A 57,671-nucleotide genomic window follows, 5' to 3' on the forward strand; every position below is an offset into this window, starting at 1 on the left:
TTCAGATAGTGTTGGTTCACGTATACGACCACTTAAACTACGTTCTCTTTGTATTTTAGCAAGAATATTTGCCTCTTTATCAGTAAACCCAGCTTTTATAAATTTATTATAAAGCTCTCTTTCAAGTGAATCATTCCCGTTATATGCCATTTCATTCGTTGTCTTTAAATTAATATTCTATCTCCTTTGCTATTTCCTGCTTCGATAGCTGCCACACGAGCAGCACCATCGGGATGTGTTTCGCTCTCAACCGTTCCACCCAATGATGCTTCCATCTTTCCTTCGTCCATACCATTCAGTCCGGCGCGAACACCTGCCATATAGTCACAGCAAAGTTCTTCTTGATGAGAATCAAACCCTGTATTCATTCCTTGCAAAGCACGGTGCGCCCCTTCATGCGTCATAACCAAGTCAAAGCCCTCCTTGTCAGTAATCCCCATCTCTGCCATCTGGTCACGACTGAAGATTAGCACGTCATCATTCTCCGTCCAAGACATATTAGTCATCACACCCGTTGTCCAATCCTCATGCACATTGATAGGGTCATCCATACCAAAGAACACACTTGCCTCATGTACCGACTGAGCAACAACCTCATCTGTAAGACCATCGCCAAAATGTTCCTGTGCGCTCTCAAACCAACTTGTTGGAAGTAGGTTGTGTAAGAAATCTAATAATCCGTCCATCATAATACTGTATTTTATGTGTTATGGTGATAAAGAGAATGCATACTTGGCAAACTATCACTCGTCACTTAAGAAGTATATCTTTTCATACCATATTTTTTTAAAAAATTCAACCACCCCCATGAATTGAACTGTATTTGGACATGTGAATTCTGTATTGCTTTGCAGTAATTCTTTCCTTTTTAGGATTGCCTTTGCTTCATTTTCAGGAACGTTACATTTTAACAATAGGTTTAAAAGTGTATCATCCTGATCTAAAGCGTTTTGATTCTTTGATTCTTTGACAATTTTATATAATAGTGGAACAATATACCCATACTGACCATTTATAAACAAGTAATCCTTTCGGAATTTAACCCACTTTTGTATTGACTCTGCATTATTTAGACATTCCGGAATTAAATCACGATCACCATCAAAAAATACTGTTGACATCAACAAAGCAGTACTCTCAGACATACCCATTTCTGTCAATCTGTTCATCATATCTGGAATCCGAAAATCCATCCCGATTATTGTACTTGTTAATTTTTCCATCATAGAAATCCCTGTATCGTTTCTACCCTAATCAATACTACCTTTAAAAATACAACCTAAAGGATCTGCCATAAACTTACTAAATAGAGGTTTGAAGTCTTGATGCATTTCTTTTATGCCCTTCAACATTTCATAAAAAATCCATTCAAGAATTCCTAAGCCGACACACAATATTGACAGTATAACAACAGAGAAAATTGAGAACCAATATAACCAACTGTCATTTGGCATAAAATATATGATACACCATATTATGACAGCAATGACTGTTGTTGAAAGTAACCAAAATAAAATTAAATATTGCTTTACTTTCTTCATCATGTATCTCTTTCAGTATCGTGTCTGCAGAACCTTTGGTTAGCATAAAGAGGCTTTGTACTAACGGAAGATTTTGTTTGTACCAACATTTAATAAACGAAGACTATACACACAATGGTTATAAATGACTCTTAACTGATTCATTTATAACCATATTGCTTATATAATCTTTCTCAAATACTGTTTCGGAATTGTCAATTCTTCGCCAAATGTTGTTTCATATTCATTTTTTAAGAATATATATAAAGAATCAACATCTTGGCTTTCACGAAGGTTATTGATAACATCCGATTCCTTTTCAAGTATCACATAGAGTTGAGATAGAGTATGAGCATAACATTCTGGGATGTTCATTACTCTCATAATATTTTCTAAATCCATATAGTCAAAATTATAACTTAAAGATGGCTTTTTTAAGATTTTCGATTCCAAACTTCAATAAAGCATTCGTAGGAATGATTTCATATGGAACTGGTATGAAATCGCTGAACTTTTCTCTAAAATACTCTATCCGCCCATCATCTTTGTCGTACAAAAAATGATTTAGCAAAGGTGTCGGACAGTTATTTTTTTCATCCCAAATCTCATTACTAGAAAAACCTGTAGGGATATTTTGAGGTGAAAATTTATCTATATGATTTAAGCATACAACCAGTTTTTGATCTTTTTTGAATTCACTAGAGTATTCATGAAAAAATGTTTGATCAGCATAATCAGTCCTTTCCATATTTGTTAACCAGACAATACAGTCTGCTGTATCAAGTACATGCAAATAATATGGTTTATAAAGCACATCTTTTTTCAATGATGCTCCAATGCCTGGAGTATCCATGATAGACACAGCTTCATAGGGTATTTCTGGATCAAAATTACGGATGGTTGCAGTATTAATATATGTAGTACATTCAACAACAGAATTAGTCGAATACTGTGTACCGAAGAGAGCATTTATTAATGTGGATTTTCCTCTACCAGTTTGTCCCATAAATGCTATTTTATAATCATTGAGTCGTTTTCCCATATTATTTTTCTTGAATTAAGCCTACAGAAACAATTAACTCTTCATTTTTACCATCGCAATTCTTCCATAGAGTCCAGCAAGGAGAAAGTACTACATATTGTTTGTTGGGGTCAATGACTCCATCCTTAGTGAAATACCGTTCAGAGTCTATGAGGCTACCGGGATATTCTTTGCATGAATCTTGTTTTAGTCCCCATGATTTTAAGTGTAATAACCATGCAGACAGATTTTGTTTATAGCTTTGAAAATCCGTATACAATGAAGATGATTGAGGCAGTGAAACTATTATTTTCTCCCATTCTGCTATAATTTTATTATCCTTTTGAATAGAAGTCAACGGAATTACCTCACAAAATTTTTCAACATTTTCTAGAAAACAATCTTTTGCGCTAATATAGCTTTCAGATTGCTTGTCAGGGTTTAGGGTTTGTCCAACAAAGCTGTCACTTGAGTGCTGTTTAATTTCCGAGTCATTTGTTATATTACCCAATGCAACAATATATTTGTTGGATTGGAAATACTGTGAAACAAATCCAATGCATACCCCATTGTTGTCTGCTTTATTGTAAAATACGTCTACTTTAATGTTCATTAGTCCATTCCCTCCAACGAGTCTTCCGAGAACAGAGAAAAATGAACTCTCACGCACTAATTCAATATTGACATCTTTTACAGATTGCAAAGATTCAACAGTTTCACCTTCATACAGTTTTATTTGTACAGGAATCCTTGATACGCTTTGTTTTACGCGCATACTGCAAGATTGCATATTCATGTCTGAAGCAAGACACAATCTTCCGTTATTTGAAAGCTGAACTATAGGCATTTTTTGTCCGCCGATAGTTACTTCAGTCCATACGTTCTTCATTATTAATAATATTTTGTAGGAGATTAACCCTTAATAGGAATCATATTTAAGATGTAAATTAAGGGTTAAACTCCCTGTAGAACAATTTAGAACCAACTAGTGAAGAATGCCCAAGCTGCACTTAATGCATCCTTGATAGCATAATAAATGTCCTTTGCCTCAATCTCTACCCAACGACAGAATCCAGAGAAACCTTCATTCTTGATTCTATTCCAAAGCGATGTGTTTCGGTCTAATTGAGCCGCCAATCTTGCCAACATACGTGCTTTTGATTCGCCGATGCCGGCCATTCTCATTTTGTCATAATAGTCTTTTTCTAACCAGTCCATAATTAAAATGTTTTAATTGTTATTTTGGTATTTATTATTTACAAATTGCATTGCTATTTTTACTGCATCTTGATCAGCAGCTATTTCCTCAAAAGGACGAGGCTGTATACCCATTATAGCAAATATAAAGCCAAGAGGAGTAGTAGAAACGATTGATTCAAGAAGTTCTAGAAGATGGTATCTTTTTAAAGCCGAATAACATGTAATTTTGTTTACTTCGATATCCAAATCCTCAGAGAACATATTAGTGATGTCTTTCTGCTTAATCTTAATAAGTTCTTCTTGTCGTTCGCTTGGAAGATTAATAGAATCTTCCCAATGGAGTCCTTCATTCTCACCAAGAATATCTACTTGATTAACTGCTACAATCAACTTCGATTTGTCGCATGAAGGTAAAACCACATTATTAATAATTCTTTCATCTTCTCCAAGCGTTCTATTGTCCGCTTTGAGAATATACAATACTATATCGCATTGAGGAAGTACTTCAGCATATATTTTCTCATAAATAGGGTCTTTTCTGACATCATCTCCTAATCCTGGCAGATCGATAATATCCAAACCGATTCCGGCCTTGAGATCAAAATGTTTTCTTATAGCACGAGTGGTACCAGTCTTGACATCGCCAATATGCCCTTTCTCGTCAAAACACAGAGCTTCTGCTACAAAGTCTTCAACATCAAAAAGATTATTAATCGTCGTCGTTTTCCCGACTCCTGCCTTTCCTATTATGGCTACTACTGGGGCTCTATCCAAAAGCTTTGTCTGAATCTTTGATTTTAATTCGGCAAAGTCTTTCGGTGAAAGAGAACTTTCCATGTATGACAAAAAATCATCCAGTGGAGTAATAAATTTTTGATCGTTCATTATTTAAATAACTTTTTAAGGATTTTAATAATCAATTCGATTAGAGATTCAGATTTCTGTTCCTTATAAACGGACGATAAAATCTCTAATTCAGAGACAGAAAACTTGTTACTTTTCTTACAAGCATCATAGATTTTCTCAGGGTTATTAGCAATCTCTCTTTCAGACATATTGCCTATAACCAATTGAACCTTTTCGAATAGTTCGGCATTTTCTTTTGAAAGGCCAAACGAATTTGTTGATTTACTCATAAATTTCTATATTTTGTTAATAAATTATACATTTCAATAGCTTCGCTATACCCCATTTCAGCAGATTTATTTAAATATATTATGGCTTTATTTGTATTTTGTTCTATTCCATAGCCATCCAAATAACACATTGCTAAGGAATATGTGCCTACTGCGCTATTTTGAAACATTGCTTTTTTTGCTATTTGAGCGTACAACTGAGCATCTTCGGAACAGGAACTGCCATCTTTGTATAGTTGTAATAATCTTTCCGTTGCTTCAACATGACCTCTATCTGATAGAGAAGATAAAATTCTCAAAGAGCTATCTATCTTATTATTTTCTATCAAACTTATCGCAAGAATCATTAGATACCCCTGATGATTAGCAAACATATTCGCATCTTCAATTATTCTTGAGTAGTATTTTTGATTATAATAATACAAACTCTCAATATACAAAGCTTGCTCTATTCCATGGTTCTTCATCGCAAATAATAGATTCCAGAATTGGGGAGTTTGATCTATATTTAGTTTAAGTAGTGCTAAAACAAAGCCTTGTTTCTTTGAGGATTTATAATACTCGCAACTTTTTTTTACATCTATCTGATTTTCGATTCCAAATTCAAAAATCTCGCCTAATCTATATTCTGCCACCCCATTAGTGCAGTCCAAACCTTTTGATAGTTCGAGAATATCATTTGAATCAAGAAGAGCAAAATCAAAGTTTATTGTATTTAATAATTGAATGTTTTCTTTAATGAGCTTCTCGTATTTTGTGCCATTCAATCCTTCTTTGTATTTATTTAACATAGACAAATCTTGAACCATAAAAGGAATTTGTGCGTTATCTAGTACGCCCCCATTAATTGCAGGATTTTTTTTACGGCAATACGAATAAAACACTTCTTCCAACTTTGCCACTTTAGTTTTAACATCCCATAGAACAGAGGATCCTTCATAGAGGTTTAAAAGATTATCTTCTAAAAAAATATTATCAAGAGACTTCTCTTCGGATGTGGTCAAAAGATTACTATAATACTCTCGGCTACCATCAACAAGATGCCTCATCCCATCCGTATTAATCGCCCCACTTGTTAGCAGCAATGGTAGATGCGGAGCCAAGCCGGCTGAAGACCAGAAGTAAGTGTCTGCCATATAACCTATAATACATTCAAGGTAAGGGACGAGGTCTTCAACGATTTCGTCTAACAAACCTTCTTCGTTATCGTAATCGTCTTGATTATTAAATGAACGTTGAAAGTCGGTTGGCTCTATTTCGGGAACATCGAATTTGTCGGTACTGTTAGCTCCTACGCCCCACATGTGCAGTTGGAAGACTAACTTGCCGTCATTGGGACGGAAGAAAGGGGTGATGAGTAAGGTGGGGAGATTCTTCAATTCCTCACGCATAGCCATTACCTGTACATCGGTAGGGGTCACCGCTGGTTTCCATGCCCCACTATAGAAGAGAATAGGATGGTCGGTCATAGTGCTCCAATGTTTGTCGCAATACTGTTCCAATTGTTTCTCGACAACTGGATAGACCAGTTTGTTAAACTTGTCGTGGTTGGAACGAGTGAAGATAACATGCATAGCAACATTTTCCTCTTGGTTTGCCAAGAGGTTACCGAAAGCTTGGTTCTTCATCACAATGGGGAGCACCTTCAAGGGCCAGTTGCTGATAGTCGTCTCGTAGGTTAGCTTCTCCAAAAGATGGTCAACCTCGTCCTTCAGTTCTTTAAGTCTGTCAGCATGCTTTTCATTCTCTAACTGTAGAGCAATTTCCTGTCCTTCGCGCAAGAGCCGCCACATGTGCTCCGTGTTGCGCTCTTTGGCAGCACGCTCAAATTCCTCACGCTTCTGTTGAAGCGCAGCATTTTGGCGACTGCCACACCAATTGTTGTAGATTTGTAATCCAACATTGGCGAGTATCATGGTTATAGCACCTATTGCCATATCTATTTCGTTTTAAAATGTGTTTGACCTTACTTGTTCCTTTATTGCCTCAATGTCTTTCTTGTCGAATACATCCAGTAGCTGCGGTGTAGTCTTCTCATCAAGTGCTGCAAGGATGTTGTCGTTCTCTCCCTTTATGAATGCTTTTAACTCGGCATTGTCCAACACAATACGTTTCATATCAGCATGCTCTTTGTCATTCAACAAAATAGGCAATGTCGGCTTTTTACCTTGCGTCAGCAACATATATGAGTCACGAACAGCACCTGTGATAACAGATACACAGGTATGCAACAATTCTATCACCTCATTGCGATATTCTATGTTTTTTTCTGCCTCAACAGGATTAAAGTCAAAGTTGAGAAGTGGACGAATCAGAGGACGTGAAGCCTGAGGTTCCCATACCGCACCACTCAGATACATTTTGCCGTCACGATATTGAGGAGAAATTACCAAGGTTGGCATTTGGCTCATCAGGAAGTGGATATTCATTATGCTGGCATTGCCTCCAGACAAATCAGGCTTCAAGCAAGCATCCTTGCGGAAATCGACATTCCCGATAATAGGAATATCATTCTTTTTGATAGTATATTCCAACTCCTTATATATTTGTGCATCTGCAGCATTGGCATCTGTTCCGTAAGCCCGTAATGGCAACAGAGGTGCGTGCATCAGAATTACATTCAACCGTGGTGCTACGCTTGTAGCATTGTTGCGAATCTCGTGCAAGATAGTTTGAGGCAACAAGGGATCGAGTGGCCAACAATACTGCAAGTAGTATTTCAGTTCAATGGCTTGCATCTGCGCATTGAAGGACTGGCGAGACACTTCTTGTCTCTGTTCACGAGCCAGGGCTACGAGCCTACGCTTGAAGGCAATGTCTTCTTGCATGCGTTCATCGTCAGTAATGCGGCGAGCTCGTTCCATCTCTAACTGAAACTCTTGATTCCGTTCGTGCGCCTTGTCTTGCAAACGGCGGTTGTTCCATCCCAATAGTGTAGAGCTGATGGAGTTTGCCACCCAAAACATGCCGTAGCCTGGGAATCTTATGTTCTGTGATGCTATAGGTATATCCATAACTTATATGTCTAACATATATTGTCGGAGAATGTGTCAGACGAATCATCATTATTGTCAAAGCCATCGTTGTCAGGCATTGTCAGTGTCGAATTATCAAGTATGTCTTCTCCTATGGTTATATGTTCATCTTGGTTTATATCTGAATAAGCAGAAACGTCATCATCTGCACATGCGGCAACAAGCATATCGTCCATAGGCTCGGGTGAAAGCGAGACAAGCATAGATGCATCGTCAGAAGAAGGTATTTCGGGCAATTCAAAATCTGCATTCATTAAGTCTGCCGGCAACTGCAAATCTGCATCCGTTAAACCGTCAAGCGTATCATCAACAACGGAATTTGCATGCAACAACTGGTGTAAAGCATCGTCATGTGCAGCCAACTGCGTAAACTGCTGCATATCATTTGCTGATAGGTTGCCATCGAGGAATGCAGCAAACTCTTCTATACTCGGTAGTGATGTATGTTTAAGCATGTCTTGCCTCCTTTCTGCAAACTTGTTTGAATTGTTTCTCTGCCAAAATCCTTTTGTTATAATAATTATCCATTGACATACCGAGTGCCTCGGCAGTCTCCTTGTGCGACTTTTGCTCCAGATAGAGCAAGCGAATGATGTTGCGATATCTTACGTTGGCCATCAAATCAAGCAATGTTTCTACATCTGCACGATTCATTCCACTAAAGTCTATTGGATTAGAGAGCGTTTCGTCATTTCTTCTATCACTTATCGCATCTTCGCTATCTTCCTTTTCGACAGTATGCGGTAATGGTTCATAAACAGGCATACGCTGCTTCAACTCATATTTCTTATAGCAATAGAACAAACAAACTGTCTTTATCCAACTGGCCAAAGTACTTTCGCCTCTGAAATTCTCCATTTGACATCGTCCTGTAGCCTTGCTTGGAGTTAACACAACGATATATATCTCATCAATAAACTCCTTGTAGTCTGTGCAATCAGTATAGTAGTTGTCGTATATGGACTTGAAAAGAGGGAAGCAATGATGGTAAAAGTACTTGCGCGTAATCGTATTATCCCTTTGTATAAGAGCTTGGGCTATTTGCAAGTCTTCCGTATATATCTTTTTGATTTCCATAAGTCTAATCAATTTTTTCCAAAAATGCGCTCGGTACATATGCCGTTGCAAATGTTGCCATGTCACCGATTATAACACCCACTCTCTGTTGTCCTTGCCATCTTTTCACTCTTCCAATTACTCCCTTAAACGCGCCATCAACAACTCGCACCATCTGGCCTGTCTGAAAATTAGGCACACTTGACAATGAGACGATAATGTCACTTGCTTCTGCTTCGCAGATAATTTTCAAACTTTCCATCTGATATTTGGGTACTATGAGCGGAGTCTTTATTGCTCTGCTACCGACATGCTCGTGGCGATAATAAAAACGAAGGAATGGGAGATTTACGTTGTCGTAAACAAAAGTTTTGAGTTGTTCTTCGGTACCGTAAGCGAAGAAGATGTTAGGTAAACGTGACTCGGTAACAACTTTGCGCTTACCTTTTATAAGTTTTACTACATTTGTAGTAGGATAAAAAGCCGTGATGCCTTTGGTAATCATGTAGTCGTATGCCTTTTTCTCTCTACCGTATGTAGTACGTAAGGCATACCAATGAGGAAAGTCTTCCTCTTTTTGCGCTTTAGGCTTACTTGCTATATGGGCATTTCTGGTGGACACCCCTGTTTGTGAACTCTCGGCGGAAACTGTGCTTTGAGCTTCGGGGAGGGCGTTGGAGGTAAGTCCAGCACAAGGAGGGAATTCACCACCTCCTGAGGTGTGTACATCTTCTGATGTCCATTCATCGACTTTCATATCGGTGCTAACTTTTTTCTAGACAGAAAACCGTTAAATTGCGACAAAAAAAGAGCGTGGAATCGTCCTGTTGTCCATTCCACACACTGAGGCTCTTCCAACTGCCTATCAAAGTCGAACAGACAACGTCAGAGCCCACGCCGATATGAAAATCGCTACCGCAAAGAGACCTATATAAAACATTTAACTGCACCCAAAAGGGTACAATTCATGCTTACAAGGTCTCCACGGGATTGATATAATCACACCCGGGACATCTACCGTTGACCATATTCGAGACTTTGATACTGATTGTTTTGGAAGATTTCAGTGTGTCTCAAACACAGCGTCGATAAACGCCTTCCATTATGCCTGGATTGTCTTCCCACCCAAAGCCCGCTTTCGTATAGATATGTCATGGTTGACTTCACTACACTCAGCACGGCGTAGGCTGCCGACTCGGTTATCATGAAAGAACTCGTCTTACAGCGACAACTGCGGTCTGGCTATACAATCCGGCTACAAAAATACGAAAATTTATTGAGAAAAGACAAGAAATGGCAGGAAATATAAATACTACAACACAAATTTAAGGCTATTTAAGCCAATACGCTTGAATATCTCGATTATTTTGTGTAATAAAGCGCACTGTAATAGATGACAAACATTCTAAAATATGCAAACTGCGCTACAAATAGAAAGCAAAAAGCGCACAGAGTGATACAACCATTTGGTATTTCTTCCCTGTACGCTATTATATAATTAAGGTGTAATGCTTAACTGATACCTCTCGGCATCGTTCCATTCATCACGATAATCGTCGTTCGCCCCTGCTTTCCTGGAGTAGCTTGACATTCTTTGCGATTTCCTATCTTTTCAACAAGCCATCTTCTGAAAAGCAATGCTTGGTAAGTATCCACTTGCCATGCAATGGCGACTATCACGTCTAAGCTATAGACATCAGCTGAATATCCATTTTCAACCCGTTGGCGGAATTAATTTAAGTTGGTCGATATGAGCATAAATTGTCCATATCACTGATTCTCAGTAAAAACGAGAATTTCTGAAAAACTGTCAGATTGCCTGGTTTTTTGTTGTAACATTCTGACAATCAAACAGTTGACTGCCAGGCAATTGTCAGCCTATTGTCTGGATGGTTTGCAGATGAAAAGAGAATTGTCAGATGAAAAGAATTATCAGATGAAAGGAATTCAGACGACAGGAAATGTATGCGTTGGCAGAATCCTGAAATCAGGGATATGGGTGTTACAACATTAGCTTATTGGGCAGACGTTAGACTGCAAATCTGCCCAACAGGGGCAAGCACGTTGCCCATGATGGGCAAGCACGTTACCCCACTTGGGCAAGCAGCGTGCCCATTTTAACACAAACTGTCATTAGGATCAAGTATGCACTAATCTAATTCCGCCAACGGGTATTTTCAAGTTTGATGTATTGTGAATGCTCAAAATCCTTTAGGACACCTTGCTTCCAAATTCGCTTGATAGCATTATTTACAAATGTACCTGTCACATACAACAGTTCTGCTATTTCCCAAACAGTCATCCACACCTCACCATGATGTGGGGCGTAGATGACCATATCTTCTTGTATTGTTATCACTTGTCGTTTCATACTCTGCCATTTATAGTGTTAGTATTATCGTTGCAAACATTTCCAAACGTGAATTCCTCAATGTTATTAATTTGCTGAGACAACTTTTCCACGTCTTTGCTCAATTTCTCCTTGGTAATTTTGGCATACACCTGGGTTGTCTTTATGTCCTTGTGACCAAGCATTGAACTCACGGTTTCTATTGGAACTCCGTTGGAGAGGCAAACCGAGGTTGCGAACGAGTGCCTTGCCACGTGCCAGGAAAGTGGCTTGGTGATACCGCATTTCTTTCCCAATCTTTTGAGCGAACGCAGACAATTTCTATAAGGTGGTACAGGAAAGACTCTGCCATCCTTGCACAATCCACGATATTTCTCCATTATCTGCTTGGGATAGTCAAGCAACTTGATGTCGGCTTCCGTTCCTGTCTTCTGTCGGTGGATAACAATCCACTCGCCATCGTCAAAAAATGTCTTGATGTTCTCTTCCTTCAAGTTGTACAGGTCAATGAATGCGAGACCTGTGAAACAGCAAAATAGATACAAGTCACGCACCAACCCCATATGTTTTCTGGTGATAGGAGTTTCCATCAACAGGTTAATTTCTTCTTTTGTCAGAATCTCCCTTGTTGTTTCCTTGTTCTTGTACTCGTATCGTCTGAAAGGGTCTTTGACGAGCCACTCGTTATCAATCGCCCGAAAAATCATGGCACGGAGATTACGGACAAACACCATTGCGGAATTTATCTTCAGTTGCTTGTCTATTCTAAGGAATGTCTCATAGTTCGTAATAAACGGCAGGGACAATTCTTTCAAGGCAATGTCCTTTACACGATAATGCGACTGCAAAGACTCGCCCACGTAAGCACAACCGATTCTATATTTTGTGAATGTGCTCAAAGATTTCATGCCAGCCTTGTATTGTTTTTCCATTTCATCCCTGCTTTGCTCATAGACTTTCATCAAGGTATGGCAGCGATACTCCAATCCAAGAAAGGCGTTCTTAACCTTGTCGGCAGTGACGAAGTTGTCTCTGTCCATAATCTCCTGATAATGCTTACTGATACTCACACGCATTTTGTCCAATTTGCGGTTCACTTCCAAAGCCTGCATACTCTTACCTATCATGCGTCCGCCCTTGGTATCCCACAAATTGGGATTCGCAGTCATCTTGCAACTGAACTGTGCCTGTGTTCCGTCCACAGTGATACGTCCCATAACTGGAACTGTACCATCTTTCTTTACTACCTGTCTTTTGAGGTAGAAGATAATTGAAAATGTACTCTTCATAACGTCATTCTTTTTTGCGTTCAAAATTAATACACGAAGAGTCTTTTCTTGCTACGCATTTCACGGCAGAACACGGCAAATTTGGTTCGTAACCAAAAACCTTACGTTGCTCATTAGTAACTCACTATAAATCAGAGCGTTCAAATCCAATTCGTAACCTTCTTTATTCTTCCGAACCTCAACATTCACCATTTGGGGTATAGGTTACGGATAGGTAACATTCCTCTGTCTCATCTTGTCGTATTCCCATCTTCGTCTATCCTCGCCACTTTTAACCAAAATGAGGAAAGTAACTGATAACCAGTAAACTTTCCTCATTCTTCTCTCAAACACTTTTTATATGCACTTTCTCTCAGAAAAACGTCGCAGTATAGTTATGGATACATTTTAAATCCTGCCTCCGCAACTAATAACGACATAACAAGTTGTAAGAACAACGAGTTATGTCGTTTTTTGGTTTTGGGGTGCGACAAAACCGCGACAAGATAGGGCGGCTGTTGTTAGGGGTACCAGAAATTTCATTGAAGTCTATCAAAAATCAATAAATCATGAGGCTTTTAACGAAAAATGTCAGAAAAAGTAGTTACGAAACGAAAAAGATGAGTACCTTTGCAAAAGATAGTATATAGTAATGGCGATTATTGTTTGTTGACTACGAGTTCCAACACCTCTAAGGAACGACATTATTGCATATCAACGAAGTAAGTATCAAACCACTTTTTATTATTAAGGGACAAAAAGGATTATGAAGGTATTTTACAGATTATCCGACTGGTATTTCTCAAGTAGGGCGCTACCCTATTGGTGTATACTGTTTATAGACTGCCTCACAGTGTTCTTCTCGAGCTACGTGGGCAGCTATCTGGAATTTGGAGGAGACGGTTTTGCACAGAATTTCTGGCAGCTCACGGCAGGCAACCTTATTTGCGTGCTGATATTCGGCGTGTGCTTCCGCCTGTTCCACACCTACACCGGAATATTGCGCTATTCGTCGCTCATCGACCTTGAGCGGGTGGGCAAGGCGGCGTTTGTCGGTTCCTGTCTGTCGTATCTGGTGAGCATCGTGATGAACGAGGCCGGGACTGACGGCGTGATAATGCATCAGTCGCTGCGCGGAAATCTCATGATGTTTATTTGCTCTGCCATGCTGATGTGGGTAGAGAGGATGATGGTGCGTGCCATGTTCGACGGATTCATGGCTGACAAGGCTCAGCCGGTGGCGATATACGGCACGAAGAGCGGCGGAGTGAGCCTCGCCAACAGTATCCTTGCCACGAGGGAGAAGAAATACATGCTACAGGCTTTCATCAGCGACGGACCGGATATGCGCAATGCGTATATCATGGGCAAGAGGGTGTATCTGAACAAGAAGGGCATAGCCCAGCAGATGAGACACCTGCACGTGAAGGTGCTGCTCGTGTCGCCGCTGAAGACTGAGAAGTTCCGCGACAATCAGGCGATGGTGGACGAGTTTGTGCAGGCTGGCATAAAGATAATGATGATGCCTGCCGCCGAGGAATGGGACGGCAAATCGAAACTGACCTACAACCAGCTGCGCGAGATTGAGATTGAAGACCTGCTTCCGCGAGAAAAGATAGAGGTGGACATGAACGCCATCGGAGAGATGCTCAAGGGCAAGAGGGTGCTCATCACCGGTGCTGCGGGATCCATCGGTTCGGAGATGGTGAAACAGGTGGCTATATACAAGCCTGCGGAGATGACACTCATCGACCAGGCGGAGACGCCGATGCACGACGTGAGACTGATTATGAAGGACCAGTTTGCCGACGTGAAGAACCAGACCATCGTGGGCAGCATCACCGACAAGCCTTTCATGGAGAAGATATTCGAGGTGCACCGTCCGGAATACGTGTTCCATGCCGCAGCCTACAAGCATGTGCCGATGATGGAGGACAATCCTGCCATGGCGGTGCGCAACAACGTGAACGGCACCCGCATCATAGCCGACCTTGCCGTGAAATACGGCACGAAGAAGTTTGTGATGATATCAACAGACAAGGCGGTGAACCCAACGAACGTGATGGGTTGCTCGAAGCGAATATGCGAGATATACTGCCAGTCGCTGAACCAGGCTATCGTAGACGGCAGGGTGAAGGGCGTGACCCAGTTTGTTACCACACGCTTCGGCAACGTGCTCGGTTCCAACGGTTCGGTGATTCCTATCTTCAAGAAACTGATACGCAAGGGCGGCCCGCTGACTGTCACACATCCCGACATCATCCGCTATTTCATGCTCATCCCAGAGGCATGCAAGCTGGTGCTCGAAGCGGGAACGATGGGCAAGGGCGGCGAGATATTCGTCTTCGACATGGGCAAACCGGTGAAGATCGTAGACCTGGCGAAGCGTATGATATCGCTGTCGGGAGCCAAGAACATAGAGATAAAGTTCTCCGGACTGCGTGAGGGCGAAAAGCTGTATGAGGAGCTGCTTTCCACCAAGGAGAACACCATACCGACGAACAACCCCAAGATCATGGTGGCTAAGGTGCGTGAGTATGACTATGAGGAGGCGAAGAAGAACGAGGACGAGCTGCTCAGGATTTCATACACCCACGACGACATGGCGATAGTGAAGAAGATGAAGGAGATTGTGCCGGAATACAAGTCGCAAGTAAGCAAATACGAGGTGTTGGACAAAAAATCCCCCCAATAGCCTAATGCACGGCAGAAGCCGAGCACTATGTTCTGAAAAGAATAACGGGCAAGTGCTACCTCTGACGATATGTTAATCGTGTAAGAGGCAGCACTTGCCCGTTTTAGGTTTATTTGCGGTGTGGCAGGCTGGCGGTCACTCTCTGAAAAAGATATTCCAGAGAAACAGGGCATTGCCAATGATATAGCGGCGCCACATGCGCTTAGGCTCCTTGAGCAGACGGTAGAGCCATTCCAGTCCGTGACGCTGCCACCACATCGGTGCACGCTCCACGGTGCCGGCGAAGAAGTCGAAGACGGCTCCGATAGTGCCCACATGACAGTGGATATCCAGTTGCTGCCAATGAGAGTAGGTCCATTTCTCCTGCTTGGGTGCCGTCATTCCAATCCACAGCAGGTCGGGGTCAGCGGCATTGACAGCCTCAACGATGGCACGGTTGTCGTCGGCAGAGAACTCCGGTTTGTATGGCGGTGAATACGTCACCACCCTGAGATGAGGATACACCTCAGCGGCACGTTCCACTATCAGATCAAGCACACGCTGCGAACTGCCCATAAACATCACGGTCTTCTTCGCTTCCGTGGCAGCGCAGGCATCGTCAGCCAATCCCTCTCCTGCCCCATGACACATGGCACTGAGCTCCTCCAAGCGGTTCATCTCAAACTCGAAGAGGTCCCATCCGGCGATACGCTCCCTGGGCTGCGACTTCGCCTTTATCCATCGGCAAGCCTTCACCACGCTCACTCCGTCGGGAATGAGCACATCGCCACGCGTAAGTGCCTCGGCAAAGAGGGAATCCTTTCGCGCCGTGTTATACGAATGGGCGTTGATGGTATTGATAAGCAGTTTCCCCTCAGGCAGCGTTTCGAGTTGCGCCTTGCTGCAGAGAATATCCAGATTTTTAAGTTTGAACATCTTATTATTTCCTTAAAATTTTCTCATACCACTCCATCATTGTCTTGGCCTTTTCTTCCCAAGACAATTCCTGCTGTCTCTCTTTACAGTTCTCCGACAATTGTTTCAGCAAAGACCTATTATCCTCAAGTTCGTTGAGCAGTTTGGCAAAGTCACTAACAGACTGGCAAGGGAAAGAAAGAGGAATCTTTCTACCTACCTTGTCATTCACGGCATCACCCTGACCGCAAGTGTCAAAACAAACGACAGGAAGATTATTGGAAATAGCTTCCAGTACTACATGGGGAGTACCCTCAGCAACACTGGTAAAGAGGAAGATATCCGACTTTTGCATGATATCCTGTACCTCATCGTGACTCACAGCACCATGCCAAATACACTTATCAGCAATACCATAACTCTTTGCCAATGATTGATAAAATTCTGCATCACCACCACCCATAATATGAAGACGGAGTTTGTTGTTTTCAGATTTGGCTACAGTTTGTAAAGCTAAAGCAAGTTGCTTGCGGAAATCCATTTTGCCAACCCAAAGGACATCAAAGGTCTCTTTATCTGTTTTATCCACAATAGGATGATCCTGAACATAGCATCCCGTCTCATTAAGAAGAGGCGAATCTATATTCATATATTTTTTGAAAGAGCGTTGCGAGTTAGATGAGGCTGAGAATATAACCGATGACTGGCGTGCAGCAAGTAGCACACGTTTAGAATATCTCAATTGGATACCAGTCAAGAAATTTTTCAGGCGCATAAACAACTTGGTTTTCAATCCAGCACCATCCAAATAAGCAACAGGAAACTTATCCTTGGCATCCACAGGTCCCCATACAAACGGCACACCATTCTCCCTTGACAGTTTCCAGAGATATCCCGGCTCACGGAATCCTATCATATTCAACTGATGCAGGATATCTATCTGCTCCTTCGAACAGATGTCCTTTGCCATGAGATACGTCTTCCACTGCCATTCCCTGTAATACTTATAGAAGCGCCAGTCGCCCTGATTCCAGCACATCTTGCGGATTTTCTCCGACACAGGGTTATAATAGAAATGCATGTTCCCGCCTTGCTCCAGGGTTGGCACCACCTCCTCTATTTTGTCCCGAAACTCCCCTTCGGTAATGATATGCAGTTCGCAGGACTTGGCGAGATTGCTCACCCAGTTCCATGCCATTCCCGGCTCACTCCCCATACCCGGCGAGCAAGCGTATGCGTTGATTAAGATTTTCATCTGTTTCTAAAATTTATTTTTACTCCTCCTCCACACTTGCTTCAGACCTCTCAATACGAAAGCAAAGAAATGCTGGGATTCAATATCGATATCCAATGAGAAAACACGGCGGAGAATATCATTATCATGAACTATATGCGTATCAAGAGTCATTTTCACATCATTATCCACATTCTCTTCATGAATGATCTCTATCCACATCGGATGCTTCTTTTCATGGATATGATGCACCTTGGCAAATCCGCGCTTCTCCAGCAGGAAATGGCTGCCAAAGCCATAGCAGGTTCGGAGAACGGACAGAGAAATATCTGAAGACTGCAGATATTCTGCTAAAGTCAGAAAATGATTATTGGGATAATAGATACGAGTGGTGAAATGTCCTAACTCTGTATAGGTCTGCAATCCATAATCAAAAGACAGGAAGCGTTTTTCATTAGGAGTCAGACGGAAGGAAAGACATTCAGACTGCACACGCTCCACAAAGTTACTAGCGATACTGTCGTCATTATCAAGATAAGTGGTAAGGCATAAATCACCATCTTTCCATCCCCCTTGTTTCAAATCTGTCAACACCACATGCCGGAAGATATCAGCAAACCTATAAGCATATTCAGCCTTAACGACGACAAACCTGATTTGAGGACAAAGATTACGATAAGTCTTGATCTTCTCCCGATATACAGCAGGAGTATTTGCATCCACCAGCAAAATCCAGCTGAAATTCTGGCAGCCTTGATTTTTTACAGAAGGCAGACAAAATGTTTCAAAAAGAGCCATTCGCCTTTTAAGCCATTCCTCCCGATCTATAGCTGCCCCATTCTTATCTTCTATCCAGAGAGCTAAATTAAATCGAGTTAGTAGATAATGATAAATCATTTTCGTTCTCCTTAATGTAAAGTAACGTAAAAAAATACGCCTCTCTTTGTCTATTAATCTATTAAATTATACCTTTATAAATCAAAACAAAAGTGTATCTCCAAATTAAATTTCCAACGCAAACTTATCCTTCGATAGCAGCGAAAGAAAAGCAGCGGTCATTACCTTTAGCAGATATGCAGCTAAGCAAATGATAGCAAACACTATAACGATGTTCAATGGGAACACACTGTTCCATTTATTAGTGATAAGCATAAACTGCACGATATAAATCTCAAGCGTAAGTCCAGCAACAAGAGAGATACCTTTGCCCAAGAACCTCTTCCCCAAACACCAGTCAGTCCATTTATACGAAGCCACTTTATACCCATAATAAACAAAACTATGGAGAGGCACAAGCGCCAGCACCTGAACATCATACAGCCATCCTGTCTTGTTCTTTCCAATAGCCAATATCAGGAAATATAAAACAAACGAAAGCGCCATACCGCAAACATCCTTCACCCAATGTCCCATACTTATTCTGTCACGACAGACATACACCAAAGCCCCCATCATCATGATGCTAAAATGACATACAAAATGAAAGCTCGTATGAAAAGGCGAACCTTCCGCCACAGGCATCCAAAAGAAATAAGCCACAGAGCAAGCTACCGCCAGACCGAAGAGAGACAACATGTATTTATTGCCCCCCCAGAATCGGCATTTAGCAGGCAAAACCTTTATCAGCAGATAGAACAAAGCATAGTACACCACTATAGTTTGCAGGAACCAATAATCACTCCCCAATATCATTTTATCGAAAGTCAGCGGAGCATCCCATATCAAGTTAGCTGCCACCACCCAGATAAACGCCGCAGGCCACAACCTCCTGATTTTCCCTTTAAACCAATCGATAAAGCTCAGCTCCTTATGCTTTCCAAATCCCATCATTAGAAGATACCCTGCTACAAAAAAGAACAGCGCATTGCCCTGCACCCCGAAAGTAGCAAAGGCAGTATTCACCCCCTCATATAGCGGTTGGAAATGAGAATTGGTGATGAAGATAGCAGCCACAAACTTCATCATGTCCAATGAATATAAACGATCCTGATTCATAGTATCACTTTTTTACAGTCAACATTCTTTCGTGCTCCTTGATCTCCTCTTCCGTAAATCTCATTTTGATCAGTTTGGCAGGAATGCCACCGATAATACTGTAAGGAGGAAAAGATTTAGTGACAACAGCACCAGCAGCAACTACAGAGCCACGACCGATAGTCACACCTTTGAGGATGGTAACATTTGCACCACACCAAACGCCATCTTCGATAACGACAGGCTGGTCATACACATTCACCCCATCCACAAACTTCTCCTCAACAGTAACATCCGTAATATACTTACCCAAGATGTCAATGCGATGGTCACCGGTGATTATCGTAGGCCTAGGACCGAAGAGCACCTTCTTGCCAATAATACATGGTGCATCCGTACAATAGATAGTACTACCTTTTGGAATAGAAGTACCATCCCTACAGACAAGTTCCATAAGCCCTTGATATCCGAAGACATCGGACGGATATATACCCCTTTGCCACAGTGCTTCATACACCGCTTCCATACAGGAGCCCACATCTTGTCCCACAGATACGAAGGAACAAGACTTATCTTTTGCAATAGATGAAAAATATTCATGATTTCTAAAAGCCAATATTATATATACACCTCAAATTTATTGGCAAGATTGCTCACCCAGTTCCATGCCATTCCCGGTTCGCTGCCCATTCCCGGCGAGCAGGCGTATGCATTGATTAGAATTTTCATATAGAAATAATATTAGCCCAGGAGAACAGTTTCATACAAATTCTCCACACTCTCATTCACTCTCTCCGGTGCGAACACCCTTTCGCCAAAGGCTTTAGAATAAACCGCAATATCCATTCTAAGCTCAGGCGATTCTATTAGGCGCTTCAATTGGCAGGCTAATGCCTCAGCATCATCAAATGGGAAAGTCAGGCAATTTCTACCCTCTTCTATCACATCTGGCAGACCGCCAACAGGAGTCGACACCACTGCGACGCCTCTTGCCCATGCCTCCAGCACCACCATCGGGAAGCCCTCATGGCGCGAGCACATGCAGTAGATGCTCGCCTTGTTCCAGACGTCCTCCTTCTGCTTGCCCGTGATATAGCCCGTGAAGGTCACACAGTCGTCAAGCCCCATATCGTGGCACAAACGGCTGTAGCCCTCCACATCGCCGTTGCCCATAATCATGACGTGCCAGTCGGGGAAGTCGCCGCGTAGCCGCTTCCACGCCTGCAGCAGCAAATCGGCACGCTTGTTCTCGTCCAGGTGCGCCGCAAAGATGATGCTCTTCTCCTTAACCGAATAGTCGACGGCAGGTGTCGGAGCGCAAGCGTTGTAGATCACCGCCGTCCTCGCCTTCACCCTTGGGTAGAGCGTCTCGAAGAGGTTCTGCCACTTCTTCGCCAGGAGCACCACACGGTCAGCCCGATTCAGACACCATATAAACAATTTGTTCTTAGTATGGTTTTCCAACTGGTTGCCCATGTGAACATGCATGATAATCTTCTTTCTGCCAAGTAATGCCAGCAATAGCACAGGCATTTGAATAATCAGACAAATCCTGTCGGGCACCGTATGAAAATGAACGATGTCGTATCCCCATATCGTGAAGAGCGCCTTGGCGTATGCCTTCAGAGCATACCATAGCTTCACGCCATAGTTGCGCTGAATCTGAGTGCCTAACCATCCACAATGGTATTTCTGCCAAAAGGGCATCCCCTTCATCAGTCTGACGACACTCGCCACGCCTCCCCCACTCTGCTCAGCAGAGCCAACCATCAAGACTTTAGTCATTTAGGAGTCTCCATTTGTTCATTAGCTGTTGCAGCCATCTGGCGTTGCCTTTCAATCATCATATTTCTGTTGGCGTTCAGACACAATGCGAGAAGCATGCAATAGCCCATGCCCTTACCTGAGAGCCACGACGAGTCGGCTGTCTGCTCGATGGCGATACAACAAACAGTGATCATCGCCACTCGATAATAGCGCATATCCTGAATAACATTTATCTCCTTGAACCTTCGTTTCCAGAACCACAAGAAGAAGAATACTCCGACGATTCCAAACTGTGCCAAAGTAGGATAATATGCATCACAAATAAAGCCTCCCCCTTCGTCAAGTCCCCAAATGTCATTCAAATTGTATTTATAGTATAAAGGCGAATAAAATTTCCATGCTCCATTACATGCAAATGTTCCCATACCCGGTCCGAAGGGTAAATAATCATACAAAATCTTCAGCGACGTTTTGTATGTCATAGGACGTGCCAAATATTCATTGTTCAATCCTGATACATAATAAGCATCAAAACGTGTCCATGTCACAGTCAAGACAATTGATGCTATTACAGTGCAATAAAGGATTGTTTTGGGAGACCTGAAATTAAGACGCTTTTTCAAGAAGTAGATAAAGGCGATAAAGCAGACCACCTCACCCATAAACTTAAACTTAGGAGCCAACATTCCCGTCAAGACCAGCAATAACGCAATATTACGGTTGCGCTTTGTCTGCTTTGTCAACAGATACCACGACAGACCCGTACAAATAGCCAACTGACCAAGAACCGGGAACTCTGCATTTCTATTTTCAAAAGAGTCCGGATGATAGATTATCCATGACACCAATGTCAAGACCATCGTCGCCAGCATCCATTTTTTCTGTTTCTTCGAGAATTGAGGATTCAGAATCCAAGTGCAGAAAATAATGGTATACGGGCGGACCTCCTGCATCAAGTCAAGCAGAATTCCTCCCAAGACATTGACTCCCCAGATCAATGAATAAACGAAATAAAAAGCTATAACACCCAAACATACAATAAACTCTTTCCTTGGTTTCCTGTTGATATAGCGTTTCCGACACATCAGCAATGTAAACAAGAACAAGATGATTGTCATCATCTCATCTATATTGGAAAAGCCTGGCAAATCATTGTATGCTATACATGTAGGGAAATATATTATCCAATATAGTGTAAAAAATATCGATATTCCTTTCATTACTAAAAGTTTTATATAAATAATGCATAATGACTAATTCTCAAACGGGATTTGGAACCAACTGAATTTATTACGCTTCCAGGTTTTTTGGCCTACTATATAGACTAATTTTACAAACCATTTAGGCAAAATGCTTTTGATAGTTTTCTTTTGTTGTTGTTTCATCCAACTTCCAGCATAATTGTGAGCACAGAAGCTTTTGGTTGTTTGATGAACCTCAATAGCATTGCGGCTATTAAAAAAATATCTGTCAAAGACAAACATTTCTTTTTTCTCAATACTGAAGTTATGAGATTTTAGAGATGACAGATCCGTAATTTTCCAAAATTTATATCCTAATTCTGTCAACACATGATGAAAGCGACATGGAAGCGTCAACATATCATAGTCACCGTTATTCTTGATAAATGTTTTATCTTTATATGTGTCCAAAATATCTTTAATCCATTTGCATTTAGGCGTACAACCTATAACAGCAGCCTCAAATGCACGTATCTGATCTGCACCTACGAAGTAAGGCAAATTCAATAGAGGCTCAAAATTCTTATATACCAACACATCAGAATCGAGATATATTCTGACTTACCCTAAAAAAACTTGACACTTTTGGATGCCTAAAACAAAAGTGTATGAGAACAAAAGTAAAACGTGAAAGAGATCGTGTCCTAAATGAAGCGACAGGTCAGTATGAATGGGTATGGGTAGAATCCACTCGCTACATTCATGATGAAGAAGATCGAGTACTTGCTGCACTTGATTTCCTTAAAGGCGAGAATACGCCTGAGGAATTAGTTGAGAAACATCATATTTCCAACATTCAGGTGCTGTTTTCTTGGGTAGGTCGTTATCTTTCTGAAAATCGTTTAGTATCTTTGCAGGAGAACAACGATGACACTATGGCAAACAAAAGTAAAGACGAGCAGATCAGAGAATTGAAAGCAGAGCTCAAGAAAGCAAGAAAAGAGGCAGAACTAGAGAAACTACGTGCCCATGCCTACGACACAATGATTAACCTTGCAGAAGAACGATTCAATATTCCAATAAGAAAAAAATCTGGCACCAAACAGTAAGTCTGCTCCGCGAAGAGTCTTCACCAGCATCGATGAATACCCTTTGCAGGCTGTTTGGTTATAGCAGACAGTCGTTCTACAACCGTGAAGATCCAGACAATGACTTTGTCGATAATGCCTTAGAAACCATGATAGTGGAGAAGGCCAGAGAATACCGTAAGGATAACCCTGGACTTGGTTGTGCCAAACTATACCTCATCGTCAAACGCTTGTTTGAATCCACTGATCGTATGCCTGGACGAGATGCGTTCATAGAATTGCTCCGTGCCAATGGATTGATGGTGCAGTTGAAAAGACGTCGTCACTACAAGACAACTGACTCCAGTCATCATTACCACAAGTATGACAACTTGATAAAGGATGTGGTTCCCATGCGACCTAACGAAATATGGGTCAGTGACATAACGTACATAGAAACAACTGAGGGTGTGTGTTACTTGTCGCTTATCACGGATGCCTATTCTCATAAGATTGTGGGATGGGCAGTAGGACCGACCTTGGAAACCATATACCCATTGGAGGCACTGCGTATGGCACTGGCAACAATTGACGATGAAACAGCATCCCGTCTCATCCATCATTCTGATAGAGGAAGCCAGTACTGTAGTGCTGCATACGTTAAGGAGCTAAAGGCACATAATATAATGATAAGCATGACCCAAAGCGGTGATCCTCTCGAAAATGCCATTGCAGAACGCGCCAATGGCATCATCAAAACAGAATGGCTCTACAAGATGAGCATACCGTCAATAGAGAATTGTAAGGAAGAACTGACTCGTATCATACGTTTCTATAATACAGAACGTCCGCATATGAGCATTGGATACAAGACTCCCGAAACGGTACATACAGAAGTTGGAGAACAAAAAAGGTGTTGGTGCAATCCATGGAACAGACCTGCTGCCACAGGCAGCTGATAGGTTTTTCTTAGCCATACAGCATCTCCTAAAATAATGGGCGCTGCCCCGAAAGACAACGCCCATACCACTATTTCAGTGTGATGCAGAAACCTATTGCTGGCGAGTTGCTCCTCAGCAGAGCTCGCTTCCTCTTCGGCTTCTGACAGCAAAATTACGAAATATTTTTATTTCTTGCACTAATCAAAGGAATAATCATTAACTTTGCAATTGGAATGCGAGAAGGTAGTAAAGCAAATCAGTTTACTGATGAAATCTTGTAAAACAAATCAGTTCAACTAACAGAACTTGTAAAGTAAAACAGAGAACTGAATAAAAGTAGTAAACCTAATTAGTTAATCGCATCCAATTCTGTCAACTAATTTTAGGAATAGTCATTCCTCCATAGTTGTACAAAGCATAGAGACGTATATAATCTGCAGCAAAAGCATATTTCTTGGCCTCAAACGCCTGTTTTGTCCAAATTGTACTGTTGATATCAAATCGTTTGGTATCCCATACCCAAACCTCATAATCAGGTAAATACTTTTTCCAAGAATCTAAACACTTTTGAATCTCTACAGGATAAGGATCACCAGACAACCAACAAAGATGGATAATCTTTGGTATCATATTTTTTATGTATTAATTATAATTCAAAACCGATATTTTTCACACTTCATAGCCCAAATTGACAAGCCACTCCTTAACATGCTGCATTCTTAGTTCCCAAGGCGCCATTTTCACAGCAACATCCCGATTTCTGTCAACCAGAGGCTGATAATCCTCAATATGGTCAAGTATCTTTTTCACTTCTTTTCTGAAATTCTCTTCTGAGCTTTCATCGATTGCTACTTCTATAACAGGATTGTAGCCTATAAGATCAACAAGTTCCTGCGGTGCATGGCCAACCATAACAATGCGCGACAGCATATTCTCCCAATAGCGCTGCGTCAATGTCTCCACACCACCCCCGATAGCGGGCTCAGTATAGTTTTTAGTCAGTGCTATTGTAATCTTGGAATTCGCCATCGCATCATGTAGCTCTTCGTCCGTCAATCGTTTTTCCAGATTGCCCGTACACAAATGATTGATTCCTTCAAATTCAGACTCTCCAATCACTAATTTATTTGTCCGACCAAATTCAAGCAAGTCAATCTTTCTGTCTTTCAGCAACGTTCCTTCATTATGCTTACTAATATCAACACCTTCTGTCACGACAAGAATATTCATATCCGGGAAACGCTCCTGTATACGTGCTGCATTTTGTCTTGAAGTAAAAATGGCAGTCTTCACATCGTGTTTTTTCAGCCAACGGCTCATTCTGTTGTCAAGACAAGGCCAACAGTCCCAGATGAAAGGAATGATTTCGTAACTAACATAATCGGGAAAAGCATCAAACTTACGATTGATTGGTTCCATGAATCGAAGTCTTGCCTCCTTTTTAGATTTCCATAGCGAAGGCAGTTCGTGGTTATGAAAGAATCCAGCAACTTTTCTTATGCAAGGATAACGGGTTACCGCCACCTCTCCGCCAATATTTCCCCAAGCTTCATACGGTCCCATTTTGAAGTTTACGATGCCTTTTCTAATATAAGGCATAACAGCCCTCACTTTTTTAGCCATTGTCTAAACTATTTCCTTCTCAATCTATTATATATTTTAATTGCTATCACACGTGGGAAAACGACAAGGCTATAGAACTTTGCCGACCATATTCCGCAATGAACACAAAGCCACAGCAACCGCTTCGCTTTTGCCATTTGTCGTGGCGAGCGATAGTCGAAGGCATTCAATCTCTTACGGTTCTCCTCAAAACTATCCTTGCTGTTTTCTACCAATACAAAGTCCGCAGCATCGTCAATTGGCTGATTCGGATAGTTATAAGTGCCAGCAGTCTCGCCATTCAGGTTAGTGTCAATATTCTGACAGTATAACCCACTACCATCAAACCCCATATTCCTGACCTTTGACACGACTGGCGTAATGGCATATTTATCATATACTGCAAGGAACGCTCTTCTTGCGATGTCTGTTTTGCATTTAAGCATGCCGTTACCAATCCCCGAAATGTTACATGCAGCCTCTAAGTATTCCCTAAGACAGGCATCTATCATCTTCAGGAATCCTTGTTTCTTGATGAGCAAAGGCAAATCAGCAAGCAGTATTCCTTTATAGTAATTATCATTCCATCTGTCTTCCTTGTCTTTCCACAGGCCCGTGCCCCACATTGAGACATTTATCTGTTGTTTCAACACCGTAGCTTCATCAGAAACATCCCAATCTACAGGATAGCTATATCCGCAAACTGCCAACACATTAGGGTCGTCTCTGTATTTATCAAGACAAATGTTCATATACTCCAAGAAGTTTGGAGAAAACACGTTGTCGTCTTCTGAATAGATATAAGTGTTGAAACGCTTAAAAACCAAATTTCTTAGTTCCACATAATTTTTTCCGCCACCATAGTTTACCTCTCTCTCAAAAACATGTATTTTTTTGAAAGTCATATCGCCAACTTCTTTGAGATAACGTTTAATTTTCTCATAACCAGAACGATGACTCTCCTTTGCCGGATAGTCCAATCCGACAAACACTTCTGTTTCCTCTGCCCATTTACACTTCGAGAGCGACTCCAAGCACTCCTTAAAGTGCTTGTATCTACACAATGTAGGTATTATAACTGGTGCATATATCATGATAATCTATTTGCTTTTAATTCACATTCTTAAAACTTATTCTTTTTGCCAACATGTATACTACAAAAATAACAATTATTATTCACATTTTAATCTTTATAATTGTTTTTAACATGCCGCTTAATAAAAACCTATCATGTTACCTCTTCGCGGTACTACCATTTTACACATGCGGTAGCGCTGCTTTTGCTATGCGGTAATGACATTTTTGATATGGTGTAATCGTATGTTCTGCAGCGCATGACATGCTCGTTACGCGCCCCATAATCATAAACTTGCTGGCAGACGCCGACACGCAGCCGTCAGATGTGCGTCTGAGGCTGGGAGATACTCCCGTTCGGCTGGTAGATAGGCTGGTAGATTCGGACTATCCGCCAGTTATCTCCCAGCCATTATTTATTTGATTTATAATCAATTGCAAGAATCCTGGTAGATATGGGGGATTTTTTCACGTACTTAGTTTATATATAGCTCTTGCTCAGAAACTCTTTCATAAACCAGGCTTTCGCCATTCTTGTCAAACACATCAAACGTGTTGTTTACAGCATTTACTGTTGCAACCATATCTTCAAATGAGGCAGACACAATAGTGAACATGGCAATCTTCTTGAATACATTTGTGGAATTTTCTATGGCTTCATTCCTGTTCACATACAGTTGTATGTCATAGATATTATCGTTCTTCTTTAATTCTTCTAAACCTTTGATATTGTCTACGTCTCCATCAAGACCGAAGAAGTTAAGCACGATACAATGGTTATTGCAATTGAGAACCTCCTTATAATCAGCATTGTCTTTATACCCCATCGAGTGTTTTATCATCGAGTCAAGATAATTCATACCAGCTATTTTTTCATAATAGTGATACGACATTTCTCCGCTCAATCTAAAGCCTGCCTCAAAGAAGTAGAAGTCGCCGTTTCTATAGAACATAGACATCGTTGCATATGCATTGTTTATTGCAAGACCATTGAACATATTGCGCACTTTGCCATCTACTTGCTTCAAATAGTCTTGCTCGTATTTTGACTTAAACGGCCATGCTTTCTGCAATATCTTTGCTCCAAGGTCACCCTTACACATAACGGTATCGCTACTTCCAAGAAATGTCAGTTTATTATCTTTTACATAATAATAAACATCTACTTTAATACCATCTGTAATAAAGTCTTCTATCACGACTTGCTTAGACGGAGACAAGCTTAATGCTGTTTCGTAATAAGCAGCTAGTTCCTCTTTGTTATGTGCTACATTAATCCCAATGGAGCCTGCTCTATCTACGGGTTTTACGATAACAGGAAAAGTTATGTTACTATCATCGATATGATGTTCTGCGATTGTATTAAGTCCATATTTACGGCAGGTCTCTTTGAAAAGAAGTTTATCCCGCGTTACATCTAATTGATGCATCGTTAAAGAGCATGGGAAGTGGAGCCGCTCGCACAACTGTATCATATTGTCGACTCTAAATTCGCTAAAACCTGCAATAACCCCATTGACATCTTCTTCCTGACATTTCTTTGCCAATGTGTCAACATCGCTCCAACTAATGTTCCAACCTTCATCTGCCAATTGTTTTGCAGGTGACAACTTCCAGTCGGTATGATTATCAGTTACAATTGTGTAAAGCCCCAACTTCTTTGCTCTTTCAACAATCTCAATCTCTGTAGGATTACCTCCTAAAATCAACAACTTATCCATTATGCTACAAGTTTAAATGCCATTCTCAGCAAACGCCTTACGCATAGCAAATTTGCTTTTTGTCAGCTCTACACATTCCTCTGTATTGCTCACTAAACCAAGGTTCTGAGCTACATATACAAGTGTCGGCAAAGCCGACTCAAGACTGAATGAGGTTATGCCATCTACTTTTTCTTTGCGGCAAACTTCCAAAACAGCCTCTTTGTCAACAAACGATATGGGATAAAACTTTTCGCAATACTTTTTGCATACTGCGCCCTCCTCCCATGCTATGCCTATCAATCTATAGCCCATAGCGTATGCCTGCTTATAAAAGGGCAACAAAGGAGCATTAGCTCCAAGAACTGCTATTTTTTTCATTTTCATCTTTTGTCGAATTCATTAATAAGACCAACTATCCTCTCCATTTCTTTCTCCCCATATCTTTGGTCTATGGGCAAAGCAACGACATTATTTGCCAAATTATATTCTAGTTCAAAGCCTCTGCACGGAAGAACATTGGGCCAATATCTTGCGACAAACACCTTGTTTCCTATCAACTTTTTGCGAAGTTCCTGACCATTACTTACTGCATACGGATAAACCATAGGACATTCAAATTCTGAAGTTGCAGGCAATTGTATTTGGTTTTTGTATGCAAGAGTATCTTCAAGAACAGACCAATTAGAGATTCTTATTCTCTTTATTTTTTCATAATCAATATGTAGCAAAACCTCTTTTGTCAAGGAAGACATTCTGCGTATCGGCAGATTGTCCAATGCTTCTTCGTCGGCTTGATAGCAAGTGAAACCAGCTTCTGCCCCTTTTTCTTTGCGGATTACAAGATGGTCAGAATGTAGAATCGTTGGCTCTTCGTCATAAAGTGAAGTATCAATAGATTGCACGTTGCCAACATAGGCAATGCCTCCATCTGCAACACCGACATATTTTCGAGTACTGTAAAAAGCCTTTATTCCAGTTTCAACTGGAGCGAAAAGCGCTTGAGCACAATCTACAATCAAGTGTTCACAATATTTATTGTATAAAGAGCTAACATAACGGTCCTTGATTCCATAGTAATTATTGACAATGATATATTCATTCTCACCAAGCCTTATGTCGTCTGCAATTTCAAAATGAGAATTTATATGATAATAGTTATATGGGATTCTCAAGCGTTTAATAGGTTCAAGCACAACTTCACAAGTGAAATAAGGTATATATATACGGCTTACTTGTTTGATTGTACGCAATATGTATTCTAAAGCATTACGTCCTGTATTAAGCAATATACCCGTTCCATGAGGAAAATTATCGGCTTGTTCACAATCCGCCAATTCAAAGTATCCACCAATTGCTTCCATTATTTCACCACTACTTTAAGCCACGTTGTCTGATCGGCAATTGCTTTTTCCAATTCTTCGGCATTATCAAAACGCAGTACGAGCGTACCGATAGCATCATTGGCTGCTTCAAATCCATGAACAAAGTCACCGGGGGTCACCCAAAGGTCTTCTTCTACGATTTCCGCAGGCAACGACGAATCGATCTGCAGTCCGACAAACTCACCATCTTTCTCTGCATGAAGAATTATCTCTGCCCAATGTCCGTTGTACGGTTTCTGCTCGATGGCATCAGGTTCGTCGCCAACCATTGCACGTGTAATGGCTGTAATCATATCCACCCCCGTAGCATATCGAAGCATCTCGCACAAGCGATTTCCTCCTCCACGAGGAGTCAGTTCCATTATGTATGGCTTGTTGCTAGGCGAAACTCGTGTCTCGATATTGAAAACAGAGGTCTTCATTCCAAGAAGTGTGATGAGACGTTGTATCTCTTTTGTGAGATATCCTTCTTCTTCCTTTGTAAAAGTAGAAGGCCACGAGTAAGCTGCTGGGGTATACGGATTGGTAGCCTTTGCATCGAAGCGTTGAGCACTAAAACTTACGAATTTCAATTTTCCTTCAAGTGCATAGCTATCTGTATCAGACGAACAACCTTTCTTTTCAAGAAATTCTTCAATGATGATATGTCCGCCGATAGTATACTTGAAAGCATACTCGATGGCTGTCGTCAGTTCTTCTTCACTGTCTACACGTGTACATCCCTTGCTTCCTGCAGAATCGGTAGGCTTCACGATAAGAGGGTAAGAGAATTTGTTTCGAGCCTGCCATGCCTCTTCCATGCTTGAGAAGGCGAAAGCCCATGGCACGTTGAAACCATGCTCTGCAAGGAAGGTACGGAACTTATCCTTATTCTGCAGAATCTCTACAGATTCGAATGGACCAAACGACGGCAACCCCATCTTGTTCTGCACGTATGATGCAGCAACAACGCCAGGGTCTACACCGAACGACATAATACCATCAATCTGTTTCTCTTGAGCCACTTTCAATACGGCCTCCTTGTCTATGATGCTGACATTCACATATTCATCAGAATATTTGTGAGCTATATTGTCTGGAAGATAATCTGCCGTTATCACATAATAGCCTTGCTCGTGAGCTGCCTTGATAACAGGCAGTAGATACCGTATGCCTCCAAGGAGCATCAACTTTTTCTGTTTCATAAGCTATTGATTGTTATATGTATTGTGTTATTCAACAATACAGTCAATCACCCTCTGTATATCCTCATCGCTAAGTCCATGGTGCATAGGCAGACAGATTACGCTGTCTGCCATCTTATGAGCCTCGGGCAAATTAGTAGGGTCAGCACTCTCAAGTCCGCGGTATGTAGAAAACTCTGAAATAAGCGGATAGAAATAACGGCGACCAAGTATACCACGCGATTTCATCTTGGCATAAAGTTCGTCACGGGTCATTCCGTATTTCTCTGCATCCACAAATATCGGGAAGTAGCTATAGTTATGTCTCACTCCAGGCATATCGTCGAAGAACGTGATTCCCTCTACCTGCCGCAAAGCTTCTCTATATCTGATTGCCACCTGATGGCGTGCCTCGATGGCAGCGTCTACAAGGCGGAGGTTGAGAATGCCGTATGCTGAACGCATCTCGTCCATTTTGCTGTTAATGCCAGGCCCCACAACCTCCGTCTCTCCGGCGAATCCGAAGTTCTTCAGATAATCGATGCGTTTCTTGGTCTTTTCGTCATGCATCACCATCGCTCCGCCCTCAATGGTATTGTAGACTTTGGTTGCATGAAAACTCAAAGTGGAAATATCGCCAGCGTTAAGGATTCCCTCTCCATCAACCTCCACTCCGAAAGCATGGGCGGCATCATAAATCACTTTTAGTCCGTATTTGTCAGCGATATCTTGTATTGCCTTCGTATCACATGGCTTTCCATACACATGCACTGGCATGATAGCCGTCGTCCTCGGAGTGATGGCAGCCTCAATCTTGTTCGGATCCATATTGCCCGTAGCCGGATCGATGTCAACAAACACCGGTTTGCAGCCATTCCACCAGATGCTGTGTGTAGTAGCAACGAAACTGTACGGCGTGGTTATCACTTCTCCAGTTATGCGCAACGCCTGCAATGCCGTAAGCAAAGGCAGTGTGCCATTGGTGAAAAGGCTTACGAACGGCACTTTCAGATAAGCGACCAATTCTTTCTCCAGCTCCTTATGATAGTCACCGTTGTTAGTAATCCACTTACTCTCCCAAATCTTCTTCAGTTCAGCTGTAAAATCGTCGAGACTTGGAAGGAGAGGCGACGTTACGGTTATCAGTTTATCATCCATATTGCTAACTATCTAAATTGATTTCAAAAAAATTATCTCTTCCCCAGCATCACCGGTGCATATTTCTCTATTAAGTCCGTTCCCCAATGAGCTACAAACACTATTACTGCGTAAGCCACGAGGAAACAGGCAATCCATGGCATAGAGCCTGGTTCAAAAACTCTGTTCAAAACCACCGCTGCCGTATGACACATGGGAGAATGCAAGAGCATTATTCCCAACGAATGTTGACCTAACGATGCGAGCCACTTCTGATTATGAAGTTTGTCTGAGATGAACATGAATGGGACAAAGCACAAAATCATCAATACCAAAGCCACTACATAGTATGGCGCAAAATTACCATTCGACTGTGGTACTATAGTAAAGTTGGCATAATGCATTATATACACGAGCAAAGCTATAACACCACACATCAAAAGCCACTTATTTGAAATGACCTCTCTGAGATAAGGATAACAATACTTACCTGCCACATAAAAAGGCAGAGCGGCACATCCCTCATCCAACAGGAACGGCATATTCACTGTCATACCTATATAGCCTATCGCTATACAGACAACACAGACTACATATTTAGGAAATTTCGTCTTTACCAATCCCCAAGTCAATGCCTTGGCATAAAGTAAAGCGAAAAGAAACCACGCAGGACCATTATAACCAGTAATGATATAACAGTTGAACGGATTCTCTCCACAACTCCTGTCTTTCGCATAGCCCAACAGTTTGATATACGCTGTAGCTATCAAAATCCAGATGACAGCAGGCAATATCAATGTACGGAGAGATTTTGGGAACCACTGACAAAACGGTTTTTCCGATCGGTCAAAGAAACCACTCATAAGGAAAAATACCGGTACTGCTATGAATGTCAAAGCATAGTCTACAACGCCAAAGACCTCTGTATGAATACAGGCAATAAGCAAAATACCGAGTCCCTTTGCCACATCGACATATATATCCCTATTGCTATTTACCATAAATTAATTTGCCTATATATTTGGAATATTTCAACAACTCTCCCACTGATACTGACAAAGCGGCTATGACTATCGACATCATGAGAACACAAAGATGCATGAATAAATTATTATCATTATCCATTCCCCAAATCCACATGATATGGATATTCACGAAAAGCACAAAGAAATAATGGAACAGATAGACTTGCAAAGAATTATTTCCAAAATATTCCAAGCCTTGCAGAATTTTTGACTGCTTATGATCCATCTTGCTCAAAGTATTGAAAGCCACAACTATCGCACATACCGGCAGCAAAAACCTTTTGGACAAAGTGTTGACAATATGAATATCACATGTGGAGAAGAACAAGCTGACATATCCGACAATAGAAATCGCAAAGAGAGCGTCTGATTTAATCAGTTTTTGCAAACGACTGTATTTTCTCGTCAAAAGACCTAATGAAAAAAATGGGAAATAACAAGTTGCATGCTCCATACAAAGATTCGCACCTATTTCACCTCCATATTTCCATAATACTCCAAACAAGACATAACAAACAAAAATACAGACAACATCAATCCATATTTTGTTTCCATGCATAATGGGCAAACTCAATAATGAAAAAATTGTCAAAGCCTTCAAATACCAATACCAGTTGCCAAACAAAACACCATCCCTCATCGCAAGAAGCATAACATTGTCAGGACTGACAGTATTTAATGCAAAGAGATAAAGCAACCATCCCACCACATACATGGGAACAATATACTTGACACATCTTGTCAGCAATTTCGTTAGCAAGCTTCTATAGTCCTGTGGGGGTAATATATATGCAACGAAACCGGAAACAAACATAAACAAAGCCATGTGGAATGACCCAATGAGCTTATTGACAAGATTGCCATCTGTTGCTTCAGAGAATGTGTATAAATGTCCTACAACAACCAAGATGATAGCCAATCCCTTTATTCTATCTATATACAATAGTCTTTGTTTCATTGATTTAAACTCTTTATCACCCTGCACGGGTTGCCAGCTGCCACGCAGTCGGCAGGAATACTCTTGGTCACCACGCTACCGGCACCTATGACACTTCTTGCCCCGATCGTCACACCTTTGAGAATAATGCAATGAGCACCTATCCACACGTCATCCTCTATAACTACCGGCGCTGACTTCGTGCCTTCGTTGGAACTGCGACGAGCCATATAATCCATCGGATGGGCATCTGTGTCAGTAATAAGCACACAACCTCCGATCTTCACATTGTTACCGATTTTGGCACTTTCGTGAATCCACAACCGTGTACTACTCATTCCTACATTGTTGCCAATGGTAAGTGCCGCTCCTGGTTCTACGTATACATCAGCCTGCAGATTGCTTGCTATAGGATTCACACTATTTCCAGAGGAGAGATAGAAATTGTCTCCAATTTTCAACTTACCCCCGATTAACCACGACACCTTGCCGGGAATCTGAAGGTTCTTACCAAACACAACGCCATGCGCCTTCAATATCATGCGGTTGATTCGTGGATACAACTTGATGCGAAGGGTTGTGGGGAAGTTGAGGAGTTTTATGAGAAACTGTTTCATTGTCATCACTTTTTATCAAAATATTTCTTCAATGCGTCTATATCATTCAGCAGTCTCCAGTTCTTTTCAAACCATTCCGGCTGATTATTCCACCACTTGGTTTTCTGCAAGAACTGGATTGTTTCGTCATCATAACGATAGCCAATGACTTTGGCAGGTACGCCACCTACAATTGCGTAAGGCGGAATATCTTTTGTAACCACGGCATTGGCAAGGACTACCGCTCCATCGTGTATCTCTACCCCACCAATTAAAGTGACATTGGAACCAAGCCAGCAGTCGTTACCGATTTTGTTTACAAGTTCTCTGGCTTTATCATAGAACTTGAACTCTTCTATCATCTGCTCTGAAGCAAACGTCTTGCCTCGCGGATTGTTTCCGTTGCTTTTAGAAAAGAACAGAGGACATGTTGTAGCGAACGGCGCCTTATAAGCATGGGTAGCATTGATGTATCGGCAGTTGGGACCGATAGACGTAAAGCGCCCGACTTCAGCACTAACCATTCCACCTCCACCGATATACGAACCATATCCTAAGGAACCAAAGAAGTCGGTATGTGGACCAACCATGTTCATTCCCTCAAAGCCACAACGATAGCATATATGAGTAGAGTACCAGAACTTAACCTTCTTCCCGTTGTGGAATTTAGGTTCTTCCGTTAAATGCATAGATAGAAAAAAAAATTTTATATTATGATAAAAATAAAGCTGGCATCATCTATCTTTGTAGTGACCAAACTCAATGATAAATGAATGCCAGCATAATGCATAAAGCTTTTGGCATATCCTTGCAAGAATGTTTGGATATGCGTTGCGAAAGTAATAAAATAGTTTTGAATATCCAAACTCCATCAGACAAACTTTGCTGTCCGGAGTGTGGAAGCCATAATGTAGTCCGTAATGGTTTCACGGCCAGACGCTTTGTGAGCGTGCCGATAGGTTGTTCAAAGACTTTCGTCGAGATGAAGATCCAACGTGTCAAATGTTCTGATTGTGGCTGCATAAAGAACGAGGATGTCGATTTCGCAAAAGGCAAGCGCAGGCATACGACCGCTTTCGCCAATATGGTTATAGACTTGTCGCGCTTTGCAACTATACAGGACATTGCATGGTTCCTGGATGTATCTTGGGACATGGTGCGGAACATACAGATGGAGTTCCTGCAAAAGGAGTATGGCAGCCCTGACCTTTCAAACCTCAGATACATATCCATAGACGAGTTCGCTACCCACAAGGGACAAGTTTACAAGACGATAGTCGTAGACTTGGAAACCGGGCGGATTGTCTTTGTAGGTGACGGTAACGGCAAGGCTTCGCTTGAGGAATTCTGGAACAAGCTCGGAGACAGAAAGAATGACATAAAAGCCGTATGCACAGACTTGTCGTCTGCTTATACGGGGGCGGTAACGGCAAATCTCCCCAATGCCTCTCTTGTCGTGGATCATTTTCATGTGGTAAAGCTCATGAATGAAAGGATAGACCAGTTGCGCCGCCAGTTGTGGCATGCTGAGAAAGACGTTAACAAGCGTAAGGTAATCAAGGGCACGCGCTGGATATTGCTGAGAAACGGCAACGACATCTTTGACGCAAAATACAAGACAAGACTTGACAATGTGCTGAACTTGAATGAACCGTTGATGATTGCATATTACCTGAAAGAAGACTTGAGGGAAATATGGAACCAAACCAACAAGGATGATGCAGAATTGGTGCTAAACGAATGGGTGCGGCAGGCCATGGATTCAAAAATACAGCCATTGGTCAAAATGGCTGCTACCTTGCGGGCCTACAAGCCATATATACTTGCATGGTATGACTACCCGATATCAAATGGCCCTACTGAAGGTATAAACAACAAGATTAAAGTGCTGAAAAGACAAATGTATGGATTCAGAAATGATGAATTCTTCACGTTAAAGCTATACGCTCTACACGACAAGCGTCTACGCATTTAACGGAAGAACCGGAATTTATGCCACAAAAAGAGCAACAACTTATAGAGAAATGGCAATTTCTTTATCATCTTTAAACACATATAAGTATTTAGCCAAAAAACAATTACAAGCAGTCAATATAGAGAAGTCTTCTTAAAAATGATTTGAGAGAATAATATTGTGATTTTATGTAATTCACATGAGGAATATTACGTTTAAATGCTCTAGCTATGCAATCTCTAGCTTTCTTATCTTCCAATATCGCTATATCTTTGCACTCTATAGGCAAAATATCAGGATGCACCAAGTTCGTACTATATTCTTGTTTCCCGCAATGCGTCCCTGTACCATCTAGCCCTGCGTTTTCCACCATCGGTTTTCCTGGATAAAGCGTTAATTTACCATTCAAATAAAAAGATGCGTAAAGGCGGATATACCATGAATCAACCAATCCTACTTTTTGACAATAAAGAATTCCATAACTTCCCATACTTCCATCCAAACTGAAATAATTACTTTTGAATCGAAGTTTCCGTAACAAATATTTCACATCATTGTTTAGAAGATGCCAAGCTCTGTCCCATGTCGCCCATCCCCAACAATGGAAGAAACGAAGGAAGAATGTCTCTGGAAGTTTTTCTTCAACGTTTGGAATAAAACCGCTAATAGAAGAAACCCTGTCATCATCCTTATACTTCTCCAATCCATCGTTCATGAATTTCAAGAAATATGGAGACAAAATCAAGTCGTCTTCAACAACGATAACTCTGCCATACTTATTGATGACATCTGTGATGCCGGCAATCAGACTGTTTGCCAGCCCCCAGTTTTTCTCTCGCTCTACGATTGTGACAGACTTGAAACCTGTGACGGTGTGTATATACTTGCGATTATCCTCAACTCCCTTTATCGCCTTCTCGTTCTTTGCTCCGTCGGAGAAGATAAAGAGGTCAGAATCCTTAGCTTCCGCATTCTGAAGCAAAGATTCCACCGCCCTCCGTGTATGGTCGGCGCGGTTATATGTGAAAAGTGCTATTGGTGCGAATTTTGACATAAAAAATCTATTTGGAATAATGAAAGATGTTAAGACTTCACATGTTACAATACTACTTTCATAGTTATAGATCTAAACATTAACAAAAAAGTCACAACCGAGCTCATCAGTTGCCCATTTTGATATAAGGCTAATTTGTTCATCATTTCCGTTATTACTATCACTATTGTTTGTTGTCCATAAAGCATACAGTTGACTGGATTGAGGGAGTACCATATAAGTAGATTTCAAATCTGTTTGTACCACTTTGGTTCCATTAAACCGACTATTAAAATTTAGCCACAAGTCATCAGCCCTTAAACAAGTCTGCTTTATAATATGTATGTTAGTAACCATTGGACCACAACTATATGGCGGATATAGAACTCCACCTACTCCTGTTGGAAACGCATTATAACATGGTGTAGTCATGTCATCAACAAAAGGCCAACTACTATAGGACTTTTCTTTAGCTATAAGATTGCCGCGATTGAAAGAAATACAACCAGAATGATTTTTATTAAACATTACCAATTTAGATATAGAATGATGATTATACTGAAGATCATCATCAATCGTAATTATCGTCTTTTCAGGATAATCCTTGAAGGCATAAAAATACTTGTTGTGGCATTTGAGGTTTTCTTTGTTAAACTTTACCGTCAAGCCACGGGCTTGCAGCTCTTTTATCTTTGCAGGAAGGTCGATGCCCTCAAACTCAGATTCTATCAGATACAGACAAATTGCATACTTGTCTTTGATACCCCTCTGGTTTGCAGCCATCTCAATAACACGCCAGACATTGCCAACACGGGCAGGATATGTAGTGAGAGACACCACATAGTCACATTCATCCGGATTAGAAATTTTCTTCTTCTTTATGTTGTGATAATACCAGCAGAGGAAATTGTTAATCCGGTAAATACCGGAAAGAATGACACGGCGCAACAACTTCTGTCCAAAGAATGGAGCACGAGAATTGACGCTGGGATATATGCCATCCAGAAAGTCTAATAGTCTTGCCAACATAATAATGCTTTTTATTTTAGGATATGAACCTTCACCAATCCTTTACGCAGCATAGCGAAGACATCATAATATCCAAGGAACTGGATATAAAAAATAGAGAACGCCACACCGACCACGCCCTTGATGAGCATAGCAACAATTGGGATGGTGACCGGAATCAAAGATATGAAATATAAAACTATACATAATACAACGCCGAAAATAGCAGGAGCTACCATTTTCTGCAAATATATCAAGAACGAAGACTTCAAGGCATAAGTATACATGATATAGAAGCAGATGAATGTCGTGATAATCATAGCTGCAGTGTATCCCCAGGCAAGAGCTTCGATAGTTCCAAAAATGATGACACCGACTGCAAACGAGCCTAATGTGAAGAATGCACCTATAAAACTATTCCAGAACATTGCCTTGGTGTGACCTGTTGCCTGAAAAACAGAACCGCTGGAGCTCCCCAGAATTTGGAACGGAATACTCAATGCTATAATCTTGAAGCATGGCACCGACTGCCCCCATTGGTCGCCAAAGAACAGCAGAATCAGCTCATCGGCACAAAAATACAACAAAGCACATAGCAGAACGCCGACAAAGGCAAAGAAACGAAGAATCTGTGTATATTTTTGCTGTATATAATTGATGTCATCCTGATACTTACTGAAAACAGGCAACATAACAGGAATCAGAACACCTGATATATATTGCAGAGGCATCAGTTGCAGATTGTATGACTTGTTATAATATCCGAGCTGCTTCATACCCATATATTTTCCTACAAGCATCGAGTCCATATTTCGTGAAAAATAGCCCACCACATTAGCAAGAAATTGGAATACGGAAAAAGAGAATATCCTTTTCAGCGGTGCCCAATCAATACGCCATACAAAATGTACCTTCGTTATGTAACGGAGAACAAACATCGTAGGTATTGAGATGATGGCAGACGGCAAGACCAAAGATATAGGACCACAACCGTGGAACGCCATGGCAATGGATATTACTCCGCCAACGAACTGAGTGCACAGCGATATGATGGTTATAAGTTTGAAACGCTGCTGCCTATACAAAATATTGTTCGGTACGGCATTTACACATCCCATCAATATATTGACACTCATTATCTGGCAGACCAACTTGACTTGAGGATTGCCATAATACTCAGCGATGAAAGGTGCAGAGAAGAAAAAGGCGACACCCAACACCAGTCCCTGATAACTGTTGAAGGTGTTGATGCTGTTCATATCCTCAGCAGTCAGTGTCTTGTTCTGTATCACAGCCGGTCCGATACCTATATCCGCCAAAAGATTAAACAAGGCGAGCATAACACCAGCCAAAGCCACCACACCAAAATTCTCAGGTGTGAGCAAGCGAGACAATATAGCAGTAATCAGGATGGTCATCGCCAACCCTGAATATTTCGCTACAGCCATATATATCGCACCCGATACTAATTCTTTCTTTAAACTCATGAAAACGATATTGATTCAGTGTCTTTATCTTCTTCTCATCCAATAAAGGCGGAAATACTTTCTTGCCCAAAACTGTTTCCAATGCAGGGCAACAACAAGCAGTTTGCGCAAATCATCCGATGGCAATGCTTCAGTAAACAATTGTTCGTATGGCAAATACAAATCTCTGTATTCTATTATCTGATTGATACACATTGCGATTGAATCATGCTCCTTTGCGAATTTCTCCTTCCAGAATTCCAATACACCAGGCATGTACGGATCAAGATACTTGAAGACATTATACATGCCTATCACATAGTTCATGCAATAACGAGGATAGAATCCACCTACCCGCTGCACGCACAACGGCATCTTGTAGAACATCACGTCGTATCCTATTATACCGGTGTAAAGACAGAGGAACCAACTGTAATCTATGGTATCCGACTGCAAGTTCAGTTCTTTACCTTTCAGCATACACGACTTGCGGAAGATGACGGAAGAAATGAAGCTCGGTCCCTTATGATACTTTTTCACAAACTCAGAGGCATCATTGTATTCAAGCACCATCTGTTCGTTTTCCAAGTTCGGATACAACAGACGACCGTCAGAGAGATTGTCGCTCGCCATGATATAGTTGAAGTGGAGCATACCCAGACGGTCACCTCCCTGTTCCAGCAATGGAATGACAACATCCAAGAAATTTGGGCTAACAATGTCGTCATCTCCCAAGAGGAAAACGAATTCAGAATCTGAATTTTCTATGCCAAAGAAGAAATTATTCATCCATCCGATATTCTCCTTCTGCTCATAAAACTTGAAGACACCATCGTTTTGACGTGAAATCTCGGTCAATGCTTCGAATGTTCCATCTTCAGAATGATTGTCCGTAACAATCAAACGTACCTTGTCCCGATGGGCATTCACCTGAGGAAGAAGATGCTTCACATTCTGCACCGCATATTTGCAGCGCTTGTATGTGGGTATAGCTATCGTCAGTAATATTCTATCCATACGACATCAATAGTCTTTCAATGACTCTTCAATCCGCTTTTCTGCCTCAAAGCCAATAGCATCCTTCAGCTTCGTGCCATCCAAAGCAAGATATTTCATTCCGGCATCAGCTCGCTGCACGGAGCCAAAACAACCTTCGGGCACTTCCCTGCCCATTGCGTGGTGTATCTTGGTGACTATCTCCTTGACTGTCAAGGTTTCGCTTCCTTCTATATTATAGAGTCCCGAAGCAAGTTTCTTCTTTAAAGCCAAATCCAACATACGAGGCACTTCAGATACATGAACGTACTGTCGCACTTGGTCTCCTGCCGTGAAATGAAGTTCTTCGCCATTGCGAATAGCATTGACTACATACGGTATCAAACGCTTTGGATTTTCACCTGCCCCATAGATAGTGGGGATATAAAAATGCCAATGGGTGAAATCGTGCTTGTATGATGACACGAAACTGCTCAGCATCCTCTTGCTTACCGTATAGTCATTGGGAGCAGGACAGAGAGATGTCAAGACATCCTTCTCTGAGAAAAAACGCTGTTCGGTAGTTGCTCCCATCTCGAAGACACTGCCAAAAGTCACGAAAGTTCCTTTATAACCCAGTTCCTTCAGCTTATTGCATATCGCTACAGGAACTGTAACATTGAGGTTGTATATCAAATTGTATCCTTCTTTCAAATTGGCCTGAATTCCGGCACCTATAGCATATACTATCATGTCAGAATCCAACAAAGGCGTGCAGTCCATTTCTGAATCCATCAGATCAACCTGATGGAACAAGTTGCAATCATGGTCATCGGGACGTTGGAGTCCATACATTTCCAACGTCCATCCTTCTGCTACAGCATACTTGGCAATCGCAGTTGAGAGGAAACCATTGGTTCCCAATATACTAATTTTCATTATATTCTAAGAATTTATTAATTTCTTCAACACAAAGGTCATATACATTCTCTTTCGGATAGCGCTTATACCAATCCGCCACAAGGGAAATGCATTCTTTCATATTCATACGTGGACGCCAACCAAGTCGGGTTTTGGCTTTATCGATATTTAGCATCAACAGTTTGGCTTCATGCAGATTATTTGGATTGGAAACATCCTTCAGTTTTCCATAACCATAGTTATTGACCAATGCTGTTGCCACATCCCAAACAGTGCTCACGCTTTCCGCCTCTGGTCCGAAATTCCATCCCTCGCAATACTCGGTTGGGGCATTCCACATCTTCTGAGCCAAAAGCATATAGCCGGAAAGGGGTTCCAAGACATGCTCCCATGGACGGACAGACCGTGGAGAACGGATTTCTATCGGCTGATGCGTCTCCAATGCCCTTATACAGTCCGGGATGATTCTGTCTAAAGCCCAATCACCTCCTCCTATTACATTGCCAGCTCTGACAGATGCCAACGACATAGTATGCTTCTTGCCATAGTCGGCTGGATTGAAGAATGACCTACGCCACGACTGGATAGCTATCTCGCAGGCGCCCTTTGATGACGAATATGGGTCGTAGCCGCCAAAGGGGTCCGTTTCTTTGTAGCCCTCTGCTTGTTCTTTATTGTCATAACACTTGTCTGTAGTAATCATGACACCAACTTTAACGCTATCCGTATTCCGTATGGCTTCCATCACATTGATTGTACCCATCACGTTTGTCTCATAAGTTTCGACAGGGATATCATAAGAGAGCCGAACAAGAGGTTGAGCTGCCAAATGAAAAACTATTTCCGGTTGATATTCGGCAAAAATTTCTTTCATTTTCTTCCCGTCGCGGATATCAGCGCGGATATCTGCCTTCATCTTGCTACCGATTTCTGACAACACGAAATTGTCTTTGTCGGAATATGGTTCGAGACCGACTCCTACTACTTCAGCTCCAAGTTCATGAAGCCAAATGGAGAGCCACGAACCTTTGAAACCTGTATGTCCTGTAACAAGAATGCGTTTGCCTTTAAAAAAGCCGTCGAATATATCTATCATCACTATGACTACTTGATTGTATATGAAATAGTATCTTTCGGATCGTAGAGTTTGTCTGTATAAGCCAAGAGTATGAAATCCTTATCTGAATTATTCACTACGGTATGGGCCACATTGTTTGGAATGAATACAGAAATGGCCTTGTCCAATGACATTGGTATGTCTCGCCGTTCATGGGTTTCGATGTCTTCGAGTTTAAGAATCGCCTCGCCTTGGATCACCGTGAACCATTCTAAAGCTTCCGGGTGATAATGTCCTCCCTTTGCCTGTCCAGGTTTTCCCATAGTGAGATAAACTTCACCAGTATGGGATGGGATATCTTCTTCTGTTCCTATAATGGCTTTCAAAAACCAACCTCTGTCGTCAGAGATCAGACGGCGAGGTATCACACGTACTTTTTCTATCTGTGACATTATATTCTGCTGTATTTACCAAACTTTCCATGGGGCTTGATCCGTTGCCCACATTTTCTCAAGTTCCATGTTGTCTTTCAACATATCCATTGGTTTCCAAAATCCTTTATGCTTGTAGGCATGCATAACACCATCTGCTGCAATTTTCTGTAAGGGTTCACGCTCAAACATCACGGGATCGGCATCTTCGGGCAGATAATCGAACACTTGTGGCTCACAGACAAAGAATCCGGCATTAATCCAATTTCCTTCTCCATCGGGTTTCTCCTCAAAACTCTCAACTGTACCCGTTTCTGAATTGATATGCACAGAACCGAATCGGCCAGCGGGTTTATATACAGTCATCGACAGCAGCTTGCCGCTTTTCTCATGTTCTTTGATGGTATCTGCTATGTTCAAGTCTGCTACGCCATCACCATACGTCAGACAGAACGTTTCATCACCTATATATTTCTTTATCCGTTTCAATCTTCCTGCCGTCATGGTATTGAGACCTGTATCAACGATTGTAACCTTCCATTTCTCTGAATGATTTTCGAGTAATTTCACGGAATTGTCTGACAAGTCGAACGTAACATCAGAGTTCAGCATATAATAGTTCATGAAGTATTCTTTGATGACATTCTGTTTGTAGCCTGCACATATTATGAAATCATCAATTCCATAAGCTGAATAAATCTTCATAATATGCCAAAGTATAGGCTTGCCGCCTATTTCTATCATAGGTTTCGGCATGTATTGGGTCTTCTCACTGAAACGGGTGCCAAGACCACCGGCAAAAATCACTGCTTTCATAAGGAAATTATTATTGTTTACTTACAGCTGCTCCATTTTACAGAAAGCCGCAAGAGTATTTCGTCCTATTACGTGGAAGTTTCTCATCCTCCTATAAAAAGTCTTAGCTTCTTTATTCTGAATATATAATCAGACACTATCAAAAGTACAATCAATATAATTGTCAGTAATGCAACCCTCACTACAAAAAGCGAGAGCAGAAACCAACATGCCTGTGGGGGAAGAATGTAGAGTTAGTTTTCATATTATTCAATGAATAATGGAAACATCCCACCTATAGGAGTTTCATATAATCACTGAAGTTTCATTCCCACTCAAACCACAGTCTTCCAAACATTGACAGCGAGACGGGCCATCTTAGACTGACGACTTATTATGTCGTTTTCCGTCCAGGAGTTCTTGGATGCTATGGTCCTGGCATCAAGGTAGGAGGATTTAGCATATTCTTTCGCTTTTTCCTGGAAAGAAGAGTTCTTTATCGCCATATTAAGTTTTTTTTCCAAAAGACAAGTGTTGCCAATTCTGAAAACAAGCTGACGCTGTTTGTCGCCATCGACATTCCATTCGTCTTCAGCATTCTGTGGCATTATATGCTCTATTGTAGCATCTTCATCAATGAATGACACATCCTGTGTGGAGCCATTATGCTTTTCCAACGTCGCCAAAATATATCTGACGATTTTCACATTCCGTGAAGTATATGGGAAAGACTTGTCTGAGAAGGAATTCTCAAAGACTTTGTCATCAACAGCTATCGGCAACAACAATTGATAATCGACACGCTTTTCTTTTTTTATCAACATGGCCAGCATATTGAACGGACCATCCTGGTCGTTCGGATTGCGGTCGCAAATGACATTATATCTGAAGCATAAATTAAGTATGTTCTTGAAGAGCTTCTTGAAATCAGAATCAGGAAGATTCAACTTAGCCGCCATCAAAACGGGAAATGGTTGCTTGAGTCTGAAAATGTTCAACAGTGCTACGCATCGTTTCACCTCTGCATCTTGCCACAAAGCATCATTGCTGTCTGTCAGTGCCATATATACATCGCTGTAACGATAGAGATCGTCAACAAGTTTGAAAACAGTCTGGTCGGTAGTAACATTTTTCCGGACAGTCTTGAACAAGGCATTAGCACGTATGGATTTATGTCCGGTATTCCAATAGTATCGCAGAAACTCCGGCAATTTTTCCGATTTTATATTATCTGTTAGCTTTGCCCATTTTTCTTCTAACGTTTCTATTCTGCTGGGGTGAGAACTGTTTTTGTCCACCAGTGAGAAAAGATAGTTCTTGAGAAGATCCGAAGATGAGAGCTGGACACCTCTGGCATTCAAAGTTTCGAACACCCTAAAAGCATTCATTTCGTCATTAACAACAATCTGTGTGAAATACAGTCTGTCTACCACAGTCTGGATAAATCGAGCATAGTCCTTTCCTGATTCATATCTACCCCGGAGCCTCTGTTCAAAGAATTCAAAACATTGCTTCATGAGTTTTTCTGAAACCTTGAGATTCCGAACACGTAATTCTTCTAATTTAACAATATAATCACGAAAATATGCATCATTGTTTCTATTCAGCACCAAGATATTATCGTAAACGAGAGTTACAGAATCCTTATTCCCTATATAGGTATGAAGCAGACTGTCTATCCTCTGCTGATTGTCTTCTGATTCAACTCCATTTTCCACAAATGTCTTTATACATTTTATAGAAGCAAGAATAAGGATTGTCACAGTCGTAAAACGTTGCTGACCATCTATAATATGAAATGATTTGTCATCATTGGTCTGCAAAACGAGATACCCCATATAATGGTCTTCCTCTTCGTCAATCATCGTCAGAATATCTTGCCACAAGTCATCCCATTGTTCCACGCCCCAGGAATAATCACGTTGGAATTTCGGAACTATGAACTTTCTGTTATTGCCAATAATTGAACTGAAATTATTGGTACTTGTATTTTGTATTCCTTTCATCGCGAAATTAAATTATTTACATTTCAGCACTTCCTGCCCTCCCTCACAAACTCCAGGGACTCGCGGTCTACTTCTATGGTGGCGCCGCCGATGTAGAGGAGCTCGTTGCCGATGATTATTTTCTTGCCCTGGATGCGCTGGACGAACGCCATGCAACCGGCAAGGGCACCGTCGGTGATGCGCACCTTGTCGCCCTTTCTGAGAGGACGGTTGATGAAGGTGGCGTTGCCGGTGTCTATGATGCGGCGGAAATTGTTGAACTCGGCATCGGGGATGATGTGGGGAGTCTTCTTGCCGGGCAACGTGAGCATCTTGTATACGTCGGGACGGAAACGGATGTCGTTGAGGTGGCAAGCCTCCACCCTAACGAAGACGAAAGTGGAGAGGACCACGAACTCGCGTATGCAGCGCTTGCCGCGGCTGTTGACCACTACGCGCCTCTCTGTGGGCACCCAGGCTTCGATAGGAAGGCCGCGACCTTGGAACTCCTGCTCTATGGCGAGCATGAATTTCTTCTCGTAGTTGACCCTCACACATGCCACATACCACGACATCCCGTCGCTGTCTGCGACGGGTGAACCGGTGGGGGATTCGACGGTTTGCGGTATGGCTTCGCCGTCGTCCCCTGCAACAGAGGGCGCATCTGATAAGGTCGTTTTTGTAGTGGTCATCAATATGATGAATATCAAATTCGTTACTTAGTTGTCATACTTATTCGTGTGGTCACAAGATGTATGCTATTTGCAAAAATAATACAAAATTACAAAACTGGCAAATAGGTAGGATAAAAATTCTGTTCCTCTTGGCAATTTGTCTGGAATTGCATTGCTGAATAATGTAGTACGGTAAAACTCCATAGAGGCAATAAACACAAAAACGGTCATTAGGACGTTAAAGGTATATTTTTGATATAAGCCCAAAACGGTCATGACTTTCCAAAAACCAGAAGGTGTCTGTTCTGATGGCGTGATTTGAATCTCGTTTACGAGCGTGTCATTCCATGATACTTTTTGTTCTGTTTTGGGCAAGCACGTTGCCCACATGGGGCAAGCACGTTACCCAACATGGGCAAGCACGTTGCCCCAAGTGGGCAGATTTCATTTCCTGTCTGTGCCCAAAAGTGTATCACGAATCGGGCATTTGATGGGGTGTGTGTTTTTATGACAGATTGTTATTATCACTGATATTGTCATTACGTGGTGGCGTTGTGTCCATGGTCTGCGGTAGGGACACAAATCAAAAAAAAATGAAACACGGATTGGTCTTTTCACGGTTCCATTTTTTGATTATATTTCGTTAATGATTCTTGGATTTTGGTTTTGGATTTAGAAGGATTTGCAAGTGCTGGGGCTCTTCCTTTTTCCTTAGTCTATGCTTTTTAGACAAAAACCAGGATAAACACACATCCTGCGAAAACATAAAGTTACTTTGCATCTTGATTTCAGCCAATCACATCAGCCCCCACCTAGCCTCCCCCGTAGGGGAGGGACAGATACCATTGGCTATATGATTGTTATCTGTAGGTATCTCATTTTCAGCGATTTATCCATAAACGGAGTAACCAGCATCTCCCCTACGGGGGAGAACGAGAGGGGGCAGATGGCAGTATTCTGAGTAACTCGTTCCTTCCCTTGGGGAAGGTCAGGATGGGTTCCCCTTTGGGAAGGTTAGGATGGGGTTGAGATCAGGATGGATATGAGGCTCAGAAGGGATATCCCACTGCGAGATGGAGCGACTGGCCGTCTTTGAATTTGCGTATGTTGTAGTAGCCGCTGCGGCCGGTGTCGTATGGCATGTGGATGCCCACTCCCCAGTCTATGCGCAGGATGAGGAACTGCAGGTCGTAGCGCACTCCAATGCCGGTGCCTACCGCCATCTCCTTGAGCAGGTTCTTCATCTTGAACTGTGCCCCCTTGCGGTATCCGTCGTCGCGCACTCCCCACACGTTGCCGGCATCGAGGAAGGCGGCGCCATAGAGGTCACCAAAGAGATTGAAACGGTATTCCAGATTGGCGATAAACTTCATGTCGCCGGTCTGGTCGAGATAGGAGAGGCGCGCCTGGTCGGTGTAGTAGCGTCCCGGACCTACCGATCTCACGGGGAAGGCACGGATGCTGTTGGCGCCTCCCACATAGAACTGCTCGCTGTATGGCGTGGATGCGGCGTTGCCATACGAATATACGATGCCAGCATTGACATGGCCCACGAGCTGCGACTTGAGTCCGATGCTCCATGTCTTGGTGAAGTCGGTCTCCAGTTTCACGAACTGTGCATAGGCGTTCTTGAAGAGTTCCTTGCCCTTGGCGTTCCATTTCTTTCCTGCCGCGAGATAGCCGAGCGAGAGCACGTTGCCCGACTCCGAGAGCGTGAGGTTCCAGTATATCGGGTTGCGGTATTTCTTCGAACTGTTGTATGTGTATGAGAACTGCATCTTCGGTATGAGCATGTCCTGCATGGTGGCAAGCAGATAGGGGTTGGCGTTCATTATGGAGTCGAAGGTGTGGGTGGTATAGGTGAGGTGCTGGTATTTCAGCGTCAGCGGTGTCACTTCGAATTTCTTCGTCTCCGTGGGCTGCCACTGGTAGGTCCAGTTTCCCGACGCCGTGTGCATCTTGAAATATCCCGGACGGTTTATCACGTTTGCCGACGCCCTCGCCGTTGTAGTCGGCGTGACGTGATATCTGTAAGGCTTGAGGAACGGGAATATCATTCGTGGGAATGACACCGAGAGGTCTGCACCATATTCATAGGAGTTGTAGTCCTTGCCGTTCTGTCCTCCCGTCTGCCATTCGTAGGCGCCATGCAGACGCAGGTCTACCACTTCTCCGCCCTTGAAGGCATTGAGTTTCTTCAGACCGAGCACCAGCTCCGGTCCGGTGCGTCCGTTTATCTTGTTGCTATAATTAGTCTCCACATAAAACTCATACGGTTTGTTGAGCACGCAGCTCACCGTCATGTCGAGGGTGTCACACTGGGCTGTGGTGTCGCGAGGTGTGAAGGCGAACTGCACCGAACTGTATTGTCCTGCCGAACCGAGCCTTTCGGCACTTTCGAGATATGCGTCCTGGCTATACTGCTGCCGTGGGAACAGACGGAGATGTCTCAGCAGCAGACGCGCTCTGATTGGCGGGCGCTTGCCGTTGTAGGCGAGTATGAGGCGGCGGTAGTTGAACGAGTCCTTGAGCTGCTCCATGAGCTGCTTCTGGATGTTCACCTTCAGGTTTCCGATATACCATTTGTGGCGCGCCCTCTCCGGGATGTTGTCGGCGAGCTGCAGTCTGAGCTTCACCCTGCCCTGATGAGCCAGCGTGTCGGCGAGATACGAGGCGTAGGCAGGCTGGAAATAGTAGTATCCGTTGTTGCGGAAGAGGGCCGAGAGCCTGCTCCGCTCCGCATCAAGGGTTGCCACATTGAAAGGCTTGCCCGGACCTATCAGCGCCTGGTCGCGGGTGGCGAGAATCAGACTGTCTGCCACGGCGGGGAAGTTGGCATATTCCACGGTGTCGATGAGCGACAGCTGGTTCATCGCCACCTTATATAATATCTTTGCCTTCTTGGGATTCTTCTGCGTCTCCACTTCAAAGCCCACCGTGCCGCCCAGATAGCCATGGTTACGCAACACCGACTGTGCCACCGACGCTCTCAGCTGCGGATTCACCCAGCTCATGAGCACCGGTGCGTTGCCGAAGGTCTTGGCAATCCATTTGCCGAGTTTTCCCTCAGAGTTATGGAATGCGTTCCATATCCATAGCTTATATGGTATGGTGCGATGATATGAACTGCCGAAGAAGGCTCCGTTTGGTGCCGTGGCGAGGGCTGCCTCCACTTCTTCCTGAGTGGAATAGTAGTGGTCAGACTTCTCGCAGTCGTCATATTCTATCTGTTTCAGTCCCACATACAGCTGGTCGCCCTCGGGCACGGAGCTTGTGGTGGAACACGCCGTGGCGAGAAACGCCAAGGCACATACCATCAGTGTGCCGAGGGTATTTGATAATATTTGGTGTTTCATTTTCATTCTAATCACTTTATCTCCTTATTCACCACATGCACCCTTGTGGAATCGCCTGGAGCCGGGCGCTGGGGAGCTGCCGGCATCTGCATCTTTCTCTCCTTGCGGAAGAGATCCTTGAAGTGCTGCATCGTCTTGCGCCATGTGAATCCCACTCCGAACTCCTGCGTAGTGCCTTCGAGCCAGTCGTAGGAGTTGTTGTCGTAGAAGAGCCGCAGGTATTTGTTCGATGTGTCGCCCAGACGGTATTCAAACGTCACGTTGTCGAAGAACGACTCGTTCTGGTTTGGCACGTCGGCACCGCTCGACACCTTTCCGCCCACGATTATCTTGAGTCTGTTGTTCCAGAATCTCTTGGCAAACTTGAACGAATAGTCTGTGTGCATACTTCCCGAGGCGTCGGTGGAGTTGTCGATGCCGAAGCTCAGGTCGAGTGTTCTCAGGGCATTTCCCGTTATGTTGTTTATCTCCGTCTGCAAGAACGAGCTGAGGGCACTGTTCATTGAGAATGCGCTGGTATTTCCGTCAGCGAGATACATTCCCGTGGTGAGCATCGTAACGGCGAGTTTGCCTCTCTGCTCCATGCTCATCGCCTGCAGCTCATTATGGAGCGACATATCCTCGGGAGCATCGAGCGTGAACTCCAGTCCCATATCGTTGAGCGTCCTTGTTATCACCACTCCACACTTGAAGTCCACAGTCCTGCCCTGCTGTCCGTTGGTGCCCACCGTGGCCCTCGTCTCCTCAGTGGCTGTGATGTTCAGTTTCGGGTTCATCACATCTCCCGTGAACTCTATGTAGCTGCCGTTCTCTATGGTGAAGGTCTTGAGCGGAATCACCGGCAGGGCGTATTTCATCTCACCGTTGCTGAGCGTATACTTGCCCGTGAGGCGGAGTTCGTTGAGCGGGTCGTAAGTCATACGCAGGTCGCCGCCTCCCATAAGGTCGATATAGTTGGAGTGGTCGGCATTGAGATAACACATCACGTGGGCTCCCTCGTCCACTCCCACCGAGAGAATCATGTCGAGACCCGTCAACGGCGGATGCTCCACGGTCTGCTGCGTGGAGTCGCTGAGATTGGTGAATTTCACCAGTTCGTCCATCTGGTTGTCGGTGGTCAGCGGCGAGTCTCTAAGTATATACGCCACATCGGTGGAACCGAGCACGTTGAGCCGTCCGCGCATCATCAGATTGTCGAGTTTTCCGCGCACCGAACCGTAGAAGTCGATATACGCCTTGCCGTATGCCACGCTGCGGTAGTTCTCCTTTGAGTTGATGAGCTGATAGTTTGTTGCCTTCATGCGCACGTCCATATATACATTGTCGAGGTCGGCAAAGTTTATGTTTCCGTAGATGTTCAGCGGATTGTCGTTGTGGCCGAACACCTCGAAGTTCTCGAGCATCAGCTTGCTGTCGACCACTCTCACGGGGTCGTCGCTGAAGCGGAGCTTCACGCCGTATGGCACGCTGACCATATACATGGAGTCGAGGAACACCTCACCGTCGACATGCGGTTTGGAGAGTTCTCCCCTCACCTTCATCGAGCCGTCGGCATATCCCTCAAATCCGAAGAGCTGCTGCGGTATGAATCCGTTCACGATTTTCATCGGCAGATGTTCGAGCTTGAGGTCGGCATTGAGCACTCCCTTTCCGGCAGGGTGGTATGTTCCGATGAGCGACCCCACCTGTGAGCCCTCGCTGAAGAGCACGGCGTCGAGATAGTGGCTGCCGTCTTCCTGAGGTATATATACGAATTCGGTGCTTATATCGCCGAGCGAGCATCCCTCGTATGTCATCTTGTCTACGCTGAGGTTTGACGAGAGGGTGATGTTCTCCTTTGTCTGTATGGCGTGGAAGTCGCCGTTCATGTTTCCCGTTATCTTGGGGAAATACGGCAGCACGGCGGTAATCTTGGATAGGTCGAAATTGCTGAGTCCCACGGTGATGTCCTGCAAGGCGTCGTGGTTTTCGTCGTTGGTGTAGACCTGTAGTCCCATGCCGTCGGCAGACTTCAGTTTGAGATTTGCCGACACCCTGTTGTCGTCGCCGAGGAAGAGATAGTTGTTCTCGTTGGCCTCAAACCTCTTGTATCCCAGTATGATATCATCGGTCAGCAGATGGAGGCGCGTTCCTGTGTCTTCGATAGTCGCCGTGGCTCCGAGCTTGATGCCGAGGCGGTTGGCGGCGTCGTAGATAGAGATGTTGAGACCCGAACCACGGTCGAACACGTATCCGTCGAAGAGCGAATTAAACACATACTGCGGATTGTTCTTAGAGTTGCGTATCTGTCCGTTGTAGGTACAGTTCGCGGAGTCTGACACCACATTGAAGCGTATCGTGTCGAGCAGCACTCCCGCCGCCGTCAGCTCGTTCACCTGCAAGGCACCGTTCATTCCCGTAGCCGCCGACATCGTCATGTTCATGTCGGCACTGGTGAAGGTGTAGCCGTAATATTTCAGGAATCGGCTGAAGATATTGTCTTTTCCCGCCTTCATGCGGAAGTCGGCCTCCGGCAGTTGCTGGCGCAGCGCCACATAGTCGATGCGTCCGTCGGAAATTTCCTTTGAGAGCAGGCTGCCGAACTTCTCGAAGCGCGAGAGCAGATGCTCGTATCCTCCGCGGGCGTTCATATTGAGATAGAAGTCGCCACAGTCTACCTTCGCCCTTGTGGTGTCGCGGTTGGTGAGCACGTCGAAGGTGATGTTCACCGGCCGGTAAGCCTTGAGCGAGTCGAGAATCGTCACGTCGCTCGTTCCTCCCTTCAGCATATACGAGTGGCGCATGTCGGTTGCCACGTCGAAATGGCAGCACAGCGATGCCATCAGCGGCTTCTTTGCCACACCGAGGGCATAGAGGTCAATGCGGCTGATGTCGGAGGCTATGGTGGCGTAGATTTTCTTCGAACTTACGAATCCGTCCACCGAGAGCAGTCCGTCGAGCAGCTGGTTCTTGCTGTTTATGTTGGCGTGTATGAGTCCGTTGCTGAGTCGGGCATCGGCGGTGATGCCCGTGAAGTGGTATTTGTCGTAGACGAATTTCCTGATGTCGGCACTGGCATCCACCGTCATGCTCTTCTTCATAGGGTCGGTGCCCCTGCCGTTTACGTCGAGGGTTCCAGAGAAGTCTTTCATTCCGAGCGTCGGCATGAAATGGTCTATCCTCATTCCGGCGGCAGAGACTTTTGCGCTATATGCCATGTTCGGCATGCTGAACCGTGCTTTCGCCTTCATCGTTCCCCCACCCTCGCGCATCGTCACGTCGGCGAGATACACCTGGTTGCCGCCGGTCTTCACGTTGCCCGAGAGCGAGATGCCGTTCGGTATCCTCGCTCCGCCCAGGTTCTCCTTGCCCACGAGCGCCGTGATAAGCTGCGTGTTGGCAGCCGATGCCTTGAAGTTGATGCTGGCGCCGAGCCGCTTGGTGTCGGTGAGATTGGTGAGATATCCGTTGGCGTCTGCTTTCAGTGCCGACGGCAGGTTGAGGTTGAGCAGCCGGAGCCTCATCCGCTGGAGGTTTCCGCTGAGTATCGTGTTGACAGTCAATGGTTTGTCGGGCCACTGCCGGCGGAATGGCGCTGGCATACCGGACATGAAGCGCATGAGGTCGCGCTTTCCGAGCGATGCGTTTGCCCTAAGGGAGAGGCGTCCCGGACAGGAGTCGCTGAAGGCGTTGAGGTCCATGTCCACGGCGGCTTTCAGCCATGAGCCGGGGGTCTTGAGCAGCAGCTGCGGCATCTTCAGTTTGAGGGAGTCCATAGAGAGAGGTCCCTTGATGTCGGCAATCTGCAGTCCTCCCATCTCCTTCAGTGCGCAATGGCGCATCACGAGCTTCAGCTCCGAAGTCTCCATGGCATAGGAGAGGGAGTCGATGCCGAGGTTCACCTGCGAGAGCAGGATGTGGTTGGGGTCTATGATGTCGCGCGAACGTGTCATGAACTTGTTGTCGTAGGCTATCCTGCCGTCGGCAAGTTCGAAATTGTCCACGCGATAGAGGTTCTTGTATAGGTCGAAGGTTCCTTCTCTCACTCCTGCCTTGCCCAGATATGCGTCCACCTGCAGGGTGTCGCCTGGCATGTGTACCACTGCACGCGTGCGGTCAACGTTGAGCTGCTCCACGTGTATCTTCCAGTATGTAGGGGTCTTGGTGGTGTCTGGCGGCACGGTGTCGCTGAGTTCCACGCTGACGTTGGCGTCGCTGAGCAGCGCATCGTCAACGATGATTGTCTGCTTGCCCCAGTCTATGCCGTGGCTGCTGAGCGAGAGGAGCCCCACGGTGCCTTTCACCCTTGCCTCATGTATGAAGTCGGTGGTGTTCATGTTCACACCCCTGAGTTCCAGCTGGTCTATCTCCACCTGCCGGCTCAGCAGCGGCATGAGCTGCACGCTGACCACGAGTTTCTCCACATCGGCAACGGTGTCTCTCACCTGCGGCAGCGAGTCGTTGGGTTTTATCATCTTGAAGTCTTCCACTCCGAGGTCGAGCGGAAACTCCAGATTCACCCTGCCCACGGAGATCTGCATTCCAGTCTTCTCCGAAGCATAGTCCGCCACGCAGTCTACCGCCCAGTTCTGCACCGGAGGCAGATAGAGCAGCACCGCCAACAATATGATGAGGAATATCGGAGCGGCAAGAGCGATGAGTGCCCACCGTATCGTATTTCGCAATGATATGTTCATACCTAATATTAATAATGTACAAAGATAATGCAAAAAACTGATTAAACGAGATTATTACGCATTATTTATTGATTTCAGGCCAAAAAGTAATCTGAAACCTCATATCTGCCGCAATCACATGTGCTTGATTTCTTTATATCAACGATTATACCGGGCTCAAAGGGAATAATGAAGAAGACGAAATGCGTTCGACTTCAGACAGCTGAAAAATACAGAATTAAGCCCCAAAAAGGTTATTAGCCCGTCTTATGTGATGATTTTATAACCGCTTGCAGTCTCATGTCTTTATAAGGCGTCTTTGCTGGTTTTTGCACCTCATATTCGCAAAGAAAGCGAAGACGGTGCACAATATCAAGAAAAATTCAGTACTTTCTTGGCGAGACATTTGGTCAATCAAGATAAATGTGTAATTTTGCATAAAAATTATCGTCAAATTCGTAATATCAGAGAAGATGGCAACAAAAATACAGAAAATAATGGAGTCCAATCCAAATACGGGCTTCATGTTTGGCGACTGGCTCACACGGCAGGGACTGGATGCCAAGGGGCAACATGCCTACATGAAGAGCGGATGGCTTAACCGCATATCCAAAGGGGTGTATGTCTTGAACGGCACTGCACCCAAGCTGCTCCATGCCATATCCGCCTATAACAACCAGTTGTCGAAACGATGCATCGTTGGTGCTTACACCGCCCTCGAGCTGCGTGGTTATTCCCATTATCTGTCATTGGGCAAGCCACAAGCTTATCTTTTTACCGGAAGAACGAATAAGCTTCCCTCATGGATATTGTCGCATGATTGGGATATGACAGTGAAGTATATGACTACTTCTTTTCTGGGGGATGACCTGCTTGGCGTGGAGACCATGACCTTTGAAGGTGATATTCTTTTGGTATCATCACCAGAGCGTGCCTTTCTGGAATGTCTCCACCTGCCGGAGGCTGCCTCCTCGCTATTAGATCTATATTATATAATGGAGAGTATGACTACGCTTCGGCCCAGGCTGGTGCAATCGTTGCTTGAAACGTGCTCCTCGCAAAAGGTTAAGCGACTCTTTGTCTATATGGCAGAGAAAGCCGGACATCCGTGGTTCAAGGCTCTGAAATTTGACAATATACAATTGGGCACAGCCCGATACATGGTGGTGCCGACAGGTAAGTATATAGCGAAATATAATATGACCATTCCTAAAGATCTTGCAGAGTATGAATGAGAACAATATAACCGGCAGAGTTTATGCCCAAAAGGTGGAGCTGCTACTTCGCATTATGCCCATCGTCATGGAGGAAGGTGTATTTGCAGTCCATGGCGGCACCGCCATAAATCTCTTCTTGAAAGACTTGCCCAGATACTCGGTCGATATAGACCTCACCTATATTCCGCTGGCTGACCGGAAGCAGAGCCTCGATGATATCAACCTTCATCTGGCATCTATTTGCGAGAAAGCAAAGAAGGCTTTCAAGGGGATGCACATAAAGCCCAACTACGACACCAGCAAGTTGCTTTGCGAGTGGCGGGGCAAACAGGTAAAAGTAGAAGTAAATCAGACTAAGCGTGGACTAGTGGGCGGTGAGAACATCACTGTGCCATTAAGCGAGAAGGCACAGAATGAGTTTGGACTCTATTGTGAGGCCAATATCGTTCCACTTACCCAGCTTTATGGAGGCAAGATTGCAGCCGCACTCTCTCGCCAGCATCCTCGCGACTTATTTGACGTGAAGTATATGGACATTCCCTTGGCCGATTGTCGCGAAGGCCTGATATTCTGTCTGCTTGGCAGCGACCGTCCAATCCACGAGTCCTTTGCTCCAAGACTGATTGACCAAAGCGAGGCCATGGCCAACCAGTTTGACGGAATGACCGACATCCCTTTCACTTATGCTGAATTTGAAGAAACACGCACCAAACTGATAGATGATGTGAATGGTATGATGTCAGAAGCTGACAAGAACTTCCTCGTAAGCTTTGAACAGGGCAAGCCGGAATGGGAAGGCTACGAGTTCGCCTACATGCGGAATTACCCCTCGGTAAAATGGAAGCTCTTCAACCTGGCAAAATTGGCGAAGCAAAACCCTGAGAAACTTACGAAGGAAGCTGCAAAGCTAAAATCAATCTTTAAACTTAGATGAATCGCCTCCTTGATAGTTTAACGTTTATTCAACTGCATTGCATTCTTCTTCAAACTTAGAGCGAACATCAGTATCTGCCTATCGTGCTAACGTAAGCTTATATACGCATAGAATATGCCGTTAGCAACCTGTATAGCGCACTTTGTGGAAATACAAGCAATGAGGATTGTAACATTCTACAGGGTGTAACATTTTATGTAACATCATGAGAAATGAAAGGGAAAACTGGATATTTGAGAGGATTTGCAAGTT

At 43.4% G+C, this 57,671-nt stretch carries 55 protein-coding genes and 1 pseudogene (2 of these 56 cut by a window edge); 7 read left to right on the forward strand and 49 right to left on the reverse strand.

The features are described from left to right. The 17 genes from ACDC99_RS06905 to ACDC99_RS06985 form a co-directional block, all read right to left on the reverse strand. Window positions 1-150, reverse strand: partial view of a hypothetical protein gene (locus tag ACDC99_RS06905; RefSeq protein WP_370756337.1) — the 5' portion only. Its footprint begins 36 nt before the window's first position; only the first 150 of its 186 coding nucleotides appear in the window; the start codon lies at window positions 148-150; its stop codon lies off the left edge, out of view. 14 nt (window positions 151-164) lie between these two features. Next, complete coding sequence (locus tag ACDC99_RS06910; protein ID WP_370756339.1) at window positions 165-689, reverse strand: hypothetical protein; 525 nt, start codon at window positions 687-689, stop codon at window positions 165-167. 54 nt (window positions 690-743) lie between these two features. Then, window positions 744-1,226, reverse strand: a complete 483-nt coding sequence (locus ACDC99_RS06915; RefSeq protein WP_370756341.1) for a hypothetical protein — start codon at window positions 1,224-1,226, stop codon at window positions 744-746. A gap of 24 nt (window positions 1,227-1,250) precedes the next feature. Then, window positions 1,251-1,544 (reverse strand): hypothetical protein, encoded by a 294-nt coding sequence (locus ACDC99_RS06920; RefSeq protein ID WP_370756342.1) that lies wholly within the window; start codon window positions 1,542-1,544, stop codon window positions 1,251-1,253. A 156-nt stretch (window positions 1,545-1,700) separates the two neighbouring features. Continuing rightward, complete coding sequence (locus ACDC99_RS06925) at window positions 1,701-1,922, reverse strand: hypothetical protein (RefSeq protein WP_370756344.1); 222 nt, start codon at window positions 1,920-1,922, stop codon at window positions 1,701-1,703. Window positions 1,923-1,932: 10 nt separating this feature from the next. After that, window positions 1,933-2,562 carry a GTPase family protein gene (locus ACDC99_RS06930; RefSeq protein ID WP_370756346.1) on the reverse strand — a complete coding sequence of 210 codons (630 nt, stop codon included), beginning with the start codon at window positions 2,560-2,562 and terminating at the stop codon, window positions 1,933-1,935. Window position 2,563: 1 nt separating this feature from the next. After that, a complete protein-coding gene (locus tag ACDC99_RS06935) occupies window positions 2,564-3,430 on the reverse strand; it encodes a hypothetical protein (RefSeq protein ID WP_370756348.1) in 867 nt (288 codons plus the stop codon). An 86-nt stretch (window positions 3,431-3,516) separates the two neighbouring features. Then, on the reverse strand, window positions 3,517-3,759 hold the full coding sequence (locus tag ACDC99_RS06940) for a hypothetical protein (RefSeq protein WP_370756350.1): 243 nt from the start codon (window positions 3,757-3,759) through the stop codon (window positions 3,517-3,519). Between the two features lie 12 nt (window positions 3,760-3,771). Then, window positions 3,772-4,626 (reverse strand): GTPase family protein, encoded by an 855-nt coding sequence (locus tag ACDC99_RS06945; protein WP_370756352.1) that lies wholly within the window; start codon window positions 4,624-4,626, stop codon window positions 3,772-3,774. After that, entirely contained in the window at window positions 4,626-4,877 is a 252-nt protein-coding gene (locus ACDC99_RS06950; RefSeq protein WP_370756353.1) for a hypothetical protein, read from the reverse strand. Before ACDC99_RS06950 ends, ACDC99_RS06945 begins: the two co-directional genes overlap by 1 nt. Beyond that, on the reverse strand, window positions 4,874-6,814 hold the full coding sequence (locus tag ACDC99_RS06955) for a tetratricopeptide repeat protein (RefSeq protein WP_370756355.1): 1,941 nt from the start codon (window positions 6,812-6,814) through the stop codon (window positions 4,874-4,876). The genes ACDC99_RS06950 and ACDC99_RS06955 overlap by 4 nt, the downstream gene beginning before the upstream one ends. 12 nt (window positions 6,815-6,826) lie before the next feature. Next, window positions 6,827-7,891, reverse strand: a complete 1,065-nt coding sequence (locus tag ACDC99_RS06960; RefSeq protein ID WP_370756357.1) for a hypothetical protein — start codon at window positions 7,889-7,891, stop codon at window positions 6,827-6,829. 11 nt (window positions 7,892-7,902) lie between these two features. Continuing rightward, on the reverse strand, window positions 7,903-8,367 hold the full coding sequence (locus tag ACDC99_RS06965) for an anti-sigma factor (protein ID WP_370756359.1): 465 nt from the start codon (window positions 8,365-8,367) through the stop codon (window positions 7,903-7,905). Continuing rightward, window positions 8,360-8,989 (reverse strand): sigma-70 family RNA polymerase sigma factor, encoded by a 630-nt coding sequence (locus ACDC99_RS06970; protein WP_370756361.1) that lies wholly within the window; start codon window positions 8,987-8,989, stop codon window positions 8,360-8,362. Before ACDC99_RS06970 ends, ACDC99_RS06965 begins: the two co-directional genes overlap by 8 nt. Before the next feature lie 4 nt (window positions 8,990-8,993). Continuing rightward, window positions 8,994-9,725 carry a UpxY family transcription antiterminator gene (locus ACDC99_RS06975; protein ID WP_370756363.1) on the reverse strand — a complete coding sequence of 244 codons (732 nt, stop codon included), beginning with the start codon at window positions 9,723-9,725 and terminating at the stop codon, window positions 8,994-8,996. Window positions 9,726-11,123: 1,398 nt separating this feature from the next. Then, on the reverse strand, window positions 11,124-11,339 hold the full coding sequence (locus ACDC99_RS06980; RefSeq protein ID WP_370756365.1) for a hypothetical protein: 216 nt from the start codon (window positions 11,337-11,339) through the stop codon (window positions 11,124-11,126). After that, window positions 11,336-12,607: a site-specific integrase gene (locus ACDC99_RS06985; RefSeq protein WP_370756367.1), complete on the reverse strand. Its 1,272-nt coding sequence runs from the start codon at window positions 12,605-12,607 to the stop codon at window positions 11,336-11,338. Before ACDC99_RS06985 ends, ACDC99_RS06980 begins: the two co-directional genes overlap by 4 nt. Before the next feature lie 745 nt (window positions 12,608-13,352). Between ACDC99_RS06985 and ACDC99_RS06990 the strand changes: the two genes are divergently transcribed. Then, window positions 13,353-15,281: a polysaccharide biosynthesis protein gene (locus tag ACDC99_RS06990; RefSeq protein WP_044073003.1), complete on the forward strand. Its 1,929-nt coding sequence runs from the start codon at window positions 13,353-13,355 to the stop codon at window positions 15,279-15,281. Window positions 15,282-15,416: 135 nt separating this feature from the next. Here ACDC99_RS06990 and ACDC99_RS06995 read toward each other — a convergent pair whose 3' ends face one another. The 8 genes from ACDC99_RS06995 to ACDC99_RS07030 all read right to left on the reverse strand — a co-directional run bounded on the left by ACDC99_RS06995 (window position 15,417) and on the right by ACDC99_RS07030 (window position 22,898). After that, a complete protein-coding gene (locus tag ACDC99_RS06995; protein ID WP_022315585.1) occupies window positions 15,417-16,196 on the reverse strand; it encodes a WecB/TagA/CpsF family glycosyltransferase in 780 nt (259 codons plus the stop codon). Between the two features lie 4 nt (window positions 16,197-16,200). Further along, window positions 16,201-17,430, reverse strand: coding sequence for a glycosyltransferase family 4 protein (locus tag ACDC99_RS07000; protein WP_370756368.1), 1,230 nt, complete (start codon window positions 17,428-17,430; stop codon window positions 16,201-16,203). Between the two features lie 6 nt (window positions 17,431-17,436). Then, window positions 17,437-18,306 carry a glycosyltransferase gene (locus tag ACDC99_RS07005; RefSeq protein WP_370756370.1) on the reverse strand — a complete coding sequence of 290 codons (870 nt, stop codon included), beginning with the start codon at window positions 18,304-18,306 and terminating at the stop codon, window positions 17,437-17,439. Window positions 18,307-18,411: 105 nt separating this feature from the next. Continuing rightward, complete coding sequence (locus ACDC99_RS07010) at window positions 18,412-19,404, reverse strand: acyltransferase family protein (RefSeq protein WP_370756372.1); 993 nt, start codon at window positions 19,402-19,404, stop codon at window positions 18,412-18,414. 4 nt (window positions 19,405-19,408) lie between these two features. After that, entirely contained in the window at window positions 19,409-19,999 is a 591-nt protein-coding gene (locus tag ACDC99_RS07015) for an acyltransferase (RefSeq protein ID WP_370756373.1), read from the reverse strand. A gap of 125 nt (window positions 20,000-20,124) precedes the next feature. Continuing rightward, a complete protein-coding gene (locus tag ACDC99_RS07020; RefSeq protein ID WP_370756374.1) occupies window positions 20,125-21,168 on the reverse strand; it encodes a glycosyltransferase family 4 protein in 1,044 nt (347 codons plus the stop codon). Beyond that, the gene (locus ACDC99_RS07025; RefSeq protein ID WP_370756376.1) at window positions 21,165-22,271 is read right to left on the reverse strand and encodes a hypothetical protein; all 1,107 of its coding nucleotides are present in this window, start codon (window positions 22,269-22,271) and stop codon (window positions 21,165-21,167) included. Before ACDC99_RS07025 ends, ACDC99_RS07020 begins: the two co-directional genes overlap by 4 nt. Before the next feature lie 132 nt (window positions 22,272-22,403). Continuing rightward, a complete protein-coding gene (locus ACDC99_RS07030) occupies window positions 22,404-22,898 on the reverse strand; it encodes a hypothetical protein (protein WP_370756378.1) in 495 nt (164 codons plus the stop codon). A gap of 101 nt (window positions 22,899-22,999) precedes the next feature. Here ACDC99_RS07030 and ACDC99_RS07035 point away from each other — a divergent pair, with 101 nt between their 5' ends. Together ACDC99_RS07035 and ACDC99_RS07040 are read left to right on the forward strand one after the other, a co-directional pair. Continuing rightward, window positions 23,000-23,440 carry a hypothetical protein gene (locus ACDC99_RS07035; protein WP_052484576.1) on the forward strand — a complete coding sequence of 147 codons (441 nt, stop codon included), beginning with the start codon at window positions 23,000-23,002 and terminating at the stop codon, window positions 23,438-23,440. 32 nt (window positions 23,441-23,472) lie between these two features. After that, on the forward strand, window positions 23,473-24,357 hold the full coding sequence (locus tag ACDC99_RS07040) for an IS3 family transposase (RefSeq protein WP_042517742.1): 885 nt from the start codon (window positions 23,473-23,475) through the stop codon (window positions 24,355-24,357). Between the two features lie 375 nt (window positions 24,358-24,732). On the opposite strand, the pseudogene ACDC99_RS07045 reads toward ACDC99_RS07040, so the two are convergent. From ACDC99_RS07045 to ACDC99_RS07100, 12 genes and pseudogenes are all read right to left on the reverse strand, one after another. Beyond that, window positions 24,733-24,969, reverse strand: a pseudogene (locus ACDC99_RS07045) (glycosyltransferase family 32 protein); the annotation flags it as partial. 39 nt (window positions 24,970-25,008) lie between these two features. After that, a complete protein-coding gene (locus ACDC99_RS07050; RefSeq protein ID WP_370756379.1) occupies window positions 25,009-25,962 on the reverse strand; it encodes a hypothetical protein in 954 nt (317 codons plus the stop codon). Window positions 25,963-25,970: 8 nt separating this feature from the next. Beyond that, window positions 25,971-27,035 carry a glycosyltransferase family protein gene (locus ACDC99_RS07055; RefSeq protein ID WP_370756381.1) on the reverse strand — a complete coding sequence of 355 codons (1,065 nt, stop codon included), beginning with the start codon at window positions 27,033-27,035 and terminating at the stop codon, window positions 25,971-25,973. Window positions 27,036-27,491: 456 nt separating this feature from the next. Continuing rightward, window positions 27,492-28,736, reverse strand: a complete 1,245-nt coding sequence (locus tag ACDC99_RS07060) for an ATP-grasp domain-containing protein (protein ID WP_370756383.1) — start codon at window positions 28,734-28,736, stop codon at window positions 27,492-27,494. A gap of 12 nt (window positions 28,737-28,748) precedes the next feature. Continuing rightward, a complete protein-coding gene (locus ACDC99_RS07065; RefSeq protein ID WP_370756385.1) occupies window positions 28,749-29,102 on the reverse strand; it encodes an ATP-grasp domain-containing protein in 354 nt (117 codons plus the stop codon). After that, the gene (locus ACDC99_RS07070; protein WP_370756387.1) at window positions 29,099-30,079 is read right to left on the reverse strand and encodes a hypothetical protein; all 981 of its coding nucleotides are present in this window, start codon (window positions 30,077-30,079) and stop codon (window positions 29,099-29,101) included. Before ACDC99_RS07070 ends, ACDC99_RS07065 begins: the two co-directional genes overlap by 4 nt. Next, entirely contained in the window at window positions 30,079-31,284 is a 1,206-nt protein-coding gene (locus ACDC99_RS07075; protein ID WP_370756388.1) for an ATP-grasp domain-containing protein, read from the reverse strand. The genes ACDC99_RS07070 and ACDC99_RS07075 overlap by 1 nt, the downstream gene beginning before the upstream one ends. Window positions 31,285-31,311: 27 nt before the next feature. Then, a complete protein-coding gene (locus ACDC99_RS07080; RefSeq protein ID WP_370756390.1) occupies window positions 31,312-32,421 on the reverse strand; it encodes a DegT/DnrJ/EryC1/StrS family aminotransferase in 1,110 nt (369 codons plus the stop codon). Between the two features lie 32 nt (window positions 32,422-32,453). Beyond that, complete coding sequence (locus tag ACDC99_RS07085; protein WP_370756392.1) at window positions 32,454-33,401, reverse strand: acyltransferase family protein; 948 nt, start codon at window positions 33,399-33,401, stop codon at window positions 32,454-32,456. Continuing rightward, window positions 33,391-34,383, reverse strand: a complete 993-nt coding sequence (locus ACDC99_RS07090; RefSeq protein ID WP_370756394.1) for an acyltransferase family protein — start codon at window positions 34,381-34,383, stop codon at window positions 33,391-33,393. The genes ACDC99_RS07085 and ACDC99_RS07090 overlap by 11 nt, the downstream gene beginning before the upstream one ends. Beyond that, a complete protein-coding gene (locus ACDC99_RS07095) occupies window positions 34,380-34,979 on the reverse strand; it encodes a DapH/DapD/GlmU-related protein (protein WP_370756395.1) in 600 nt (199 codons plus the stop codon). The genes ACDC99_RS07090 and ACDC99_RS07095 overlap by 4 nt, the downstream gene beginning before the upstream one ends. Window positions 34,980-34,984: 5 nt before the next feature. Beyond that, on the reverse strand, window positions 34,985-35,647 hold the full coding sequence (locus ACDC99_RS07100) for a CatB-related O-acetyltransferase (protein ID WP_370756397.1): 663 nt from the start codon (window positions 35,645-35,647) through the stop codon (window positions 34,985-34,987). An 80-nt stretch (window positions 35,648-35,727) separates the two neighbouring features. Between ACDC99_RS07100 and ACDC99_RS07105 the strand changes: the two genes are divergently transcribed. Continuing rightward, window positions 35,728-36,933 (forward strand): ISL3 family transposase, encoded by a 1,206-nt coding sequence (locus ACDC99_RS07105; RefSeq protein ID WP_042517111.1) that lies wholly within the window; start codon window positions 35,728-35,730, stop codon window positions 36,931-36,933. A 103-nt stretch (window positions 36,934-37,036) separates the two neighbouring features. Here the strand turns inward: ACDC99_RS07105 and ACDC99_RS07110 are convergent, their stop codons facing one another. From ACDC99_RS07110 to ACDC99_RS07165, 12 genes are all read right to left on the reverse strand, one after another. Next, window positions 37,037-37,966 carry a glycosyltransferase gene (locus ACDC99_RS07110; RefSeq protein WP_370756399.1) on the reverse strand — a complete coding sequence of 310 codons (930 nt, stop codon included), beginning with the start codon at window positions 37,964-37,966 and terminating at the stop codon, window positions 37,037-37,039. Between the two features lie 72 nt (window positions 37,967-38,038). After that, on the reverse strand, window positions 38,039-38,974 hold the full coding sequence (locus tag ACDC99_RS07115; RefSeq protein WP_370756401.1) for a hypothetical protein: 936 nt from the start codon (window positions 38,972-38,974) through the stop codon (window positions 38,039-38,041). Window positions 38,975-38,985: 11 nt separating this feature from the next. After that, complete coding sequence (locus ACDC99_RS07120; RefSeq protein WP_370756403.1) at window positions 38,986-40,440, reverse strand: lipopolysaccharide biosynthesis protein; 1,455 nt, start codon at window positions 40,438-40,440, stop codon at window positions 38,986-38,988. 24 nt (window positions 40,441-40,464) lie between these two features. Continuing rightward, window positions 40,465-41,436, reverse strand: coding sequence for a glycosyltransferase family 2 protein (locus ACDC99_RS07125; protein ID WP_370756405.1), 972 nt, complete (start codon window positions 41,434-41,436; stop codon window positions 40,465-40,467). 6 nt (window positions 41,437-41,442) lie between these two features. Further along, the gene (locus tag ACDC99_RS07130) at window positions 41,443-42,333 is read right to left on the reverse strand and encodes an NAD-dependent epimerase/dehydratase family protein (protein ID WP_370756406.1); all 891 of its coding nucleotides are present in this window, start codon (window positions 42,331-42,333) and stop codon (window positions 41,443-41,445) included. After that, window positions 42,323-43,411 (reverse strand): CDP-glucose 4,6-dehydratase, encoded by a 1,089-nt coding sequence (gene rfbG / locus ACDC99_RS07135; protein WP_370756408.1) that lies wholly within the window; start codon window positions 43,409-43,411, stop codon window positions 42,323-42,325. The genes ACDC99_RS07130 and rfbG overlap by 11 nt, the downstream gene beginning before the upstream one ends. An 8-nt stretch (window positions 43,412-43,419) precedes the next feature. Further along, complete coding sequence (locus ACDC99_RS07140; protein WP_370756410.1) at window positions 43,420-43,824, reverse strand: polysaccharide biosynthesis C-terminal domain-containing protein; 405 nt, start codon at window positions 43,822-43,824, stop codon at window positions 43,420-43,422. Window positions 43,825-43,839: 15 nt separating this feature from the next. Further along, window positions 43,840-44,619, reverse strand: a complete 780-nt coding sequence (gene rfbF, locus ACDC99_RS07145) for a glucose-1-phosphate cytidylyltransferase (RefSeq protein ID WP_288772874.1) — start codon at window positions 44,617-44,619, stop codon at window positions 43,840-43,842. 314 nt (window positions 44,620-44,933) lie between these two features. Further along, on the reverse strand, window positions 44,934-46,604 hold the full coding sequence (locus ACDC99_RS07150; RefSeq protein ID WP_370756412.1) for a DUF262 domain-containing protein: 1,671 nt from the start codon (window positions 46,602-46,604) through the stop codon (window positions 44,934-44,936). A gap of 23 nt (window positions 46,605-46,627) precedes the next feature. Further along, window positions 46,628-47,293 (reverse strand): transcription termination/antitermination NusG family protein, encoded by a 666-nt coding sequence (locus ACDC99_RS07155; RefSeq protein WP_370756414.1) that lies wholly within the window; start codon window positions 47,291-47,293, stop codon window positions 46,628-46,630. 1,013 nt (window positions 47,294-48,306) lie between these two features. Beyond that, window positions 48,307-50,619, reverse strand: coding sequence for a translocation and assembly module lipoprotein TamL (gene tamL / locus ACDC99_RS07160; RefSeq protein ID WP_462686411.1), 2,313 nt, complete (start codon window positions 50,617-50,619; stop codon window positions 48,307-48,309). Window positions 50,620-50,624: 5 nt separating this feature from the next. Continuing rightward, window positions 50,625-55,289, reverse strand: a complete 4,665-nt coding sequence (locus ACDC99_RS07165) for a translocation/assembly module TamB domain-containing protein (protein WP_370756416.1) — start codon at window positions 55,287-55,289, stop codon at window positions 50,625-50,627. Window positions 55,290-55,741: 452 nt separating this feature from the next. Between ACDC99_RS07165 and ACDC99_RS07170 the strand changes: the two genes are divergently transcribed. From ACDC99_RS07170 to ACDC99_RS07180, 3 genes are all read left to right on the forward strand, one after another. Further along, window positions 55,742-56,503, forward strand: a complete 762-nt coding sequence (locus ACDC99_RS07170) for a type IV toxin-antitoxin system AbiEi family antitoxin (RefSeq protein ID WP_044065424.1) — start codon at window positions 55,742-55,744, stop codon at window positions 56,501-56,503. Beyond that, a complete protein-coding gene (locus ACDC99_RS07175) occupies window positions 56,496-57,419 on the forward strand; it encodes a nucleotidyl transferase AbiEii/AbiGii toxin family protein (RefSeq protein ID WP_302961537.1) in 924 nt (307 codons plus the stop codon). Before ACDC99_RS07170 ends, ACDC99_RS07175 begins: the two co-directional genes overlap by 8 nt. Before the next feature lie 212 nt (window positions 57,420-57,631). Next, window positions 57,632-57,671, forward strand: the 5' end (the start) of a protein-coding gene (locus ACDC99_RS07180; RefSeq protein WP_370756418.1) for a hypothetical protein. The gene runs 167 nt beyond the window's last position; the window shows 40 of its 207 coding nt (coding positions 1-40); its start codon is at window positions 57,632-57,634; its stop codon lies off the right edge, out of view.

It is taken from the genome of Prevotella pectinovora (assembly GCF_041323955.1).
Taxonomy (GTDB): domain Bacteria; phylum Bacteroidota; class Bacteroidia; order Bacteroidales; family Bacteroidaceae; genus Prevotella; species Prevotella pectinovora.

Coding starts and splice junctions, on each gene's coding strand:
- ACDC99_RS06910 (WP_370756339.1), bottom strand. CDS start 689: ATGATGGACGGATTATTAGATTTCTTACACAACCTACTTCCAACAAGT.
- ACDC99_RS06915 (WP_370756341.1), bottom strand. CDS start 1,226: ATGATGGAAAAATTAACAAGTACAATAATCGGGATGGATTTTCGGATT.
- ACDC99_RS06920 (WP_370756342.1), bottom strand. CDS start 1,544: ATGATGAAGAAAGTAAAGCAATATTTAATTTTATTTTGGTTACTTTCA.
- ACDC99_RS06925 (WP_370756344.1), bottom strand. CDS start 1,922: ATGGATTTAGAAAATATTATGAGAGTAATGAACATCCCAGAATGTTAT.
- ACDC99_RS06930 (WP_370756346.1), bottom strand. CDS start 2,562: ATGGGAAAACGACTCAATGATTATAAAATAGCATTTATGGGACAAACT.
- ACDC99_RS06935 (WP_370756348.1), bottom strand. CDS start 3,430: ATGAAGAACGTATGGACTGAAGTAACTATCGGCGGACAAAAAATGCCT.
- ACDC99_RS06940 (WP_370756350.1), bottom strand. CDS start 3,759: ATGGACTGGTTAGAAAAAGACTATTATGACAAAATGAGAATGGCCGGC.
- ACDC99_RS06945 (WP_370756352.1), bottom strand. CDS start 4,626: ATGAACGATCAAAAATTTATTACTCCACTGGATGATTTTTTGTCATAC.
- ACDC99_RS06950 (WP_370756353.1), bottom strand. CDS start 4,877: ATGAGTAAATCAACAAATTCGTTTGGCCTTTCAAAAGAAAATGCCGAA.
- ACDC99_RS06955 (WP_370756355.1), bottom strand. CDS start 6,814: ATGGCAATAGGTGCTATAACCATGATACTCGCCAATGTTGGATTACAA.
- ACDC99_RS06960 (WP_370756357.1), bottom strand. CDS start 7,891: ATGGATATACCTATAGCATCACAGAACATAAGATTCCCAGGCTACGGC.
- ACDC99_RS06965 (WP_370756359.1), bottom strand. CDS start 8,367: ATGCTTAAACATACATCACTACCGAGTATAGAAGAGTTTGCTGCATTC.
- ACDC99_RS06970 (WP_370756361.1), bottom strand. CDS start 8,989: ATGGAAATCAAAAAGATATATACGGAAGACTTGCAAATAGCCCAAGCT.
- ACDC99_RS06975 (WP_370756363.1), bottom strand. CDS start 9,725: ATGAAAGTCGATGAATGGACATCAGAAGATGTACACACCTCAGGAGGT.
- ACDC99_RS06980 (WP_370756365.1), bottom strand. CDS start 11,339: ATGAAACGACAAGTGATAACAATACAAGAAGATATGGTCATCTACGCC.
- ACDC99_RS06985 (WP_370756367.1), bottom strand. CDS start 12,607: ATGAAGAGTACATTTTCAATTATCTTCTACCTCAAAAGACAGGTAGTA.
- ACDC99_RS06990 (WP_044073003.1), top strand. CDS start 13,353: ATGAAGGTATTTTACAGATTATCCGACTGGTATTTCTCAAGTAGGGCG.
- ACDC99_RS06995 (WP_022315585.1), bottom strand. CDS start 16,196: ATGTTCAAACTTAAAAATCTGGATATTCTCTGCAGCAAGGCGCAACTC.
- ACDC99_RS07000 (WP_370756368.1), bottom strand. CDS start 17,430: ATGAAAATCTTAATCAACGCATACGCTTGCTCGCCGGGTATGGGGAGT.
- ACDC99_RS07005 (WP_370756370.1), bottom strand. CDS start 18,306: ATGATTTATCATTATCTACTAACTCGATTTAATTTAGCTCTCTGGATA.
- ACDC99_RS07010 (WP_370756372.1), bottom strand. CDS start 19,404: ATGAATCAGGATCGTTTATATTCATTGGACATGATGAAGTTTGTGGCT.
- ACDC99_RS07020 (WP_370756374.1), bottom strand. CDS start 21,168: ATGACTAAAGTCTTGATGGTTGGCTCTGCTGAGCAGAGTGGGGGAGGC.
- ACDC99_RS07025 (WP_370756376.1), bottom strand. CDS start 22,271: ATGATGACAATCATCTTGTTCTTGTTTACATTGCTGATGTGTCGGAAA.
- ACDC99_RS07035 (WP_052484576.1), top strand. CDS start 23,000: ATGAGAACAAAAGTAAAACGTGAAAGAGATCGTGTCCTAAATGAAGCG.
- ACDC99_RS07040 (WP_042517742.1), top strand. CDS start 23,473: ATGAATACCCTTTGCAGGCTGTTTGGTTATAGCAGACAGTCGTTCTAC.
- ACDC99_RS07050 (WP_370756379.1), bottom strand. CDS start 25,962: ATGGCTAAAAAAGTGAGGGCTGTTATGCCTTATATTAGAAAAGGCATC.
- ACDC99_RS07055 (WP_370756381.1), bottom strand. CDS start 27,035: ATGATATATGCACCAGTTATAATACCTACATTGTGTAGATACAAGCAC.
- ACDC99_RS07060 (WP_370756383.1), bottom strand. CDS start 28,736: ATGGATAAGTTGTTGATTTTAGGAGGTAATCCTACAGAGATTGAGATT.
- ACDC99_RS07065 (WP_370756385.1), bottom strand. CDS start 29,102: ATGAAAATGAAAAAAATAGCAGTTCTTGGAGCTAATGCTCCTTTGTTG.
- ACDC99_RS07070 (WP_370756387.1), bottom strand. CDS start 30,079: ATGGAAGCAATTGGTGGATACTTTGAATTGGCGGATTGTGAACAAGCC.
- ACDC99_RS07075 (WP_370756388.1), bottom strand. CDS start 31,284: ATGAAACAGAAAAAGTTGATGCTCCTTGGAGGCATACGGTATCTACTG.
- ACDC99_RS07080 (WP_370756390.1), bottom strand. CDS start 32,421: ATGGATGATAAACTGATAACCGTAACGTCGCCTCTCCTTCCAAGTCTC.
- ACDC99_RS07085 (WP_370756392.1), bottom strand. CDS start 33,401: ATGGTAAATAGCAATAGGGATATATATGTCGATGTGGCAAAGGGACTC.
- ACDC99_RS07090 (WP_370756394.1), bottom strand. CDS start 34,383: ATGAAACAAAGACTATTGTATATAGATAGAATAAAGGGATTGGCTATC.
- ACDC99_RS07095 (WP_370756395.1), bottom strand. CDS start 34,979: ATGAAACAGTTTCTCATAAAACTCCTCAACTTCCCCACAACCCTTCGC.
- ACDC99_RS07100 (WP_370756397.1), bottom strand. CDS start 35,647: ATGCATTTAACGGAAGAACCTAAATTCCACAACGGGAAGAAGGTTAAG.
- ACDC99_RS07105 (WP_042517111.1), top strand. CDS start 35,728: ATGAATGCCAGCATAATGCATAAAGCTTTTGGCATATCCTTGCAAGAA.
- ACDC99_RS07110 (WP_370756399.1), bottom strand. CDS start 37,966: ATGTCAAAATTCGCACCAATAGCACTTTTCACATATAACCGCGCCGAC.
- ACDC99_RS07115 (WP_370756401.1), bottom strand. CDS start 38,974: ATGTTGGCAAGACTATTAGACTTTCTGGATGGCATATATCCCAGCGTC.
- ACDC99_RS07120 (WP_370756403.1), bottom strand. CDS start 40,440: ATGAGTTTAAAGAAAGAATTAGTATCGGGTGCGATATATATGGCTGTA.
- ACDC99_RS07125 (WP_370756405.1), bottom strand. CDS start 41,436: ATGGATAGAATATTACTGACGATAGCTATACCCACATACAAGCGCTGC.
- ACDC99_RS07130 (WP_370756406.1), bottom strand. CDS start 42,333: ATGAAAATTAGTATATTGGGAACCAATGGTTTCCTCTCAACTGCGATT.
- rfbG (WP_370756408.1), bottom strand. CDS start 43,411: ATGATAGATATATTCGACGGCTTTTTTAAAGGCAAACGCATTCTTGTT.
- ACDC99_RS07140 (WP_370756410.1), bottom strand. CDS start 43,824: ATGTCACAGATAGAAAAAGTACGTGTGATACCTCGCCGTCTGATCTCT.
- rfbF (WP_288772874.1), bottom strand. CDS start 44,619: ATGAAAGCAGTGATTTTTGCCGGTGGTCTTGGCACCCGTTTCAGTGAG.
- ACDC99_RS07150 (WP_370756412.1), bottom strand. CDS start 46,604: ATGAAAGGAATACAAAATACAAGTACCAATAATTTCAGTTCAATTATT.
- tamL (WP_462686411.1), bottom strand. CDS start 50,619: ATGAAAATGAAACACCAAATATTATCAAATACCCTCGGCACACTGATG.
- ACDC99_RS07165 (WP_370756416.1), bottom strand. CDS start 55,289: ATGAACATATCATTGCGAAATACGATACGGTGGGCACTCATCGCTCTT.
- ACDC99_RS07170 (WP_044065424.1), top strand. CDS start 55,742: ATGGCAACAAAAATACAGAAAATAATGGAGTCCAATCCAAATACGGGC.
- ACDC99_RS07175 (WP_302961537.1), top strand. CDS start 56,496: ATGAATGAGAACAATATAACCGGCAGAGTTTATGCCCAAAAGGTGGAG.